At 46.2% G+C, this 57671-nt stretch carries 30 protein-coding genes and 2 pseudogenes (1 of these 32 running past the window's edge); 12 read left to right on the forward strand and 20 right to left on the reverse strand.

The window, feature by feature from the left end; translation table 11 throughout:
• Nucleotides 1-165 precede the first annotated feature (165 nt).
• On the reverse strand, nucleotides 166-321 hold the full coding sequence (locus QUB25_RS12875) for a hypothetical protein (RefSeq protein ID WP_333183630.1): 156 nt from the start codon (nucleotides 319-321) through the stop codon (nucleotides 166-168).
• A gap of 858 nt (nucleotides 322-1179) precedes the next feature.
• Between QUB25_RS12875 and QUB25_RS12880 the strand changes: the two genes are divergently transcribed.
• Nucleotides 1180-3033 carry an ABC transporter ATP-binding protein gene (locus tag QUB25_RS12880; RefSeq protein WP_333183676.1) on the forward strand — a complete coding sequence of 618 codons (1854 nt, stop codon included), beginning with the start codon at nucleotides 1180-1182 and terminating at the stop codon, nucleotides 3031-3033.
• A 236-nt stretch (nucleotides 3034-3269) separates the two neighbouring features.
• Here the strand turns inward: QUB25_RS12880 and QUB25_RS12885 are convergent, their stop codons facing one another.
• Nucleotides 3270-3845 (reverse strand): Uma2 family endonuclease, encoded by a 576-nt coding sequence (locus tag QUB25_RS12885; RefSeq protein WP_333183631.1) that lies wholly within the window; start codon nucleotides 3843-3845, stop codon nucleotides 3270-3272.
• A gap of 89 nt (nucleotides 3846-3934) precedes the next feature.
• Nucleotides 3935-5212, reverse strand: a complete 1278-nt coding sequence (locus QUB25_RS12890) for an ATP-dependent DNA ligase (protein ID WP_333183632.1) — start codon at nucleotides 5210-5212, stop codon at nucleotides 3935-3937.
• A 351-nt stretch (nucleotides 5213-5563) separates the two neighbouring features.
• Here QUB25_RS12890 and QUB25_RS12895 point away from each other — a divergent pair, with 351 nt between their 5' ends.
• From QUB25_RS12895 to QUB25_RS12905, 3 genes are all read left to right on the forward strand, one after another.
• On the forward strand, nucleotides 5564-5869 hold the full coding sequence (locus tag QUB25_RS12895; RefSeq protein ID WP_333183677.1) for a glutaredoxin family protein: 306 nt from the start codon (nucleotides 5564-5566) through the stop codon (nucleotides 5867-5869).
• Between the two features lie 199 nt (nucleotides 5870-6068).
• Nucleotides 6069-7592, forward strand: a complete 1524-nt coding sequence (locus QUB25_RS12900; RefSeq protein WP_333183633.1) for a UDP-N-acetylmuramoyl-L-alanyl-D-glutamate--2,6-diaminopimelate ligase — start codon at nucleotides 6069-6071, stop codon at nucleotides 7590-7592.
• Nucleotides 7593-7761: 169 nt separating this feature from the next.
• Nucleotides 7762-13314, forward strand: a complete 5553-nt coding sequence (locus QUB25_RS12905; protein ID WP_333183634.1) for an AAA family ATPase — start codon at nucleotides 7762-7764, stop codon at nucleotides 13312-13314.
• Between the two features lie 145 nt (nucleotides 13315-13459).
• Here the strand turns inward: QUB25_RS12905 and QUB25_RS12910 are convergent, their stop codons facing one another.
• The gene (locus QUB25_RS12910) at nucleotides 13460-15076 is read right to left on the reverse strand and encodes a HAMP domain-containing sensor histidine kinase (RefSeq protein WP_333183635.1); all 1617 of its coding nucleotides are present in this window, start codon (nucleotides 15074-15076) and stop codon (nucleotides 13460-13462) included.
• Nucleotides 15077-15344: 268 nt separating this feature from the next.
• On the opposite strand from QUB25_RS12910, the gene QUB25_RS12915 reads away from it, so the two are divergent.
• The gene (locus QUB25_RS12915) at nucleotides 15345-16751 is read left to right on the forward strand and encodes a TldD/PmbA family protein (RefSeq protein WP_333034970.1); all 1407 of its coding nucleotides are present in this window, start codon (nucleotides 15345-15347) and stop codon (nucleotides 16749-16751) included.
• A 307-nt stretch (nucleotides 16752-17058) separates the two neighbouring features.
• Here the strand turns inward: QUB25_RS12915 and patX are convergent, their stop codons facing one another.
• Both patX and coaE read right to left on the reverse strand, forming a co-directional pair.
• Nucleotides 17059-17265 carry a heterocyst-inhibiting protein PatX gene (gene patX / locus QUB25_RS12920; protein WP_333034972.1) on the reverse strand — a complete coding sequence of 69 codons (207 nt, stop codon included), beginning with the start codon at nucleotides 17263-17265 and terminating at the stop codon, nucleotides 17059-17061.
• An 839-nt stretch (nucleotides 17266-18104) separates the two neighbouring features.
• Entirely contained in the window at nucleotides 18105-18836 is a 732-nt protein-coding gene (gene coaE, locus QUB25_RS12925; RefSeq protein ID WP_333183636.1) for a dephospho-CoA kinase, read from the reverse strand.
• Between the two features lie 205 nt (nucleotides 18837-19041).
• On the opposite strand from coaE, the gene QUB25_RS12930 reads away from it, so the two are divergent.
• On the forward strand, nucleotides 19042-24189 hold the full coding sequence (locus tag QUB25_RS12930; protein ID WP_333183637.1) for a CHAT domain-containing protein: 5148 nt from the start codon (nucleotides 19042-19044) through the stop codon (nucleotides 24187-24189).
• 112 nt (nucleotides 24190-24301) lie between these two features.
• Here the strand turns inward: QUB25_RS12930 and QUB25_RS12935 are convergent, their stop codons facing one another.
• Together QUB25_RS12935 and QUB25_RS12940 are read right to left on the reverse strand one after the other, a co-directional pair.
• Nucleotides 24302-24655: an EAL domain-containing protein gene (locus tag QUB25_RS12935; protein ID WP_333183638.1), complete on the reverse strand. Its 354-nt coding sequence runs from the start codon at nucleotides 24653-24655 to the stop codon at nucleotides 24302-24304.
• 23 nt (nucleotides 24656-24678) lie between these two features.
• The gene (locus QUB25_RS12940) at nucleotides 24679-26103 is read right to left on the reverse strand and encodes a diguanylate cyclase domain-containing protein (protein ID WP_333183639.1); all 1425 of its coding nucleotides are present in this window, start codon (nucleotides 26101-26103) and stop codon (nucleotides 24679-24681) included.
• Between the two features lie 422 nt (nucleotides 26104-26525).
• Between QUB25_RS12940 and QUB25_RS12945 the strand changes: the two genes are divergently transcribed.
• A complete protein-coding gene (locus QUB25_RS12945; RefSeq protein WP_333183640.1) occupies nucleotides 26526-29552 on the forward strand; it encodes a PAS domain S-box protein in 3027 nt (1008 codons plus the stop codon).
• Here QUB25_RS12945 and QUB25_RS12950 read toward each other — a convergent pair.
• The 7 genes and pseudogenes from QUB25_RS12950 to cobA all read right to left on the reverse strand — a co-directional run bounded on the left by QUB25_RS12950 (nucleotide 29512) and on the right by cobA (nucleotide 35823).
• Entirely contained in the window at nucleotides 29512-29847 is a 336-nt protein-coding gene (locus QUB25_RS12950; protein WP_333183641.1) for a hypothetical protein, read from the reverse strand. The two genes, QUB25_RS12945 and QUB25_RS12950, sit on opposite strands and share 41 nt — an antisense overlap.
• A gap of 327 nt (nucleotides 29848-30174) precedes the next feature.
• Nucleotides 30175-30735: pseudogene (locus QUB25_RS12955) on the reverse strand (Uma2 family endonuclease).
• An 87-nt stretch (nucleotides 30736-30822) separates the two neighbouring features.
• Nucleotides 30823-31998 (reverse strand): tetratricopeptide repeat-containing serine protease family protein, encoded by a 1176-nt coding sequence (locus QUB25_RS12960; protein ID WP_333183642.1) that lies wholly within the window; start codon nucleotides 31996-31998, stop codon nucleotides 30823-30825.
• A 93-nt stretch (nucleotides 31999-32091) separates the two neighbouring features.
• Entirely contained in the window at nucleotides 32092-33270 is a 1179-nt protein-coding gene (locus QUB25_RS12965) for a tetratricopeptide repeat-containing serine protease family protein (protein ID WP_333063590.1), read from the reverse strand.
• 225 nt (nucleotides 33271-33495) lie between these two features.
• Nucleotides 33496-33705, reverse strand: a pseudogene (locus QUB25_RS12970) (type II toxin-antitoxin system death-on-curing family toxin); the annotation flags it as partial.
• Nucleotides 33706-33717: 12 nt separating this feature from the next.
• Nucleotides 33718-33906 (reverse strand): Fic family protein, encoded by a 189-nt coding sequence (locus QUB25_RS12975; RefSeq protein WP_333183643.1) that lies wholly within the window; start codon nucleotides 33904-33906, stop codon nucleotides 33718-33720.
• A gap of 345 nt (nucleotides 33907-34251) precedes the next feature.
• The gene (gene cobA, locus QUB25_RS12980; protein WP_333183644.1) at nucleotides 34252-35823 is read right to left on the reverse strand and encodes a uroporphyrinogen-III C-methyltransferase; all 1572 of its coding nucleotides are present in this window, start codon (nucleotides 35821-35823) and stop codon (nucleotides 34252-34254) included.
• Between the two features lie 141 nt (nucleotides 35824-35964).
• Here cobA and QUB25_RS12985 point away from each other — a divergent pair, with 141 nt between their 5' ends.
• On the forward strand, nucleotides 35965-39192 hold the full coding sequence (locus QUB25_RS12985) for a glycosyltransferase (protein WP_333183645.1): 3228 nt from the start codon (nucleotides 35965-35967) through the stop codon (nucleotides 39190-39192).
• A 73-nt stretch (nucleotides 39193-39265) separates the two neighbouring features.
• Here the strand turns inward: QUB25_RS12985 and QUB25_RS12990 are convergent, their stop codons facing one another.
• From QUB25_RS12990 to QUB25_RS13000, 3 genes are all read right to left on the reverse strand, one after another.
• A complete protein-coding gene (locus tag QUB25_RS12990; protein WP_333183646.1) occupies nucleotides 39266-49240 on the reverse strand; it encodes a tetratricopeptide repeat protein in 9975 nt (3324 codons plus the stop codon).
• An 87-nt stretch (nucleotides 49241-49327) separates the two neighbouring features.
• Entirely contained in the window at nucleotides 49328-50386 is a 1059-nt protein-coding gene (locus tag QUB25_RS12995) for a homogentisate phytyltransferase (RefSeq protein ID WP_333183647.1), read from the reverse strand.
• A 36-nt stretch (nucleotides 50387-50422) separates the two neighbouring features.
• The gene (locus QUB25_RS13000; protein WP_333183648.1) at nucleotides 50423-51376 is read right to left on the reverse strand and encodes a methyltransferase domain-containing protein; all 954 of its coding nucleotides are present in this window, start codon (nucleotides 51374-51376) and stop codon (nucleotides 50423-50425) included.
• Nucleotides 51377-51636: 260 nt separating this feature from the next.
• Between QUB25_RS13000 and QUB25_RS13005 the strand changes: the two genes are divergently transcribed.
• The gene (locus QUB25_RS13005) at nucleotides 51637-52971 is read left to right on the forward strand and encodes a TrkH family potassium uptake protein (protein WP_333183649.1); all 1335 of its coding nucleotides are present in this window, start codon (nucleotides 51637-51639) and stop codon (nucleotides 52969-52971) included.
• A gap of 140 nt (nucleotides 52972-53111) precedes the next feature.
• On the forward strand, nucleotides 53112-53807 hold the full coding sequence (locus QUB25_RS13010; RefSeq protein WP_333183650.1) for a TrkA family potassium uptake protein: 696 nt from the start codon (nucleotides 53112-53114) through the stop codon (nucleotides 53805-53807).
• Nucleotides 53808-54144: 337 nt separating this feature from the next.
• Here the strand turns inward: QUB25_RS13010 and QUB25_RS13015 are convergent, their stop codons facing one another.
• Nucleotides 54145-54378 carry a hypothetical protein gene (locus QUB25_RS13015; protein WP_333035001.1) on the reverse strand — a complete coding sequence of 78 codons (234 nt, stop codon included), beginning with the start codon at nucleotides 54376-54378 and terminating at the stop codon, nucleotides 54145-54147.
• Between the two features lie 310 nt (nucleotides 54379-54688).
• Here QUB25_RS13015 and QUB25_RS13020 point away from each other — a divergent pair, with 310 nt between their 5' ends.
• Both QUB25_RS13020 and QUB25_RS13025 read left to right on the forward strand, forming a co-directional pair.
• Nucleotides 54689-55288: a sulfite oxidase-like oxidoreductase gene (locus tag QUB25_RS13020; protein ID WP_333183678.1), complete on the forward strand. Its 600-nt coding sequence runs from the start codon at nucleotides 54689-54691 to the stop codon at nucleotides 55286-55288.
• Nucleotides 55289-55914: 626 nt separating this feature from the next.
• Nucleotides 55915-56610: a PEP-CTERM sorting domain-containing protein gene (locus tag QUB25_RS13025; protein ID WP_333183651.1), complete on the forward strand. Its 696-nt coding sequence runs from the start codon at nucleotides 55915-55917 to the stop codon at nucleotides 56608-56610.
• 649 nt (nucleotides 56611-57259) lie between these two features.
• Here the strand turns inward: QUB25_RS13025 and QUB25_RS13030 are convergent.
• Nucleotides 57260-57671: the 3' portion of a mechanosensitive ion channel domain-containing protein gene (locus QUB25_RS13030; RefSeq protein ID WP_333183652.1), read on the reverse strand. 116 nt of this gene lie beyond the right edge of the window; 412 of the gene's 528 nt are visible here — the last part of the coding sequence; its start codon lies off the right edge, out of view; its stop codon occupies nucleotides 57260-57262.

Below are 57671 nucleotides of genomic sequence, written 5' to 3' on the forward strand. Positions count from 1 at the left end.
AACTCCAACCCTATAGGATTTACCCCACCGCTGCTAGTCATCCCCCCTTTTCGGGTTTCGACTAAACGAATCGCACCTACTTTCCTATCATTACATCTTTGGCACTACCCACCCGCACTATGCTCAACTTTCTTGCGCCTCGTCCTGGCTGCCAATATCGACAGTTTACGGTACTCTCCCGACGGACATATCCACCGTAAACCTAATTGTCGCTTCTTTATCCACTGCTTGCAGCTTGCTCATCAGGCTAGGCTCCTTTGATTGAATGGAAACTGGTTCTGATGCTAATGCTTCCGGCTCCGGTGGTGTTGCAGTTGGCAATGGAGTTTCCTGTGTTGGTTATGTGGGTAGTGTTTCCCCTATTAGTGATGCTGTGGGTGTTGTTGCGAACGATACAACGAATGGTGGTACTTGCACACCTGTTTTTATGTGTGTTAGCTTATTACTTAGAAGGGCATATGTGTCAACGATTACCGTCCGTCGTTGTTCGAGGATGAGGAGTGGTTGAATGCTTCTGATTCAGGGTCAGTGCTTGTTCCAGTTAAGTCATCCACTCCCGCAAAACGGAAAGCTTCAACAAAATGTACTTCTGAGAGTTTTCCACTTTACATTTTTCGGACGTTAATAACAAATTTATCGACAATCGCTCAAAATCGAGTATAGCCTAAATTGCGTCTGGTTTCAGTTAGTTTCGACAAGCTGACGATGCCGGCTCCTTTGCAACAGAGAGCTTTGGATTTACTGAAGGTTTCCTAATATTGTAGTTATCTATTGGGCGAGGGCGTTAGCCCTATTGCCTGACTGATGGGGTTTTTGCTTGGATGCGATCGACCACAGGGGGGAAGTTCCGCTAGAACAGTTGAGAAAATCTCAACTTTGCGACGGTTTTCGGCAAAGCAACGCGGACGCATCACACCAGGAAGTATGCGCGCTTTCGCTTTCTATCTAGCTACGCTTAAACAACGAAACTATACTTACATCTTGCACCAGTCAATAATCTCACATTCCATCTGCCCTGTTTGACAACACGAGTTAAAACTCAAAGTTAATTTCTAGCTTCTCTGACTGGGGTGAAACTTGCTAATTGGTGCATTGTCTTACTTAGAGGCATCCAGCACATCCATGAATTTTCCATTCAAAGCACGTTTGAAGAGCCAGAAGAATTCACCAAAAATGGTGATGCCGTTAATTAACCAACATTGGTTGGTGCGGATCGTCCTGCGCTCTATTTCCTACTTCCGCAAAGACTTATGGCTGATCGTCACGCTCTTGCTTTTGATCGGAGCATCGGTGCTTTTCAACCTTCTCAACGCCTGGCCGATAGCGATTCTAGTCGATACGGTTTTGTCACCAACTCCGAAATCCAACTGGATTCATACGCTGTTTCTTGCTCCGTTCGGTGAAGGCACACTGAACCGAATTTTCGGAATGGCATTCGTCGCGATGATTATTAAAATCCTGAGCGAGACCGTTTTTATGCTCCGTAGGATGTTGAACTACCGCATCCAGTACAACGGAACCTTGCGGGTTCGCACCGAACTCTACGACAAAATGCAGGCGCTGAGTCTCGGCTGGCACGGCTCCCGATCGCAGGGTGACGCAATCTATCGGTTGAGCTACGACAGCCTCGGCCCCTGGGGGGTGATCGATACGCTCATCGGTTCCACCGCCGCATCGGTGACGCTGACGGCGATGATCTGGATCATGCTGTCGCGCCACGTCCTTCTCACGGTGTTTGCGCTTTCGTTTACTCCGCTTCTAATACTGGCGAATTGGTACTTCGAGGGAAGGATTAGAAGTCGAGCCCTCGAATCGAAGCAGACCGATGCGGTGATGACCTCAACCATGCAGCAAGCTATAGAGTCGATCGGGCTAATCCAATCCTTCGGTCGAGAAGCAACCGAGTCGCGGCGCTTCGGGCAGGCGGTCGAACGCAGTGTCAAGGCATCCATGCGACTCAATTGGCAAGAGAACCTCTATCCGCTAGCGGTTCAGGTAGTTTTTGCCCTGGGAAGCGGGGTAATCTTAGGCTACGGCGGATACCTAGTTTATCGCGACCAGTTCTTGCGTCCGGTGCCGAACGGCGTGAGCATCGGCGATTTGCTCGTATTCATGGCGTACCTGGGGCAGTTCTGGGACCCGATAGGTTGGGTGTTGGGGTTCACTACTAAGATCCAGACATTTGTAGCTTCATGCGATCGCGTCTTTACTGTTATTGACGAGCCGCCTGCCATAAAAGATGAGCCTGATGCGCGATCGCTTCCCGTTTATCCCCGCACACTAGCACTTGCCGACGTGAGCTTCGAGTACAACTCTGGGCAACCCGTCTTGCGGAACATCAGTGCTAGTATCGAGCCGGGTCAGATGGTGGCGTTTTTGGGTCCTAGCGGGACGGGAAAGAGTACGCTGCTCAATCTTTTGCCTCGCTTCTACGACCCGACATCGGGCAGCGTCCTCCTCGACGGCTTTGACCTCCGCACCCTTAAGATTGCCGATGTCCGCAAACACATGGCGATCGTCTCGCAAGGCAGCCCACTTTTCCCCGGAACGATTGCAGAGAATATCGCCTACGGCCGCCCGGACGCTCTGCTCTCCGATATTCGGGAGGCTGCAGTTGAATCTGGGGCAGCCGAGTTCATCGAAACCTTGCCGGAGCAGTATGATACTTTAATCGCTGAGGGCGGGCAGAACCTCTCCGGTGGACAGCGACAGCGGCTAGCTATTGCGCGGGCGATCGTCACTAAGGCTCCCATACTCATCCTCGACGAACCCACGAATGCGCTGGACTTGAAGCACGAGCAGTGGGTACTAGAGACTCTGCAACGTCTACGTCGCAAAAGAACCATTATCTTGGTCACGCACCGACTCGAAACTGCTGTAGACTGCGATCTGATTTTTGTGATGCAAGAGGGCGAGATTAAGGAGTCTGGCACTCACGCCGAACTCCTTACCCAGCAGGGGTTCTATTACCGAATGTTGGGCTACAACCCAGTCAGGTCAATAGGGCTTACTGATAAACCCTGCATCGAGTAGGAGTAGGACATGGCGAACTTATTTCTTATCCTTTTGCTTCTATCTGTTGCCTGTCTGGCTAGTAAATTATCTTTTGGGTTAGTAGTGAGGACTGAAGTCCTCATCGTTCGTAATGAGGACTTCAGCCCTCGTTTAGCTTCGGCAGAAAAACTAAAGTCTTTACTAAGAACTAGGTTTAAGGTTTTTGTCAAAGTACAGACGAGAGGAGATTTCTACTAAAAATTTTGTTTCATACATCACAATACCATGCCGGGGACTTTTTGATAGACTTGTGCGATCGGGCAGCGAAAATCTATACTCATTAACTCTAACTCATCTCCTTGTCGGTAAGTCTGAGAAACCCAATTTCCCTCAGCGTTGACGCGAAAACACTCTATTTTGATTTCTGATTGAGTTATGAGCACGTATTCCTGCAAACTCCGAGAAGTTTGGTAATCTGCAAATTTATCACCTCTGTCAAAAGCTGCCGTTGAGGGCGACAAGACCTCAACTACTAAAGATGGATATAAAATGAAATCTTCAGTAGTTGAGGTATTTCTTTCGTCGCAAGTCACCGCTACGTCAGGATAGTAATAGCAATTTGCCTCTTCCAGTCGGACTTTTATATCTGATGATAAAACTAAGCAGTCGGTGTTATCTAAGTGATTTCCCAGTCGCCTTACTAAGTTGCTAGCAATAATAATGTGAGGCTTTTTTGCCCCCATCATTGCATAAACGTGTCCGCGTCTGTATTCGTGTTTGATCGGGCTTACTCGCTCGCCTTCTAGGTACTCTTCTGGAGAGATGTAGAAATTGTTTTTGCTGATAACCATTGATTTTCCCTCCGCTGATTTTATCTGATACTATGTGTTGGAAGTCTCATATTTGGGGAAGGAAACGGGACTGCCGTTTCCCTACAAATTTAACAAAACTCCAGAAATCGTGCGTGCCATAATTTGCCACTTTCTGTCAAACCCTGCGATCGCACTTTAATTTTGACACTTTTGGGGTTAGCCTCGTAGAGTCGGGCAATTTCCTGCATTTCCTCCCCGCTAAACCCGGTTCCCACGGTTCCTACTGGGACTAATTTGCCCTCAATTTCTTGCGCTACTTTGACGGCACTAAACGGCCGCCCCGCCACTTTTGTCGCCGTCAAACCCACAATAAACAAATCGTGTTCTTGACAGTATTTAGTCCTCACTATCGGATATTTCTTAACATCTTTGCCGCCGACATACTGGCAGTTGTGCAACACCCAAACTTCGCCTTCTTTATTTTCAGATTCCTGCTGATTGGCCAGGACGATTTTTTCGGCTGTGGTGCGAAATGTCGGTACAACTTCAAAGCCTGGGGATAAATTCGCCAACATTTCGCCAACTTCAACTCCCGCTGCAATTCGTTCGGATTCTGCCACGGTAGTTAAATCCTTGCCTTTGAAAAACAAACTTTTAAAAATAGCATAAATTGCGTTAGGCTGAGTAGTCGGAAAACCGTTTTCAATATTAACAGTAGCAGCTTGCGCCCCCGTGCGGTGTTCGCTGCCGGTACAGCTTTTGTAATACAGTTCGCCGTCTAAAACAAAGGTGCCAATTTTAGCGGCTGTGTCGATTAATGTGCGATCGCTCTCAACCGATGCCTGTTGCCGCAGGTTAGTCGCTCGCGATTGGTAGTATACTTTATCTGGCGTCGCAATGACCACTACTCGATTGCCGTCGCGTTTTGGCTGTCCCCAATAATCGGGATTTTCGATGTAATAAGAACGTTCACTCGGCGCGTCCACTGGCTGCATCGTGACAATCCTTCCCGGCTGCAAATGCGGTGGTAATTCGGGAACAATCAGATTGTAAACAGTCTCTATTTTGGCAGCGGTAGTTGATTTTGCTGCAGGAGCAAGATTAGTGCTAGATTTGTTTGGGGTATTGAGGGCGAGCGCCTTTTCTCCGGTTTCCAATTCAAACGCTCTTTTCCAAAAGCCGAGCCCCATTCCCGGGTATCCTTCCGACTCGGCGCACAGTGCAAAACCAATAACTTTTGCCGTACCAATTCCGCGCCCGTAATCAGCCAAATACTGCACTGCCCCCGCTTCTCCCATCAAATGCAATCCTCGCGTAACGATGCGATTGTTCCAGCGTTCTCGAATGTCGGCGCTAATTTTTTTAGCTGCTTTTCGCTTGGCTTCTGCGTATTCGGTGCAGTCCATACTGCCTCCTTTATGTAGGGCTATTTATATATTATACTAATCATTGATTTATTAGTCAAGTTTGATTTGACAATGAGGTGGTGTGAATAAATTTAACTCTTTCATTTGTGTACTAGATTTATTTTTTAACCGCAGAAGCGCAGAGGGCACAGAGGAAGAGAAGAAAGAGAGGGATGGGGTTGTAGTGTTTTGATTGTCAAGCGCGGTAATCTGTTAGCTGCCAATGCTAAGATAACTTCGATCGCGCATTGCGACCAATAAAGCCGTGAGTTGCGTCTTACTCGCGTTGAGTTCGCCCACTGGCGATCGCAGGTTTGAGAATTTAAGATCGAGTTTAATCTTACTGTTATGATGCGATTGATTTTGTACAGCAAACCCGGATGCCACTTGTGCCAAGGGTTGCAAGAAAAACTCGAACAGATTGAAAGCCTCAAGTTTCAACTCGAAGTCAGAGATATTACCGAACGCGATGACTGGTTTCAAGCTTATCAGTACGAAGTTCCAGTTTTGTTTAAAGTGCAGCCCCAGGCAAGAAATTCTGCTGGCGAGGCTGCATTCTCCCCTGAAAAACTGTTACCCCGTCCTTCTCCCCGCTGTAGTGTCGCCCAATTGGAGCAAATGTTACAGAAATATTTGCAAATCGATCCGTCACAATAATACGATTTACCCAAAAACTCAGGTTTTAATCCTGACCTCGCGGTGCTCGGTGTGCAGCTTACTCTAGGCCGAGAGATTTTACACCGCGCATAAAAAAAACTTAGGGTTTGCACCGCGCACAGCAAAAACCTCTAGAGAGTGCCTCAAACAATGTGTTTCGCCAGTCATATTCAAGACATTCAAGCGAGGAGTTTTTCAGATGAAATTGAGAGAATTATTAGCAGCAGTTCCCAGCATTTCCTTTGACGCCAAACATCCCGCCCTCGATGCCGAAGTCAAGGGTTTATCCACTAATTCCCACGCTTGTCAGGCGGGAGATTTATTTTTGGGAATGCCGGGAACGCGCGTAGATGGGGGAGATTTTTGGCAAAGTGCGATCGAATCTGGTGCAGTTGCCGCCATAATTTCCACCCAAGCAGCCGAGAAGACACCCCCCCAACCCACCCTTAGCAAGGGGCGACAAGAGGGTCCCTGCGTCATCGCAGCAGCGGATATGGCTCAAGTTTGCGGTCAAATAGCCACTGCTTTTTACGGAAATCCAGCTAGCAAATTAAAACTTGTCGGCGTTACCGGGACTAACGGCAAAACTACAACCACTCATTTAATCGAATTTTTGCTCAATGAAATGCAGTGGCCGACGGCGATTTTTGGGACGCTTTACACTCGCTGGCCGGGCTTCCAACAAACTGCACTTTACACTACACCTTTTGCAGTTGACCTGCAAAAGCAATTAGCAGAAGCTGTAGCAGCCGGATGCAAACACGGGGTGATGGAAGTCAGTTCCCACGCATTAGCACAGCAGCGAGTTTTGGGGTGTAGTTTTGAAGTTGCTGTCTTTACAAACTTGACTCAAGATCATCTCGATTATCACCGTGATATGGAAGATTATTTTGAGGCTAAATCCCTTTTATTTGGTTCGGATTACCTCGCAAACCGCGCTGTAATTAATATTGACGATCCCTACGGGCAGCGGATATTTGAAACCCTCAAATCTGACCAAGTTTGGAGTTACAGCACTGTTCTGAAAACTGCAGATTTGTATGCTTTTGATTTGGAGTATCAGCCAAACGGAGTTAAGGGAATGCTGCACACTCCGAAGGGTGAAACTGCTTTTTCTTTGCCTTTAGTCGGTCAGTTCAATTTATCAAATATGTTGGCTGCTGTCGGTGCTGTTTTAGAATTGGGTTTAGATTTGTCTACGATTGTGGAGAAATTATCTCAGTTTTCGGGAGTACCGGGACGGATGGAACGGGTGCAAATTAGTCCCGACCAAGATATTAGCGTTATTGTCGATTACGCGCACACTCCCGACAGTTTGGAGAACTTGTTGAAGGCGTCGCGGCCGTTTATTCCGGGGCAGATGATTTGCGTGTTTGGCTGCGGTGGCGATCGCGATCGCACTAAGCGGCCGATCATGGGTAAAATTGTGGCAGAATTAGCCGATTTAGCGGTTGTTACTTCCGACAATCCGCGCACGGAAAATCCCGATCGCATTTTGGACGATATTTTAGCAGGAATTCCCGCCGCAGTAAAGCCGAGCGTTTTGTGCGATCGAGCCGCTGCAATTCGCACTGCTATTATGGACGCTAAACCCGGAGATGGCGTGCTGATTGCAGGGAAAGGACACGAAGATTATCAAATTTTGGGCACCGAAAAAGTCCATTTTGACGATCGAGAACAAGCGCGAAATGCCTTGAAAGCCAGAATGAATTCGGTTAAGTGAATTCGGTTAACTGTTAACGGTTAACCGAATTCGGTTAACCGTTAACGGTTAGCTGTTCGCTGCCTGCGAAATTTGTTGTATTTTTAAGTATTAATACGAAGCTAGAATCTGATTTGCACTAGATTATAATAGTAATATAAAATATTTTAACAGCAAAATAATTATTGTTATGATACAACTAACTGGCTATCAAATTCTCGCTCGAATTTATTCAGGCACTCGCACCCTAGTTTATCGCGGAACTCGCCTCTGCGACAAAAAACCGGTGGCCATCAAAGTCTTGCGAAACGAGTATCCCAGCTTCAGCGAACTCTTGCATTTTCGCAATCAATACACGATCGCCAAAAACCTGAATTTGCCCGGAATCATCCAAACCTACAGCTTGGAACCCTACCGCAACGGCTATGCCCTGATTGTGGAAGACTTCGGGGGAATTTCTCTGAAGGAATGGACGGGGAAAGGAAAAACCGTGCAATCTCTGGTTGATTTTTTCCAAATTGCGATCGACCTAAGCAATACATTAGATATACTTTACCGCCACCGCATCATTCACAAAGACATTAAACCCGCCAATATTTTAATAAATCCTGAGACTAAACAAGTCAAACTAATTGACTTTAGTATTGCATCTTTGCTGCCGCGAGAAACTCAAATGTTGATGAGTCCCAACGTAATTGAAGGAACACTCAGCTATCTATCTCCCGAACAAACAGGAAGGATGAATCGTGGCCTTGACTACCGCACAGATTTTTATTCATTAGGTGTAACTTTTTACGAGTTACTGACAGGAAAATTGCCATTTCAATCCAGCGATGCGATGGAATTGATCCACTGCCATATTGCCCAGCACCCGCCATCTGTACGTGAAATTAATCCCGAAATACCCCTTGTTCTCTCGGAGATGGTCAGCAAATTAATGGCCAAAAATGCCGAATGTCGCTATCAGAGTGCATTAGGGCTAAAAGCAGATTTAAAAACTTGTTGGCAACAACTCAATGAGACAGGTAAAATTGAGAGTTTTGCCATTGGGCGCCGAGATTTTTGCGATCGCTTTATCATACCAGAAAAACTCTACGGACGAGCAACCGAAGTCGCTGCATTATTAGCCGCATTCGAGCGAGTAGCAAACCCCTCTAAATCTCGTCCCCCAGAACAGCCTGGGATCGATAGAAACGATCTAAAAGAAGACCTTGCCTTGATTAAGGAGGACTGGCGTGACTTGAACTTATCCCGCAGCGAAATGATGCTAGTAGCCGGATTTTCCGGCATTGGGAAAACCGCTGTAGTCAACGAAATTCACAAACCCATAGTTCGCCAGCGCGGTTATTTTATCAAAGGCAAATACGACCAATTTCAACGTAACATTCCCTTTAGTGCTTTTGTGCAAGCCTTCCGAGATTTGATGGAGCAATTACTCTCAGAAAGCGACGCTCAGCTAGAACGATGGCAAAGGAAAATTATGAATGCTCTTGGCGAAAACGGTCAAGTTATTGTAGAAGTAATTCCTGAATTGGAACGAATTATTGGCAAACAACAGCCTGTCTCGGAACTTTCGGGAAGTGCCGCCGAAAATCGTTTCAATTTACTATTTCAAAAATTTATCTCTGTTTTTGCCACAAAAGAACATCCCTTAGTGATTTTTTTGGATGATTTGCAATGGTCAGATTCAGCATCCCTGAAGCTTTTGCAAGTGTTGATGAGTGAAAAAGATAGTCAGAATTTGCTGGTAATTGGGGCATATCGAGATAACGAAGTCTCTCCGGCTCATCCATTTATGTTGGCAGTAGCAGAGATGGAAAAATCCCAAGTAACGGTAAATACTATTACCTTGGAACCTCTGAGTCAAGTCGATATTAATGATTTGATAGCAGATACTCTCTCGTGCGAGATCCTTCTTGCTCAGCCATTAACCGAGTTAGTTTATCAAAAAACCAAAGGCAATCCATTTTTTGCCACGCAATTTCTCAGGGCGCTACAGGAAGATGGGCTGATTACGTTTGACCCCACCCCCCTTTCCCAGGGCGGAGAGAAAGGGGTAACATCCCCCCTTATCAGGGGAGGACACAGGGGCGTAACAGGGGGGTGGCAGTGCGATATCGCCAAAGTCAAAGCCCTAACTATCACCGATGATGTAGTGGAGTTTATGGCGGTGCAATTACAGAAGTTGCCGCCAGAAACTCAGGATGTGCTGAAGTTGGCTGCGTGCATTGGAGCGCAGTTTGATTTGAATACATTGGCGGTAGTCAGCGAGAAGTCGCCGGAAGAAACTGCTGCAGATTTGTGGAAATCTTTGCAAGAAGGATTCATCTTACCAACCAGTGAAATTTACAAGTTTTATATAGGGAAAGAAGAGGGAAAAAGCACCCCCAACTTGCCAAATACTGCCGCTCAATTACCTCACTACAAATTTCTTCACGATCGGGTTCAGCAAGCTGCTTATTCATTAATTCCTGATGACCAAAAGCAAGCCACCCATCTCAAAATAGGACAGTTACTTCTTCCGAATTTCTCCGAGCTTGAAAGAGGAGAAGAAGTGTTCGATATTATCAATCATTTTATCATTGGCTCGGAGCTAATAACGCAGCAAGAAGAACGAACCAAGCTTGCTAAAATTAGCCTCTTTGCAGGGCAGAGAGCCAAACTCTCAACTGCTTATGAATCGGCGACCAAATATCTCGCTTTCGGCTTAAATTTTCTACCAAGTAATAAATGGAAGTCTGCTTATAAATTAACATTTACGATGTATTTAGAAAGCCTTGAGGCTGAATTTTTGGCAGGAAATTTTGAGCAGGCTGAAAATCTTATTGATATCGCATTTAGTTATGCCATTTCTAGTCTTGACCGAGCCAAAATAATTGCTATTCAGCTAACTCATTATCAAAATAAGGCTCTGTATCAAAAGGCGATTCATGTAGGAATTGAAGGGCTAAAACTGTTAGGCTTAAAACTGGCGATTATGCCCAATGAAGCAGAGTTAGAAGGGCTGGCTCTGGAAGTTAAAAAAACCTTAAATCAGCGCGCAGTTGCAGGACTTATCGACGCACCACTCATTGTCGATGAAGAACGCCAAATGCTGATCAAACTGCTAATGAACATGGTACCGCCCACTTACCTAACTAATCAGGAGTTGTTAGTGTTGGTTGTTTTACACATGACCAATCTCTGTTTGGAATACGGGAATACCAACGTGGCGGGTTTTGTTTATGTTTGGTATGGCACAATTCTCTGCCAACGCTTTCAAGACTATGAATTGGGCTATGAGTTTGGACTTTTAGGGTTAAAGGTGAATGAAAAATTTCATAACACCACCCTAAATGGCAAAATTTATATGTCGTTTGGCAACTTTATCAACCATTGGCGCAAGCACGTCAGTTCTAATCTTGTTCTGCAACAAGCTGCTTATCAGGGGGCAATGGAGGTAGGCGATTTTTCTTGGTGCCATCACAGTGCTCTGTTCAGTTTCTGGCAGCAGGCGATCGTATCCAGCGATATTCACAGTTTGCTGGCTCGACATGAAAAGTACATCAGCTTTGCAGAACGGACGGAGATTACGACAGCATTTGCCCTAATTCTTCAGTGCAAGCTCCTAGAGAATTTGCAAGGGCTAACGATAGGGAAGTATAGCCTTAGCTCTGAAACATTTGATGAAGAGTCCGCCCTAGCAACATTCAATGAAATTGGCTATGGCTATGGCAGTAGCACTTACTATTTCGCTAAAGCCTTTTTGTTTTTTACCTATGGTGAGTATGCTAAAGCTTATGAAATGTTAGTAGCTGCGGCAGAGTTTTCTAATACACTTTATGGACAATTTCAACGTGTCCTGCATTGTTTTTATCAGTCTTTGAGTGTATTGCAACTTTATGGGCAAGCACCGGAAAAACACCCAAAAGATTATCAAGAAGTTGTTCAGAATAATCGCCAACAACTGAAAAGGTGGGCAGAGAACTGTCCTGAAAACTGTCTGTCCAAATTTCTGCTTTTAGAGGCGGAGATGGCTCGTGTTGCGGAACAAAACTGGCAGGCTGCTGAGTTGTACGATCGCGCTATTCAACTCGCTAAAGAAAACGAATTCCTCAACGAGGAAGCTCTCGCCTACGAACTCGCCGCTAAATTCTACCTCGCTTGGGGCAAAGAAAAAGTCGCTGCCGGCTATATGCAGGAAGCCTACTATTGTTACGCCCGCTGGGGAGCAAAAGCCAAAACCGATGACTTAGAAAAACGTTATCCCCATCTGCTGCGCCCCATCTTACAACAGTCCGCCGAACCCTTCACTATTTTAGAAACCCTATCCACCCTCACCAATCCCACCTACTCAATTCATTCGACCACCCATCCCACTACCTCAAGCACCTCCATCAACCATGCTCTAGATTTTACGACCCTGCTGCAAATCTCCCAAATGATCTCCAGCACGATCGACCTGGAGGAGTTGCTGCAAATTGTGACCCAAACCATGTTACAAAACTCGGGAGCCGATCGCTGTGCACTGATGCTCTGCCAAGATCAACAATGGCAAGTGCGGGCAATAGCTACCTGGGAACACATTAGCCTGCAAAGAGAACCCCTAGAGAATAATCCCACCGTTCCTGTTAAATTAATCCAGTATGTCAAAAACACCCTAGCAGCAGTTGTCATCGATCACGCCAAAACTGATCTGCCTGTGATTGACGATTATTTAGAGCACCACCAACCAGAGAGTTTGCTGGGTTTGCCAATTCTAAATCAGGGGAATTTGGTCGGCATTTTGTATCTAGAAAATCGGATAACCAGTGGGGTGTTTAGTCGCGATCGCCTCCTAGTGCTGAATTTTCTCTCTAGTCAAGCGGCGATCGCTCTGGAGAATGCCCGCCTCTATCACCAAGTGCAGCAGACTTTGAATGAACTTCAGCAAACTCAGATGCAAATGATCCAAAGTGAAAAGATGTCAGCATTAGGTAATTTAGTGGCAGGGGTGGCCCATGAAATCAACAACCCCGTTGGTTTCATTGCCGGGAACATTAATGAAGCTCATGCGGGAGTCCAAGACTTAATTGATTATTTGCGCCTCTATCAAGAAAAGTTTCCTCCATCCGAAACAGAATTGATTAAAAAAGCAGAGGAAATAGATTTAGATTATCTAGTAGAAGATTTACCCAAAATGTTGAGTTCCATGAAAATAGGATGCGAGCGCATCAAAAGCATCAGCACCTCCCTCCGCACTTTCTCTCGCGCCGATACGGCCCATAAAGTTGAAGCCAATATCCACGAAGGCCTCAATAGCACTTTGATGATTTTACGCCATCGCCTGAAAGCGAACGACAAGCATCCTGAAATCAAAATCATTAAAGAGTACGGCAAGATTCCCAACGTAAAATGTTATTTGGGACAATTAAACCAGGTATTTATGAATTTGTTAGCAAATGCGATCGATGCCTTAGAAGAATCGAATCAAGGACGGAGTTTTGCCGAAATTCACGCGCACCCCAATCACATCACTATTCAGACAAAAGTAGAAAGTGAAAAGGTAAAAATTTCCATCGCCGATAACGGAAAAGGAATGTCAGAAGATGTGAAAAATCGTATCTTCGACCATCTCTTTACCACTAAAGATGTGGGCAAAGGAACTGGGTTGGGTCTGGCGATCGCGCGTCAAATTATAGAAGAAAAACACGGCGGCAAACTGAGTTGTTTTTCTACACCTGGAGAAGGAACGGAGTTTGTCATTGAGATTTTAATTGATTAAAGGTTAGTTGTCCGTTGTTAGTTGTCCGTTGTTGACCGATATTAATGAGCTCTCTCTTCTCTTCCTCTGCGTTCTCTGCGTTCTCTGCGGTTAAATCATTCCGATGCAACCGGAATTGATAGGACAACCAACAACTGACAACTGACTATTGCAGGGGCAAAAATACCGTCATCACCTCGCCCTTTTGGGGCCGCTGGCGAATTACCAACTTCCCGCCAGCAGCCCGAAATAAATTCTTAGTCACGCTCAAATTTAAACTCAAACTTCCCGTCTCCGGCTGCACCATCAACAAAGGCCCGATCGATCGCAAAGGAGCATTCCCCTTAGCTGCAAAAGTCGATGCGACATTACCTTCAGGTAGGTGTTCCGATTCCAACTGCAACTTTAACTGATCGCCCGCCAAAGTCACCTCCACCTGAATGCGACTCCCAGAGGGCAAAGTTCGAGTAAAATTCTCAATCAAATTAGTTAAAACCTGATCCAGCATCGTCGGATCGCTGACTACCGCCGGCAACTTTTTCGGCACAATAACTTCCAAAGTGTGGTTTCGCACAGCCGCCTGTTTTTGCCAGCGGGGAATGCTATTTTGTAGCACTTCACCGAGGGACATTGCTGTTAGCTGCACGCCCGAATTTTTAGCTTGCGACATTTCCAATTCCACGGCGCGGAAAATTAAACCGAAGCGATCGATCTGAGCGGTACACTCAGCATCAATCATTTCCAAACGCTTGACCACAACCGGGTCGAGTTTGGGACGTTTCAGCAGCAGCCGAGTCAGCGTGCGAATAGTAGCCAAAGGAGTGCGGACTTCGTGGGCGATCGCCTGTAGCAATTCCACCTCTTTAGTAGCCAGAGGAATTGGAGATTTGCAGTTGATATCTGTAGCCGATAACTTGTGATGTCTATGGTTCAAACCATCATCAATTCTTTCATCCTTTATCCTGCCTGCTTCATCTTTCCCAATCGGCAAATTATGCAACAGCAAGCGGCTGAACTGCATTACTGTTTGATAATTGGGTGCCACAGGCAAAAACTGCTGGAACAGGGCGTCTAATTTACTAGAATTATTAGTTAATTGGCTAACTGGTAAATTGAAGCTGCCGTCAGAATTGGCAAGCAAACATTCGCTTTCTGTCACCCTGCGCCGCAAAACCTCCCAAGCTTTGGCGACTACTTGCGGATCGAAAGAAAATAGAAAAGCCGGAATTCCCGCTGAATTTTCACCCAAAACCATCACCAAGCTAAAACTAGGAGTTAAAACCAAACAAAACTGCTCGTGCGCCAAAGGATCGCCACTTGCCAAAGCCAAAGCCGGGGCCGCCGCAGGCACTGATGTTTGCACATCAGCCGCCGGCATTAAAGCTAAAGTTTGTCTAGCCCGAAAAGACCACAAAGCTGCATCGTTGTCGGGAAGACTGGTAAAAATCCAATTGGCAAAGCCCGAAGCCAAAGCGGGGTCAGTCAAAACCGAAGACGGGCCAGACAAAACCAATCCCTGAGAGGAATTGGGGATTGTCGATCGACAATTTGCTCGATCGGCATCTGTTTTTTGTCCTGCTTTTTGCCGATCGAGCATTTGATTCAAAGCTGCGATCGCCCCGTACCATTCCTGTTCAGCTTTCAGTCGAGAAGCCCCACGGCTTACAGGACACCGATGGCGGTTGTTTCCTCCCGCCAACTTAGCATCAAAGAGACTCAGGTCATTTTCTTGGCCTTCGGAGGCTAAAATTTCGCTTATTGTCGGTAAAAAGTAAGTATTCACAGTTATAAACCCACCTTCGGAGGCATGAAGGGTGAAGTATTTATGTATAGGAAAGTTCAGGAGTTAGGAGTCAAGCACCAGCACGATTAAAAAATCCCGCATAATTTCTTGCGCCTTCCTCCTAACTCACAGGATATCCACATTTGTTAACTAACGATATTGGCAGAACCGTACCAATAAGTCGCAATCTCCGCGCTTGGGGCGATATTTTGCACGATCGCCCTAACAAAAGTGCAAAATGAAGTAAGTTAAACACCGTGCTTTCCTTATGCCCACCTCGATCGCCGACTCGAAAAATCTGCTGTCCGACTTAATGGCACGCTACCGTCACCAAGTCGATTATCTGGCAATTCGACTGGAAGAAGCCGAAGGCACCGACATCCTGCTGCGGGGCGAAAAAATTGAAACCCTCAGCGAAGGAGTCTCAATTGGCGGCCAAGTCAGAGCTTGTCACAAAGGCGGCTGGGGCTTTGCCAGTTTTAACCGACTTTCCACCCTCGCCGAAAGAATCGAAGAAGCCATCGCCGCGGCAAAACTGATCGGCGAAGAAGAAACGATCCTGGCGCCTGTCACCCCAGTACAAGACATTTGCTTGCTGCCGCTGACAGGAACCGACCCCCGTCTGGTTCCCCTAATTGACAAAAAGCAATTGTGCGATCGCTACGCGGCCATCCTCCGCAGCATTGACCCCCGCATCGCCACAATCTCCGTGCGCTACGGCGACAGCACCCAGCGCATCATCCTCGCCACCTCCGAAGGCACCATGCTCGAACAAGGTTGGGCAGACATGGAAATGCGCTTTGCCGCCACAGCCCGCAGCGGGGAAACCGTACAAACTGGCCGCGAAACCACCGGTTCCCGCAAAGCTTACGAAGACTTAACCGATCTCGATGTTCAAGTTCGCAGCGCCGCCCAGAGAGCCGTAGATTCCCTAGCCTTACCCCCCGTCCAAGGCAACACCTACACCGTCGTCATCGACCCGATTTTGACCGGATTATTCGTCCACGAAGCCTTCGGGCACCTTTCCGAAGCCGACATGGCCTACGAAAATCCCGACATTTTGGAAATTATGACCCTCGGCCGCCAGTTCGGCCCCAAAAACTTGCAAATTTTCGACGGTGCAGCGCCAGAGGGACACCGGGGCAGCTATGTCTACGACGATGAAGGCACTCCCGCGACTACTACTCAGTTAATTAAAGACGGCGCTTTAGTCGGGCGGCTGCACTCGCGGGAAACGGCGGGCAAATTGGGAGAAACGCCTACTGGCAATGCTCGCTGTTTGAATTATCATTATCCGCCGATCGTCCGCATGACGAATACTTGGATCGAACGGGGTGACACGCCAGTTGCTGACTTATTTTCTGGTATCAAAGAAGGAGTTTATGCGCGCAATTGGCAAGGCGGCATGACTAACGGCGAGATGTTTACTTTCAGTGCCGGCGAAGCTTGGATGATCCGCGACGGAAAACTGGACAATCCGGTGCGGGATGTTACTCTTTCGGGTAATGTTTTCAGCACTTTAGCCGATATTGAGGCGATCGGCGACGATTTCTACTGGGATGAATCCGGCGGCTGCGGCAAGGCAGGACAAAGCGGTTTGCCCGTGGGCTGCGGCGGCCCGAGTTTGCGGATTCGCGATGTCGTTGTTGGTGGCGAAGCTGCGGAAGAAGATTAAAGCTGCACAAGTTTAAAAAATAAAGGTAAAGCGCCAGATTCCTACTCGCGCTTTACCTTTATTTTTTGAGGGCAACATTTCGCGCCCGTTTGTGGTGTCTGATATTTTGACGATATTGGGCAAAAAAACCCCAATAGCGAACAATTATGCATTGAGTCGTCAAATACCGCTGAAAAATCGGTTTTTTGCTACGCAGTACGTAAGTCCCCAATTAATGGCTCGAAATTTTCAATTTTTCTCTTCTTCTCTCAATTTTATATTGTCCCATTCTCCCCCTAATTCCCTGCAATTATCGCTTTTTTCGGCTTTATCTCCCCTGGCCTCGTCCTGGTGGCGTATTATTATCTGGCTCTTTATCGTAAAAGGTCTGAGTGTCGGCTACGGCGGTTAAAATTTCGGGAGCAGAGTTGTCTCGAGCAAAAAAGGTCGATCGAGTTTCTAAGCTTTGAGCATTAACTGCGCCAGCACTCAGTAACAGGCTTGACATCAGGATGGAAGAGTAAACGCGCATCATAAATTTTGGTGTTTGTATTTTCTCCTTCTTGATACGGAGTCTGTACTCTGCTATCAGGATAAAAAAAATAATTGTGGCGAAGTCATCAATTACTAAGTGAGGACACCTGCAATTTTTTTGAGTTTTGGTTAAAAGCTGGTGAAATCCATCCTTTAGCTCGCTTGTTCGCGGGTAATTTCTAGTTATCTGCTACTGGCTGGCAACCAGCAGAATTCAAGACCATGTTCAAAAAAAGAATACTACTCTTCTATGCCCGTCTTCCCCACCCTGGTAGCTATAAATCATTCCCAAATCTCAAATCTCAAATCTCAAATCTCAAATCTCAAATCTCAAATCTAAAAGGGTATCGCCCCAGGAATCCTTTTGAAACAGTCTTCCAAGAAAGAAACAAAAACCGCCAATTGTAAAGTTTTACTACTTTTATGATTAACTTGATAATTTATTGAGGTGAAGCGGCAACCCGGGGATTAAAGACACAACAGGAGAGTACCCAGCCACGCCATCAGCACGTTAGATATAAATATCTTGGTGAATGAGATTCCTTAAAGTGGGCAATGCCTAATTTTTTACATTAACTTCATAAATGGTTGCTATTATATTTTCAAATAAATTGTGAACTTTTTATTTTTTGTGATTTTTTCTGACTTTTCTGATCTTGCTTGGTGACAAGAGGGCTTACGCGCCACTTTGAAGGAGGAGTCGAAAGCGGTTGGAGAAAAAAGCCCCTTCACAAAATCGTGGATTCAATCTCAAATCTCACCTCTCAAAGCGACTAACTGGCGCGCAGGGATTAAAAAAACCTGGTTTTAAAACCGCTATCGCGGAGTCAATCTCACATATCAAATCTCAAAGCGACTGACTTGCACATCTACCTCCAGGAATAGCGAGTCGAGCGTTGACGAGTTGTCCAAAATAACATCAGCTTGTTGACACTTTTGAGCTAGCGGCAACTGGGCATTAATGCGGGCCTTAGCTCGATCGTAACTCAAGCCGTCTCGCTGCATTAGTCGTTCTAACTGCACTTCGGGTGAACAGTACACTACCCAAATTTCGGTACACAAGTCAGTCATGTTAGCTTCAAACAGCAGCGGCACTACCAAAACCAAAGTCAACGTGTCAGCCGGCGCGCAGAAACCGGGTTTTTTTTCAACAATACTTCGTTCTAGCTTTTGGTTAAAAAAGCCGGTTTCTTGAGTCTTTGTACTTAAATCCTGTGTGCTTTGGGATACCAAACTCGATGCAGCAATGTAGCTTTGAGTTTCCTCAACTAATCGGCGGCGCACGTAAGGGTGAATCTGTTGTTCCAACCACTGCCGCTCGTCTGGGTTACAAAAAATAATACTTCCCAACTCGGGCCGATTTAAATTGCCGTCCGGGAGCAAAATACCGGCGCCGTATCGTTTTACAATAGAGTCAAGTATTGGCGAACCGGGGTTCACAGCTTCGCGGGCGTAAATATCGGCATCTAAAATCGGAAATCCACAGGCATCTGCAAGATAATTAGATATAGCGGTTTTACCGGTGGCGATGCCCCCAGTTAAACCGATCAGACGGACAATTCGATCGCTCATAATTTTCTCTGTTTAAACTTCCTGTGTTTCGACACTTACTGTCAGTCTTTGCTATGTTGGTGACACAATCAAATTTAGACTTAAATTTTAAGATTTGCGATCGAGAGTTCGCGTTAGGAAGTGTCAGGATTGGGGTGCGATCGACTCTTTTTTACCTAAAATCTCAATTTTAAACTCGAATTAAGGTCTAGACCGAGGCAAACTTATGAATGCTCAACGTGCTGTGCGGTCGATTCTGGCAGCAATTCCCCTTGCTGGATTTTTGATAGTAGATTTTTTCCCCAACCTGGTTTTCCTCAAAGAAAACAGAAACGGATGGGTACTCGTGGCAATTTATCCCCAATCTCAAATTGCTGCGGCACAATCTATTACTCCAGCCCCAGACGGCACCGGAACCACTGTCACCGCCCCAGGTACAGGGTCGCCTCCTCGCTACGACATTAAAGGCGGCACTACCTCCAGAGACGGAGCCAATTTGTTCCACAGTTTTACTCGGTTCGGTCTTAATTCTGGCGAAACTGCCAATTTCATCTCCAACCCAGCCGTTAAAAATATCCTCGGCCGTGTTGTCGGGGGCGACGCTTCCTTAATTAACGGTCTAATTCAAGTTAGTGGCGGCAATTCTAATTTGTTGCTGATGAATCCCGCAGGCATTATCTTCGGAGCAAATGCCCGACTCGATGTATCCGGGTCTTTTTTGGCTACCACCGCTAGCGGTATCGGTTTTGACAACGGCTGGTTCAACGGTACAGGGGCGAACGACTTCGCGGCCCTAGTCGGAGCGCCGAATGCTTTTGTTTTTGGCTCGCAGCCCGCGAGTATTGTCAATGCCGGTAACTTGGCTGTCGGAACCGGGCAAAATTTGACTTTGCTAGGCGGCACGGTGATCAGTACAGGGCAACTTTCAGCCCCGGGCGGTCAAATTACAGTGGCGGCTGTCCCGGGCGAAAATCTGGTGCGGTTCAGTCAAAACGGACTTTTGCTGAGTTTAGAAGTTTCTCCAGCAGCCGGAGTGTCGGGTTCGGAAGCGGTTCCCTTCTCTCCCCAGAGTTTACCAGGGCTGCTGTCGGGTCCCGGCGTGGCTCACGCTACGGGTATAACTACGAACGCTCAAGGTGAAGTTGTGCTCACAGGCGGTCAAACAGTGTCAGGAGGTGCTGGAACTGCGCTGGTAGCGGGTTCTGCGGACGTGTCTGCTACGGGGGGCCAGGGAGGAAGCGTCAACGTGTTGGGCGACAAGGTAGGGCTGTTGGGAGCGAAGATTGAAGCTTCGGGGCCCGACGGCGGCGGAACGGTGCGGATCGGGGGAGATTACCGAGGCGAGGGAACTGTGCCGAATGCCAGGATGACTTACGTGGATGGCAAAAGTTCGATCGCCGCCAACGCAACTGAATCAGGCAACGGCGGTAGAATTGTGGTCTGGGCTGACAACACAACAGCATTTTTGGGCAGCATCAGCGCAAATGGCGTTTCTGCAACAACCACCGCAGGTGTTGGGGGGTTTGTGGAAGTTTCGGGCAAGCAAAGATTGATTTTTAACGGTACTGTCGATACGTCTGGGACAAACGGTTTGGGGACTTTGCTGTTAGATCCAGACAATATTTTAATTACAGATTCCCTACAAGGTGCGGGCGATGCGGAAATTATTGCCAACAATAATATTTTGGCAACAGGAACGCCATCACCACAGCCAAACAATTCTGAGCCTTCGCTGACAATTTCGGCTACAGCTTTGGAAAGTATGTCGGCGACTGCAAATGTGGTTCTCGAAGCGCTCAACGATATTACAATTGCTGATTTGGCGGACAATCAGTTGAGCTTTCAAGCAACTACTGGTTCGGTAACATTGAGAGCAGATGCCGATCGCAATGGTGCGGGTGTTTTTTCGATGAATTCTGGAGATACAATTAGCACGGCGGGCGGTGCGATAGCCATTTCGGGAAGTCAAATTACTGCGGGCAATTTGTCGAGTAACGGCGGAAATATTAGTTTAATTAGTCCGGGTTCGACTGTTGCAAACAACATTTCTTCATCCAATCCCAGCACCGGCAGCAGCGGGAATATTGTGCTCGACGGCCTGAACGTGACGGCCCAAAAACTTGATGCCAGCGGTCGGGAAGCGACGGGCAATGTAACTGTGACGGCTCAGAATGTTCTGGGAGTGAGCTCGATCGCAGGGGGTTCGGGAAACATTACTTTGACTGGTGATGAAATTAATTTGCAAGGCGACAAAAATTCAGTCAGCGGTACTGGCTTTTTGGTACTGCAACCTTGGAGTCCCGGTCAAAATATTGCGATCGGCGGTTCTGGAGATGTCGGTACTAATATTTATTTGAATCTGACGGCAAGCGACCTCGGAAGTTTGGAAAATGGGTTTGCTGGAATTACGATCGGCCGCACCAACGGTATCGGTTCAATTCTGATTGCCAACGATTTCACATTTTACGATCCGCTAATAATTCAATCGCCAGCGGGTTTGGGAACAATCACTACCACAAATTCCCTGACAGGGGCAGACAATGCCTCAATTACTATCAAAGGTGACGGCAATATCCGTACCGGAAATATCACTACCCACAATCAGGAAATTCGCATTGTCAGCACCGCAGGCAATGTCACAACCGGTCGGCTACTTACTGGAACTTCTCGCACCATCAACACTTCTGTCAATTCTTCCGAAGATACAGGCAATTCGGCGGGAGATGTTAGTGTTACCGCACACGGGACGGTGACTGCCGGGGCGATTGACACAAGGGGCGATCTCGCGGGGAATGTGACGCTGACGGGGCCCAAGGGAGTCACTGCGGGGGCGATCGAAGCTGGCGGCTCGAAAACACCGGGAAATATCACTTTAACTGGCAACGATATTGACTTGACGGGTGACAAAAATTCGATCGCCAGCAACGGCAATCTGGTGTTGCAACCGGCTGATCCCAGTCAAAATATTATAATTCAAGGTTCTGGCGATACAGAAGCTCTGAACTTGACTGCTGCAGAATTGAACACTTTTCGGAATGGGTTTGCTTCGATCGCGATCGGACGTTCTGACGGTAGCGGTGTGATTTCGATTCCTTCTGAAACTCCAAATTCAACGCCAAATTCAACGCCAGTGGCGGTGACATTTCAAGATCCGACGACGATTCGATCGCCCAATGGCGCAGGCGCGATCGTCGGAACGGGTGCGATCGTCGGCACTGATAACGCCACGATCTCTCTGATGGGGGGTACTGTAGCCGTCGGAGACGTTACCTCGACTGCGGGGATTAACATCACTAGCAGTCAAGGCAAGTTGACTGCTGGTACGGTTTCATCTCGCTCAACTTCCGGGGTGGCGGGCCCTATCACTATTCGCAGCGCCGGTGCGGTAGAAACCGGCAACATCGATGCTTTTGGTGCCAGAAGCGGGGGAGATATTTCGATTGCGGCGCCGGGCCGGATCGTTACAGGGGTGATCAACTCGAGTTCGCAATCGGGAAGTGCCGGTTCGAGCCAAATTACCGGGAACAAAGATATTGAAGTTGTTTCGATCAAAGCTCGTGGCAATATCGGCGGCGATGTGGCAATCGAAGCTGGGGGAGCATTTCGGGCTGCGGGAACAGGAACGGCTGCTGAGGGCGCCCAGGTCAGCATTTCTACAGACGGGCTGGCTCAATCGGGTTCACAGACGCTGCTGCAAAGCACTTGCCCGTCGGGAACCTGCACGGCGGCGACTGTTGGGACGGGAAACTCAAAGTCGAACACTGCCACCTCCTCAACTGCGATCGGGCCGCTGGCGATCGTGGCGAGTCCGGCACCAACTACCAGTGTGGAACTGAAAACTACAGACAATTCTCAACAAATTGTGACTCAGGTGAGTCTCCCTCCCGCAGCGTCGGTGCCAAAGGGCAGTACCACAAATGTCTCGCCAGAACCTGCTGCTGCGTCTGTTGAGGCGGGGTCGAACGAGACTGCTGCCGGCCCGGTACTGCTGTCGCCGTCGGTGTTAACAGACAATTTGGGCGCGCCTGCGACGACAGAAAACGGCAGCGTGGCAACAACTCCACAGAAGCCTGCGAGTGCGGTGAGTGCAGAAAGTGTCGGGAATGTGAGGGTTCCTGAGATTTCTCGATCGAGTTCGATCGCGCAAATAAGTCCGATCGACGCAGTGCAGCAAAGGGATAGAACTCAGGGCCGGGAATTTGAACGTTACTTTGGGGGTAATCTCACTGAAAAGTCAGTCACACAGCAAAGTATTCGAGATACTCTCAGCAGCGTCAATCGGTTGACAGGGGTTAAACCCGCGATCCTTTACGTTTGGGCGAAAGAAAAACATTTAGAACTTGTGTTGTTATTGCCAGACGGGAAAAATGTTTTTAAAAGCGTGCCTGCAAGCCGCGAGACAGTGCTGCAAGTTGCTAAAGAATTCACTAATGCTATCAGAACTCCTAGGAGATTGAATGCTGCTAATTACAAGGAACCTGCCGAGAAACTTTACCAGTGGTTAATTGCACCGCTGCAACCGGAATTGGAGGCTAACAAGATTGACACCTTGGTGTTTTCGATGGATGCCGGTTTGCGAACTTTGCCTTTGGCTGCTCTTTACGACGGCAAGCAGTTTTTGGTAGAAAAGTACAGTTTGGGGCTGATTCCGAGTTTGAGTTTAACTGATACTCGCTATGCCGATGTTAAGGGTTCTGAAGTGTTAGCGATGGGTGCGTCGAATTTTCCTGCCAAATACGATCAAAATCCTTTACCTGCGGTGCCGCTGGAAATATCGACAATTGTCGGCAAGATTTGGCCGGGTTCGTCTTTTCTCAATGAAGCTTTTACTTTGGCAAATTTGAAGAACAAGCGCAATCAACCGCAATACAAAATTATTCATTTAGCTACTCACGGGGATTTTCAGCCTGGGGGAGCGGAAAATTCTTACATTCAGTTTTGGGATACTAAGTTGCGGTTGAATCAGTTGGAGCAGTTGAAGCTATCTAACCCGCAGGTGGAGTTGTTGGTTTTGAGTGCGTGTACTACGGCAGTGGGAGACGAACAAGCTGAGTTGGGGTTCGCGGGGTTGGCGGTACACGCGGGGGTAAAATCCGCTTTGGCGAGTTTGTGGTATGTCAGCGATGTCGCTACTTTGGGGCTGATGACTGAGTTTTACCAGGAGTTGCGTACAGCGCCGATTAAGGCTGAGGCTTTGCGGCAAGCGCAGTTGGCGATGCTGCGGGGAGAAGTGCGGTTGCAAGATGGTTATTTGGTGCGATCGGGCAACAATCAAGCTCTGCCTTTGCCGTCAGAGTTGACCGCCAGGGGCGATCGAAATTTCTCGCATCCTTATTATTGGGCGGCTTTTACCATGATCGGTTCGCCGTGGTAATTCTGAAGGAACAGCGTGCGATTGCCTAAAAAACCGGGAGAGAACAAGTCGCAAAACTCGGAGGATGGGAATACCTAAAAAAGTGCGGTAACTCACACTAGAAACCGCGACCTCAACATCGAAAACGGGATAAAATGGAACAAGAAAACTGAAAAAAAAATCGACTGCTAGCGCCAGAAATATTGATTGTATACAAGTCTTTACTACAAACTTTTAGTCCAGATAAATTATGATAATTCGATAAAAAAGTTTCGATTACCCAACAACAATCGCTCTTTGTTATCAAGCCATAACACTCGGCGGTGAGAATAAACTCATTGGGAGCAACGCTTTCTCCGTTTTGGTCAAGCATTGTCAACAAAATTTCATAAGGCTCTAATGATTGATTAGAGGTAATAGAGCCAATCTTTTGGAAGTAGAGACAAAAACGATTGGTTTCTAACGCACGGGTGATTTTGGAAATCAACTGCCTCTCACCACATGGTCTAATTATATTAGTTCGCCATCATCTAGACGATAAACATGAACACAGTTGCGACCTTTGCCTTTGGCAGCATAACAAGCTGCATCAGCCGCCCCCATAACCTCCATCAAATCTTGGCTGGCTTGGTTAATGGCAACAACTCCAATACTGACCCCGATGATAAAGGTTTTGCTATCCCAAATAAACCGAAACTGATGCACTATATCTTTGAGGTTTTCCGCAATCTGAGCTGCTTTAGAGAGGGGACACTTATTAAGCAAAAGACCAAATTCGTCACCTCCCAACCGAGCCAATGTGTCATTAGCGCGGACTCCATTTTGTAAAAGTGTAGTGATTTGGCGCAGTAGCTCATCGCCAGCACAATGACCTGCGGTATCGTTAACGACTTTGAACTTATCTAAATCTAAATAACAGAGAGCGTGCCGCTGATTGCTATCTTTAATAGAGGCGATCGCCTCTATTAGTCGCTGCTCAAATCCTCGACGGTTGATTAAACCAGTCAGAGCATCGTGACTGGCTTCCCAAGAGAGTTGACGAGCAAGATTGCGCGATTCGGTAACATCATGAAAGACGATGACTGCCCCGATAATTTGACCTTGGCAGTCTCGAATTGGTGCTGCTGAGTTCTCAATGGCATACTCCCTCCCATCGCGCGCAATCAGTATAGTATGGTTAGCTAACCCCACAATTCGCTTCTCCAACAGAGCCTTGTCGATCGGATTCTCTACTGGCTTTCGCGTTACTTCATTGACAATTTCAAAGACTGTAGACAGGGGTAGTCCCTGAGCCTCATGAGCCTTCCAGCCTGTCAGTTGCTCAGCGATAGGATTGAAAAATCGCACATTACCTTGAGCATTGGTAGTAATAACTGCATCACCAATTGATTGGAGAGTCACTTGAGCGAGTTCTTTTTCGGCAAAGAGGGACGCTTCGAGACGTTGGCGTTCTTCGATTTCTCTCAAGAGACGTAAATTCTGCTCTTGGAGGCTTTGTTGCAACCGTCGCATGGTTAGGTGAGTTTCGACACGAGCTAATACTTCTTCGACTTGAAACGGCTTAGCAATATAATCTACGCCACCAACAGCAAGCCCCTGAACCTTATTGAAAGTTGCATTGAGAACACTTAAAAAAATTATCGGAATGCCTGTGGTTTGCTCGTCAGATTTTAATTGTTTACAAACTTCATAGCCATCCAAATCGGGCAATTTAATGTCTAGTAAAATTAGTTCCGTCCATGGCGATTGGGCGGCTCTGATCGCCATTTCACCTGTTGTGACACTGCGAACTTTATAACCATGTGCGCTCAAAGTACGGCCCAGAAGACGCAGGTTATCAGGCAGATCGTCAACAATTAAAATATTGCCTCGGTAGTTGGTAGCTGGATCGCTAACTCTATCGCTAGTTCTCTCGATAATCCTACTCCTTTCCATAGTTTATTGCCAGAGGACTATAAGCCTATGAATAAGAGTATAGTTGAATTATTAGGTTATAAACTCACTTTACGCAGAAAGAAGTCCTGCGATCGCAGAGTTCTAGGAGTGGCACGCTGGCACAGCCCCTACAATATCTGACTTGTTGAGGTAGGAATAATCCCCCCGTGGTTGCCCTTCTTCGTTTCGGGTAACATGAGGAGAAGATTTTTGCAACCCAAGCAGCCGATTTATGAACAAGCACATTTCTTAAAGGGCAAGTCTACTCGTCATTGCGATCGGATGTCTCGTGCTGCTGGGTTGGCAATTTGACATCTCCGTACTCAACAGTGGTTTTCCCGGTATGACTTCCATGATGAAGCGGGCAATGGCAGAACTCAATCGCTAAACACTTCAGCACTCATTAATAATGCAGGTTAGATATGATTACACAATTTTTTGAGACAGGAGGATTCATTCCTCATGGTCACTGCTATCTCTGGCAAACAAATTTAGTAGGATTACATATTTTATCCGATGGTTTAATCGCTTTAGCTTACTACTCCATCCCAATCATGCTTATCTACTTTGTGCGACAGCGGCAAGATACTCCATTTCAGAAAGTATTTTTTCTGTTTGGCGCTTTCATAATTGCCTGTGGTACAACTCATATTATGGATATTTGGACGCTTTGGTTTCCTACTTATTGGCTTTCGGGAGGACTTAAAGCTATTACTGCTCTGATTTCTATATATACTGCATCTGAGCTAGTGTTTTTAATTCCATCAGCCTTAGCTTTACCTAGTCCAGCTCAACTTATTACGGCAAATCAAGCCTTAGAACAGGAGATCAATGAGCGTAAGCGGGCTAAAAACGAACGCAAAGAAATTGAGGTGGCTTTACGAAACAGTGAAGAGCAGTTTCGCAATGCGTTTGAAAATGCGTCAATTGGAATGGCGATCGTTTCACTTGATGGGCACTGGGTGAAAGTCAATCCTGCCTTATGTCAGATTCTTGGCTACTCCTCAGAAGAGTTGTTAGCGTTAACTTTCCAAGACATTACCCATCCTGACGATTTAGACCTGGATCTTAGTTATGTACATCAGCTATTAGCAGGAACAATTTCAACTTACCAACTGGAAAAACGGTATTTCCATAAACAAGGACATATAATTTGGATTCTTCTTGATGGCTCCCTAGTACAAGATGAACAGGGCAATCCACTGCATTTTATTGCTCAAATCCAAGATATTACCGCTCGAAAAGAAGCTCAAAAGACGCTAGAACTTCAGAGTGTTATTATGAATAACATGGCAGGTGGAGTGTGTTTAATTAAAGCCTCAGATCTCACGATCGTCTACACCAATCCTAAATTGGACGCTATGTTTGGCTACACAGATGGCGAACTCGCAGGTCAACCCGTTGGTATCTTGAATTATGTCGATAGAGAGATTACACCAGACGCCAGCGTTCTAGATATTGTCGCTCAAATTGAGCAGAATGGAGAAGCACAATATGAAGTCTACAATAAGAAAAAAGATGGAAGACTTTTTTGGTGCAGGGTTCATACCTCTAGGTTTGAGCATCCTGAATATGGAACCGTATATGTTGCCGTTCAGGAGGACGCAACAGAGCTGAAACAAGCTGAGCAGGCTTTGCAGGCTACCACAAATCGCCTCAACTTTCTCCTGAACTACAGCCCGGTAGTTATTTTTAGCTGTAAACCTGGTGGCGATTATCGAGCAACGTTCATCAGCGAAAATGTCAAAGATGTATTGGGCTATGAAAGCATTGCGTTTTTAGAATATTCTGATTTTTGGGTGCATAACTTACACCCAGATGATCGAGAACGAGTCCTTAATGGCTTAGCCAATCTATTCGTCAATGATTTTTATTTCCATGAATACCGTCTACGTCGCTCAGATGGGGTTTATCGCTGGATACTCGGTCAACTCAGACTAATTCGAGATCGTGCAGGTATACCAGTGGAAATCTTGGGATATTTAATTGACATTAGCGATCGCAAACAAGCCGAGTTGGAACTTCAGCAAGCTAAAGAAGCAGCAGAAACAGCAAACCGAGCCAAAAGTATGTTCCTGTCCAATATGAGCCACGAACTCCGTACTCCTCTCAATGCTATTTTGGGATTTACGCAATTGATGAGTTACGATCCTGTTCTGACTCCCGAACTCCAAAAAGATCTGGCGGTCGTCAATCGTAGCGGCACACATTTATTGGAATTGATTAACGACATTTTAGATTTATCTAAAATTGAGAGCGGACAGATGACACTCTCTCTTTCTGACGTTGACCTAAAGTTTTTGCTAATTTCTCTTGAAGAAATGTTGCAAATTAAAACCCAATCGAAAGGATTGAAACTAATTGTCGAGCGAGATCCCAATCTTCCTCAATTTGTGCATATTGATGAGAAAAAACTGTATCAAGTTTTAGTCAATCTGCTCGGTAATGCGATTAAGTTTACTAATCAAGGAAGCGTCACATTACGAGTAAGATCAGAACAGAGCGACCAAACTTCCTGTCGCCTATGTTTTGAAATTGAGGATACTGGAGTGGGAATTGCTCCAACAGAAGTTGACAGCTTATTTAAGGCGTTCGTGCAAGCTGAAGCTGGGAATAAATTGAATCAAGGTACTGGTCTAGGTCTAGCTATCAGCCAAAGATTTGTCCAACTCATGGGTAGTCAGATTCAGGTTCAAAGCACATTGAATCAGGGCAGCATTTTTTACTTTGAACTTGGGGTAAAGTTACCTCAAGCAGTCTGTCTTGCCTCAGAATTGCTTAAACAAAGAGTGATTGGTATAGATCCAGGACAACCAACTTACCGCATCCTTGTGGTTGAAGATGTGGAGGAAAATCGCCGCTTATTGGTCAAACTCCTTACCTCAGTCGGTTTTGAGGTGCGCCAAGCAACACAGGGAGTGGAAGCACTATCCCTGTGGGAAAGTTGGTTCCCACACCTGATTTGGATGGATCTACGAATGCCGATCATGGATGGCTATACAGCTACCAAACGCATTAGAGAACACCCTCATGGACAAGAGACTGTCATTATTGCTTTAACTGCCAGTGCTTTTGAAGAAGATCGAGAGAAAGCTCTTATGGCTGGTTGTGACGACTTTATGAGCAAGCCATTTCAGGAACGGCTCGTCTTTGACAAACTCGCTCAACACTTGGGAGTAGAGTACATCTACACAGTTGTAGAAAAAGATTCCCAAAAACAATTGGTTGATTTTTTATCTCCCGAAGATATAGCCGTGATGTCCTCTCAGTGGTTAGAACAAATGTATCAAGCTGCCTACTATGTTGATCCTGAAGTCATGAACGAGCTAATCAAACAAATTCCCGTATCTAACTCAACCCTTTCCAGTTCGCTAATTGATTCTATCAATAACTTTAAGTATGACCAAATTATGGAGTTAATTCGACCTCTCCTCCCGAATCCAGTTTAGTTATCGAGTTTAAGGACAAATTTGATTCTATTACCATCAGCCACAACTGCTCTTTTAACACTAAAGTGTCGATGCTGTCTTTGATGATAACGCCTTCATCTTCTTCGGAAATTTCGAGGATTTTTTTGGGTTTAATGTAGAAAGGATGCAGATAAAACTCGCCCGTAAATAACAGCGGAGAGACGACCGACACACTGATTGTTTTTTCCAGCATCGGCGGATACGACAGCAAGTTGAAGTAACCCGCTTTAATCTGATCTAGCTGTCTTTTTTGAAAGTCGGTGATTTCTGGCAAGTAGTCTTGCCATTCTCTGAAAAATTGGTCGTATCTGACAAGTTGCAGGTCAAAAAGTGTTTTTAATTATTTTAATGTGACATTTGTAGCGGGAATTGTTGGAACCCTAATTCTAGCGCGTTAATTTTATGGTAACTTATAATTTAATCACATTTCCAGCTAATATTATGTCCCCTCGAACGAGCATAACAAAATTGGTTCGTAGTGAGGACGAAGAGTCATCATTTCACTCGCTCCGACTTGGATTCCTCACTAGCAGCTTATAACGGTTATTTTACGGAAGATGATATAAGTCAAAATTAAACTCTGCTAATTCCAAATTTTTTGCTAATTGAGAACAAATTCCGGCAAAACATTTTCCCCAGAAAGAGTGAGAGGAGATTGTAAAACTTCCACCTCTTGACCGGGGCGATAAATTTCAACTTCGTGTTTTTTGCGGTTAATCAGCCAACCCAAACGACAGCCATTTTCCATATATTCTTGGATTTTTTCCTGAGTATTTTTCACGCTATCCGTTGGAGAGAAAATTTCCACTGCAAAATCGGGACAAAGCGGGATAAATTTTTCTCTTTGTTGAGGTGTCAAAGCTTCCCAGCGGGATTTTTCTACCCAAGACGCATCGGGAGAGCGATCGGCTTTATTGGGCAGAGTAAATCCTGTGGAGGAATCAAAGGGTTCACCGAGTTGGGTTTGTTCGTTCCAAAGTCCAATCTGTAAGTTGAATTTTGAGTTGCTTCTTCCCGTTTCTCCTCCGGTTGGTGGCATGACAATTAATTCTCCGTTGGCGTTCCGTTCAAGTTTCAATTCCGGTTTTTCTTCACACAGTTGATAAAACTGTTATGAAGTTAGTTTGATAATGGAATTGAGGTTTAAGGTTATAGCAGTCATTGTTATTTACCTGCTGTTTGTAGGAACTTGATTAAGAATTAAAAATGACTAATCCCCTTTTTAATTCTTAATTCTTAACTTCTAATTCTACTGCAATTGCTTGATTCTGTTGAGCGCGTCTAGATACGCACTCGTTCTTCCGCCTTGCTTGTAAAGTTCTGCGGCTTTTTGAAAGTCAGCAATTGCTTGCGGTTTGTTGTTGTTGTTTTCGAGGCGGGCTAGAGCCCGGTTGTAGTAGGCGTCAGCAAAGCCGGGATTGGCTTCGATCGCCCGCGTGTATGCTGGAATCGGGTTAGTGCGTGTATCGGGAGTGCTGGCGATGGTGATGGCATTACCAATATTGAAATGCAATTCCGGGGTGTTGTTGGGTTTGAAAGAGAGTGCTTTGTTGAAATCCTCGATCGCCTCGAAAGTAGATCCCTCATCTAAGTGCACCAGTCCTCGAAAATAAAAGGCCTCAGCGTCTTTTGGGTTGAGGGTGGATAGGGGAACTGCGGTGGGGCGAGAATTGTCTACTTTCAAATCGGATTTGTTTATTCCCGCCGCCGCCAGTTTCGCCATAAAAGTATTGATCGGAACTGCTGCATTAAATCCCGTTTTAATCGGGGCTACTTCGCCGGAACTGGTTTGAGCAAAACCGAATTCCCCTTGTCCGTGTAAACCGATGACTCGGCCTTCGGAGTCGAAAACTGGGCCGCCACTCATGCCGCTCCAAGTTACGGCCTGATACCGCAAAGTGTAACCTTCCGGGCGGTTGCGGGGGCGGCTGGTAACGAGTCCGGGAGAGAGTTCGGGTTCTCGTTCCGCGCCGAAAAGTCCGCCCGTCGCGGGATAGCCGTAAACGAAGATTTGAGTGCCGATGACGGCTTGATCGGAATCGGCGATCGTCGCGACTGGATAGTCTTCTGGGCTTTCAAATTTGACTACGGCTAAATCCGCCTCTGTTTCGGCTGTTTGCAGCCCGGTGACAGAGGTTGCTTGATAGTTTTTGCCTGTGGAGGTGCGAACTGTGTATTTGAGATCGGGTTTTTCGACGACGTGGTTGACTGTTAAAATTGTGTAAGTTTTGCCGTTTTTGGCAATAATTACGCCGGAACCGTCTCCTAGGGAACTGTTAACTTGCACTGTCACCGGCCCGGCAATGTTGGCGACTTGTTCGGGAGTTTTGGCTATCGCACTTTGGCTGATGATTATGGTTAGGGCAGCCGTAGTTCCTGCTAGCAAGGTGGTTAAGGTGTCGAAACGGGAAAAATTTACGTTCATGGTAGTTGCTGATTATATTAATTACCCTAGTTGGAAATTCAAACATCAAAATGAATAGCTTCATTTTGATGTTTAAACTCTTAAAGGCTAAGTTTATTGCAACTGTTTGATTCTGCTGAGCGCGTCTAGATACGCACTTGTTCGGCCGCCTTGCTTGTAAAGTTCTGCTGCTTTTTGAAAGTCGGCCATTGCTCGCGGTTTGTTGTTGTTTTCAAGGTAAGCTAAAGCTCGGTTGTAGTAGGCGTCGGCAAAACCGGGATTGGCTTTGATCGCCTGCGTGTATGCTTCCATAGCGCTGGGCGCGCGGGTTGTCTCGATGCTGGCGAGAAGAGTGCGGGCATTGCCGATGTTGAAATGCAATTCAGGAGTGTAGTTGGGCTTGAAAGTGAGTGCTTTGTAGAAATCATCGATCGCCCCCGAAGGATTGTCTTGATCTAACCGCGAAAGTCCTCGAAAATAATAAGCTTGGGCGTCTTGCGGATTGGCGGTGGATACGGGGCCTTGATTTGCGGGAGTATTGTCTACTTTCAACTCGGATTTGTTTATTCCCGCCGCCACTAGCTTGGCGATAAATGTATTGATGGGAACTGCTGCGTTAAATCCGGTTTTAATCGGGGCGACTTCGCCGGAACTGGTTTGAGCAAAACCGAATTCCCCTTGTCCGTGTAAACCGATGACTCGGCCTTCGGAGTCAAAAACTGGACCGCCACTCATGCCGCTCCAAGTTACGGCCTGATACCGCAAAGTGTAACCTTCCGGGCGGTTCCCCGGGCGGCTGGTAACGAGTCCGGGAGAGAGTTCGGGTTCTCGTTCCGCGCCGAAAAGTCCGCCCGTCGCGGGATAGCCGTAAACGAAGATTTGAGTGCCGATGACGGCTTGATCGGAATCGGCGATCGTCGCGACTGGATATTCTTCGGGACTTTCAAATTTGACTACGGCTAAATCCGGGTCAGTTTCGGCGGTTTGCAAACGGGTGACGGAGGTTGCTTGATAGTTTTTGCCTTTAGACGTGCGAACGGTGTATTTCACGTCTGCTTTTTCTACGACGTGGTTGACTGTTAAAACTGTGTAAGTTTTGCCTGTTTTGGCAATAATTACCCCAGAACCGTCTCCGAGGGAACTGTTAATTTGTACAGTCAGCGGCCCAGCAATGCTGGCGACTTCTTGGGGAGTTTTGGCGATCGCACTTTGGCTGATGACTATAGTTAAGGCTGCGGTAGTTCCTGCTAGCAGGGTGCTTAAGGTGTCGTAACGAGAAAAATTTATATTCATGGCTATTGCTAATTAGTAGTTGGGTAGCGGGATTTGGGGAAGAAAGGGCGATCGGCGGTTTGTGCTTTTTTTGTTTAGTTTTATTACTGATTTGACGCAAAGGAGCTCGGCTTTGTTCTTTAGTGATAATTTTACTCGCTTTTTTGTTCCGCGATTCGCTATTTTAATGTAGGGTGAGTACGCCGCACCTTACTTAATGTCAATGAAGGCTGCCAAAATTACTTATTAAAACTCAAACGTACATGACTCGAAATCGGTGGTTAGTTCTTCCTTAGTCATGGTTACCCGTGCGACTCGCATGACTAAATTATATACTCCCTCGTCGGTCAAATTCAGAGCGCAACCATTCAAAAGTAAAAAGGGATATGTCACTGCAAAAGCCGTTCGTTTATTGCCGTCAATAAAGGGATGATTCATCGCTATTTGATAGAGATAGGCGGCAGCTTGTTAGCTAATCGTTGGATGGAAAAAATCTCCGCCAAAAGTTGCTTGTGGCTCACCCACAGCCGACTCCAACAAGCCTTCATCTCTAACGCCGGGAGTGCCACCAAAGCTAGAAATCTGGTCTGCATGAAGTTCTTGCACTTCATCTAGAGAGAAAAATTTAGGAGTTGGCAAGGCGACGGTAAACCTCATCTCGTTCTTTGTTAAATGCTAGGTAAGCGTTCCAAACATTACTTTTTTCTGATTTTACAGGCTGTTTTGCCTGCCGGGTTAGTACAAAATCCAGCACTTCTTTCAACATAGTTTATGATACTTGGTCGAGTTCTTGAAGAAGTTTGTCTTTTGCGGTCATGTTTCTTTCCTCCTAGTTATTTTACAACTATTTTATCCGAATTGATAAAAGTCTTGCAACCTAGAGATTGTACGCGAGCATCTGTAGGGACACGGCAGTGCCGTGTCCTTACTTACTTTTTTAAATTGGTATTACAACCATTTTACAAGCTACAGATTAGATAATTAACGGCTGCCCGCTCGCAGTTACGAACTTTGATATTCTGCAACCCATTCAACGATCGCCTCAGTCAATCCATCTAAGGTATATTCTTTGGCTTCCACATCTAACTTACCCAATAAATTCTGACAACTTTTGGAAGTTTCAGGGCCGATCGATGCGATGCAAACGTTTTCCAACCAATCCTTAGACAGGGACAATTTTAGGCTTTGTTGTATGAGATTGCAAAAGTTATGTACGGTTTTGGAACTGGCAAATGTTATGATATTTACGGCTTGATTTTGGAGTGCGGATAAGGCGAGCGTATCGATTGTTTCGGGACAGCAAGATTGGTAAGCTGGCACTTCTATTACTTCCGCTCCTTTGGCAGTGAATTCTTTAACTAAAACTTCTCTGCCGCCGCTTTCTACTCTGGGAAATAGAATCTTGCAGTTTTGCAAGTTATCGGGGAAGTTATCGACTAGGGAATCGGCGACAAAGTTCGGGGGAATAAAGTCTGCTTGTAGAGAGTGCGATCGCAAACTTTCTGCTGTTTTTTTACCGACAACTGCGATTTTAATGCCAAACAAGCTGCGGGCGTCTTTGCCTTTTGCTTGTAATCGTTGAAAAAAGCAGTCTACAGCGTTGTGGGAAGTGAGAATTAACCAGTGAAAGCTTGACAATTGTGCGATCGCACTGTCTAATGGTTCCCAAGTGGACGGCGGCCCAATTACCAAGGCGGGCATTTCGATCACGCGGGCTCCTTGTTGCTGGAGTCGATCGCTAAATTCAGCCGACTGAGAAACTGATCGCGTGACTAAAATTGTTTTTCCTGCTAGTGGCAATTTGCTGTTGCTAGCGGTGACTGGTGTATCGATCATATTTGTGCTTTCTGGCTGGATTAAATATTCGCGCAATCTAACTACTTCCCCAATTACGATCACGCAAGGCGACAGAGATTGACCTGCTGTTTGCTGTACAATGTTGGAGAGAGTACCGAGCCAAATTTGCTGTTCGGGGCGGCCACAATCTCGGATAATGGCGATCGGAGTTTCGGTCGATCGTCCGTGCTTTTGCAATTGCCAAATTATCTCGCTTAAATTGCGCCCTCCCATCAATATTACCAAAGTTTCTATCTGCACTAATGCTTCCCATTCCAAAGCATCCGGTTCATGGGCGCTCATCACTGCAAAACAGCGACTCATTACCGGATCTGTGAGGGGAATTCCTGCTAGTAAAGGTGCGGCTAATGCGGAAGATATTCCGGGTATTACTTCAAACTCGCAGCCGGCTGTGATTAATGCTTGAATTTCGGAACTAGAACGACCAAAAATAAACGGATCGCCACTTTTTAAGCGGATCACTTGTTTTCCTAATTGACAATTTTCTACCAGCAAACGGTTAATTTCTTGCTGCTGGGTGGAAGGTTTTCCGCCGCGTTTCCCAACTTGGATTTTTCGACAAGTTGCTGGGATTAATTCGAGTTGGGGGATGTCGATGAGAGCATCGTAGATTAAAACTTCTGCTTGGGATAGCAGTTTGTGCGATCGCACTGTCATCAAGTTACAATCTCCGGGTCCTGCACCGACTAGATAAACTTTCCCTTTTTGGTTTTTCACAATTCCTCCTCGATAGTATAGTTTTATTAATATTGCTAGCCTATAGTAAGGTACGCATGGTGCACCCTACACTATAGTAAGGCCCGCCGAGGCGCACCCTACGTTATACTCAGCAGTTTGATTGTATAATAAAAGCTATTTATGCAGATTATCATCATCACCGCCGCCGATGCAAATTACTTTGAATTGGTGCAAGGTACTATTTTATCGGTGCGGGAAAAACCAGAGGGTGAAAATGTGGCGATCGGCTTTTTCGATCTCGGCTGCACTCCCCAACAGTTGCAGTGGCTGGAAACACAAGTTAATATCATTCAAAAGCCGGATTGGGACTTTGACTTTCCTGGCAGAAATGAATCTCCCGAACATTTAAAAGGACTATTAGTTAGACCTTGTTTGCGAAAATACTTTCCCAATTTTGATATATACCTTTGGATTGATGCGGATGCTTGGGTTCAAGACTGGAGAGCAATTAATTTGTTGGTTGAAGGAGCATCGCGCAGGGGACTGGCAATTGTTCCCGAAGTTCACAGGGCGAGCTTGCAGCAGTACGGGCAACTTCCTCAGTTTTGGCACTGGGTTTATCAACAATATGAAGCTAACTTTGGTGAAGAAATTGCTAAAAAATTCTACAGTTATCCGATATTAAATGCCGGAGTTTTCGCACTCCGAAAAGATACTTCGCACTGGGAAATATGGGCTGAAAAACTCAATCAAGGATTGCAAAGATCCGGCTGTGTCATGACAGATCAATTTGCCCTCAACCTCGCTGTTTACAGTGGCGAATTGTTCAATCTCACTGAAATGCTCCCAGCTTGGTGCAATTGGATATTCAACGGTTTTCCGGTTTGGGACAAGCAGCGAGGCTGTTTTGTGGAGCCTTACTTGCCGCAGGAGGCGATCGGCATTTTGCATTTAGCTGGCCGCCAGCAGTTTGACCGAGTACAATTGATGGCAACTGACGGCGATATACTGGAAATTAGCGTCCGTTATCAACCTAAAAAACAGGAAGCAATACCAATATTTCAAGAACCAAAAATGACTTACCAACAACCTGAACTTAGCAAAAATAATTTATTACAACCAGCGGATTACGTTTCGCCAGGGTTCCAAATAATTATACCTGACTCCTATTTCCCCAATATGATTATTGCCGATCCAAATGCGAGTAACTGGCCTTACTTGCGCCGGGAAATTCCGCATAATTGGTATGCAGACAAGCGCTATCCATTCATCGGGTTTTTGAATCGCGACGAAGCCCACATTCTTTACAATACAGCCCTGCAATTCAAAGGTAAAAAAGCATTAGAAATAGGTTGCTGGCTGGGTTGGTCAGCCTGTCATTTAGCGCTCGCAGGAGTTGCATTAGATGTCGTCGATCCGCTGTTAGAAAGAGAAGACATTAGACAAAGCGTAATCGACTCAATTCAAGGTGCTCTAAATGCGTCGGGCGTTCAAACATCAGTCGAGCTAATACCAGGCTACAGCCCCCAAAGAGTAGAAGAATTTTCCGCTCAATTCAACCGCAAATGGTCGTTAATTTTCATTGACGGAGAACACGGAGGTGATGGGCCGTTAAATGATGCCATTGCGTGTGAAAAATTGGCTGAGGAAGATGCAATAATTTTATTTCACGATTTAACCGCTCCAGATGTTGGTAAAGGTTTAGATTACTTGAAGCAAAGGGGATGGCAAACAGTAGTATATCAAACAATGCAAATTATGGGGGCTGCTTGGCGGGGCAATGTCGAGCCAGTAAAACATCAACCCGACCCCAATATTTCCTGGCAGTTGCCAGCACATTTGCACGGTTACAATATTAGCAGTCTAGAGACAATTAATTCTCAAAGAGCAAACCAAACCCATCAAAACCAACAGTCATCTTATACAAGAGATTGTTACCAATTAATTGGAGAAGGAACTCGCAGTTCTGCTAGAGAAATTATTCCCCTGCTGTTAGACTTGCTGCAACCGACTTTACCTAAAAGTGTGGTGGATGTGGGCTGCGGTACGGGAAGCTGGTTAGCGGCTTTTCACAAGTTGGGAATTGCTGATTGTTTAGGAATAGATGGCGATTATGTCGATCGCACTCTTTTAGAAATTCCTTTAAATCAGTTCAAGTCTTACGACTTAAAGCAACCGCTGCAAGTAGAAAGAAAGTTTGATTTGGCAATTTCTCTGGAAGTTGCGGAACATTTACCCAGTACCTGTGCGGAAAAATTTGTTAATTCTCTAACTAAACTAGCACCAGTAATTTTGTTTTCAGCAGCAATACCATTTCAAGGCGGTGTCGAACACGTTAACGAACAGTGGCCACAATATTGGGCTTATTACTTTGAGCAAAATGGTTTTGCAGTCATTGATTGCTTGAGAAAAAAAATATGGAACAATGAAAAAGTAGAGCCTTGGTACGCTCAGAATATCTTAATTTTTGTCAAAGAAAAATACTTGTCGAAATATCCCAGGTTAGTAAATGAGTATCAAAATACCGATTTAAATCTATTAGCGATTGTTCATCCAAAGATTTATTTTTACGGCTTACAAGCGGCTCAAAATTCTAGCGAAAATTCACATTCAAACCATCCTGAAAGCGTCCCGCAAATTGCGGCTTCGCCACAGCTTGAAAGTCAACCTTTGATATCTGTGATTATTCCCTGTTACAATCAAGCTCATTTTTTGTCGCAAGCAGTAACTAGCGTTATCAATCAAACTTACAAAAATTGGGAAATAATCATTGTCAATGATGGCAGCTTAGATACTACTAGCACAGCAGCCAAAAATTTGATAGCAGCAAATCCCCAGCATCAAATGAGGCTAATAGAACAAGCTAATCAAGGGATATCAATGGCTAGAAATACTGGCATATCGGCAGCAAACGGCGAATACATAATGCCCTTAGATGCCGATGATATTTTAGCTCCAAATGCCTTGATTTGTCTTTTAGAAATATGTCTAAAATCCAAAGTACCTTGCGTAGCATTTGGTTCTTATCAACTTTTTGGCGGCAATGAAAATCACACAATACCCAGTTATGATTTATATTCACCAAAAAAAATCAAACAATCTAATATGATTTGCACGTCTTCATTGTATAACAAATCAGTTTGGAATTTGGTCAACGGTTACAAAGCAGAGATGAAAGAAGGTTATGAGGATTGGGAATTTTGGGTTAATTGTCACAAACATAGCATTCCTTTTTTGGGAACGAGAGAAATAGTTCTTAATTATCGTAGCGTTCATGGTTCTAGGAATGCAACTGCTCAACAATATCATCACAAATTGGTAGCACAAATTGTTGCTTACAATCCAAAACTATACGATGTTGAAAGTGTAAACAGTGCTAAAAAACTCTTGGAATCAATCGCCAATTAATCTTTTTTATAAAAACTAAAGTCTTTACTACGAACAATTTTCCGAAAGTTTGTAGTCAGGAATTTAGTGTTATCTACATATCGGCAATCACATCCAAAAAACGCTTAACCTGTTTTTCCCAAGTCCAATCTAGCATAAAATTAGCCGCAGCTAAACCGCGACGTTTTGATTCTTCGCGATTAGTATAAACTTGTTCCAAAGCCTCGACAACTTCTGCAACCTCAGACTCTCCCCAACCTTCTACACCGTAAAAAGGAGCAGTAAGTTTAGCTCGTCCTTGACTCCATAAAGGATAGCAAATGTGGCTGTAAATCAAGTCTAAATGACCAGTATTTGCTGATAAAATAGTCGGAATTCCGCAGGCCATACTTTCCATCGCGACTAAATTAGTGCCACCTTCGCAGCGGTTGGTGAAAACAGCGCAGTCGGCTTCTCGCAAAATTTGTCCGGCGAGGTGATTGGGAATTAACCCAATGTCGATAAAAGAGTCAACTGGCAAACCATTAGCCACTAACCATTGGGAAATTTCTAAACTTCCGTCGCGGTTGATATTGGGAAGTCCGGCAACGTTTCCGGTTTGTTCGATCCCTAACATATACTGAGGCCAAAAATTGTGCCATGTTGTTAATAACAAAGCCTCTGGATGTTTGGCGCGAAATCGTTTGAAAGCAGCAATTACAATATCTTGACCTTTGCGATATTCCAGTTTGCCGCCGGAGAAAATGACGAAGCGATCGCCAAATAGATTAGATTTAGGTGCAGGATGGAAAATTGTTGGGTCAATTCCTTGATGTACCATCGCCACATTAGTCAAGCCACAGCTTCTCAAAACATCCGCATTCCAGTTAGAACCTGCGACAATCACGCTATATTTTTTGGCTGTTTCTAGTGCTTCTGCTGTGATTCGTGTGTCTTCAAAAAATATGACTCCTATTTGACAAGCGCTGGTAATTTGATTGTCAACTCCAGAGGATGCTAAATTATTCCCCAAAGCATAAAGTACGGGAAAATTACAACTGATTTGTTTGTCGGAATTTGCTGCTACTAATTCCTGAAAAATTTTGTGCTTTTCAATTACAGGTAACAACAGCGATTTATGCAGTGGATTCATTGAATCTGAGGTGATTGATGGCGGTGCTAAAAGTGCAACTTCCCAGGCGGGATTTTGCCGCAGTTGTAGTGTTAAATTCATGGCGTAAATTCCCCAGCCGCTGGTGATGCTGAGGGGCCAACTAATGCCGATTCCGGTAATTTGTGGGGGAGTTTCTGGGGGTTGGATTTGAGGCGGAGTATCAGAATCTGCGTTAGCAGGCTGAGTATGAGAACGAGTAGATTGCAGGGGCGGTGCCCCCGTGCCCGCCCTATCTAGCAAGGCTGCTTTTATACGATCGCACACTCCATCCCAATCACCCGGTTTTTGCTGGCGAAACAGACGCACAGTGGGATACCAAGGGCTATCTTCGCGTTCAAGCATCCAGCGCCAATCGGGAACAAAAGACAGCAAAATCCAGACGGGTTTGCCCAAAGCACCGGCTAAATGCGCCACAGCAGTATCTACGCAAATTACTAAATCGAGTTGCGAAATAATTGCTGCTGTGTCGGCAAAATCAACGCAATGTTCGCTCAAATCTTCAATTTGGTGTTGATTTAATAAAGTGCGTGAAGCGCAGCTATCCTGTAGGGAATCGCCCGCTGACAAATCTTTCTGAAGACTGTAAAACCTCACTCCCGGAACATCTACAAATTTCACAAAATCGCTCAATTTACACGAGCGCTGATGATTGTTGCGGTGCAGCGGGCCGCCCGCCCACACAAGACCTACTTTTAGTTTATTGTTCTGCTCTAGGAAAAATTTAAAATCCTGTGGCGGAGCTAAATAAGGAATATTTGCCGGTATATTTTCCAAAGTCGTTCCCAGAATTCTGGGCAAACTTAGCAGGGGGGCTTGCACTTGAAAATCTATCAAATCGCTCGGCCTGACTCCTACTCGATCGACTCCGGCAATTCCTTCAAATAAACGCTTCAGCAAGACATGACAAGCAACAATAACTTTCCCACGTTTTTGCTTAACTAAAGGCGCGTAGCGGATAAACTGTATCGTATCGCCAAAACCTTGTTCAGGGTGCAGTAAAATTGTTTTTCCCTGCAAATCAGAGCCGTCCCAAAGCGGTTGCTCAAAAGAGCTCAGATCCAATTGTTCAGCTTGCCAGCGCGATTCGTACTCTGCAAAACCACGCTTCAAATCTCTAGTTAAGAGCAAAGCGAAGGCTAGTCTCAAGCGCCAATTTGGCGAGTTGGGACGTAGTTGAATTGCTTTATTGTAGAAGTTGATCGCCTCTGCGACTTGTCCCTGTTCTTCGAGGGCGGTACCCAAGTATAAGTTAGTTTCAGCCTGGTTGGGATTGATTTTTAGCGATTTTTGGTAATGAGCAATAGCCTCGGCTATTTGCCCGTTTTCCTGTTTGATATCACCTAAACAACTGTGGGCTTCTGCGTGGCTGGGTGAGGCAGCAATTACTTGTTCGTAGCGAGCGGCTGCTTCTGCTTTTTTACCTTGTTTTTGTAAAGCATTTGCTATGTGAAATTGTACCTGTGCGGGCGATAAGGAAAATCGAGGCGAAGCCTGGGGATATCCGTTACCAGGCACAGCCTGGGAACGATTAGAGATTAGGTGTTTTAAGGCAGTTTTTACGCGATCGCAAACTCCCACCCAATCCCCCGGTGTTTGCTGCCGAAACAGTCGCGCCGTCGGATACCAAGGGCTATCTTCGCGTTCCAACATCCACCGCCAATCCGGCATAAAACACAGCAAAATCCATACGGGTTTACCCAAAGCACCTGCTAAGTGCGCGATAGCGGTATCCACGCAAATTACTAAATCGAGTTGCGATATCACCGCCGCAGTATCGGCAAAATCGTTCAAATTGTCGCTCAAATCTATCACTGGAATTTGAGTTAACAAAGTACGATTGCCAGCCGACATTTCTTTCTGAAGACTGTAAAAAGTTACACCGCGAATATCTAACAATTGCAGGAAGTAGCTTAAATCGCTCGATCTCTGAAAATCCTTCAAATGTTCCGCACTTCCCGCCCACGCAATCCCAACTTTAAACTGACCATCGGAATTTAGAGAAAATTGCCAATTCGGCGGCGCAGCTAAATAAGGAACCTTTGCCGGTATATTTTCTAAATTTGTTCCGAGAATATACGGCAAACTCATCAGCGGTGCTTGCAGTTGGAAATCGGGCAATTCATCCATCCGAATCACCACTTGTTCAATCCCAGGAATCTGCTTAAATAAACGCTTGAGTTCTTGATAGCAAGAAAGTATTACTTTGCCGCCTTTTTGCTGCACAATTGCCGCGTATCGCACAAATTGAATGGCATCGCCCAAACCTTGTTCGGAACGGAGTAAAATAGTTTGCCCGTTCAAATCTGAACCGTCCCAAATCGGTTGGTCAAAATTCAACCTTTGCAATTTTTTCGCTTGTTCTGTTTGCCAGCGCCACTCGTATTCTGCTAAACCGCGCGGCAAGTCCCCAGTTAGCAGCAAGACTAAGCTTAAATTGAAGTGAGCTTTAACACAAGTTTCATCAATTTCTAGAGCTTTAGTGTAACAAAAAATTGCTTGAATTACGTCTCCTAATTGTTCATTTGCACTGCCTAAATTAGTGAGAGCTTCTAGATAATTCGGATTCAAAGATATTGCTCGTTCCAAGCTAGAAATTGCCTGTTCTATTTTGCCAGCACCCAAGGATAACGTTCCCAGGTGATAGTGTCCTTTAGGATTGTTGGGTTCTGCTTCAATTGCACGCTCGTAAAGGCGTTCTGCCTCGGCTAACTGACCTTTTGCTTGCATCGCGGCACCCAAATTTACCAGCGCTGGCGCATAATTGGAATTGACAGAAAGTGCTTGATGAAAACAGGCGATCGCAGTCGGCAACTCGCCCTGCTGCTGGAGTGTCGCGCCGAGATTGTTGAGAGCTTTGACGTAAATCGGATTCAGGGCGATCGCCTTTTGAAAACAAGATACAGCATCGGGTATATTGCCTTGATCTTGCAGCAAAATACCCAAGTTATTGTGCGCTTGAGCGCAGTTCGGAGCGATTTCGATCGCGCGCTGATAATAGGTGGCAGCTTCGGCTAAATCGCCTGTTTGGTGCAGCGTCACTGCCAAATTCGTGGCGGCTTCGATCGAATTCGGCTGCCAAACTAAAGCCTTTTTAAAAAAAGCGATCGCCTCCGACAACCTACCTTGCGCTTTCAGAACGTTTCCGCAATTGAACTGTTCTTGAGCTAAGTCAACATAGGGCTGAGCTTCTATTAGTGGTTGAGCTTCCTGATGCTGAGAAATTCTTTTTCTGAGCGCCAAACTAGCTTGTTCTAAAACTCCTTCCCAATCTCCCGCTGTAGACTGGCGAAACAGGCGCGCCGTCGGATACCAAGGACTATCTTCGCGTTGCAACATCCACCGCCAATCCGGTACAAAACACAGCAAAATCCACACTGGTTTGCCCAAAGCACCAGCCAAGTGTGCCACACAAGTATCTACAGAAATTACTAAATCCAGAGCCGAGATTGCCGCCGCAGTATCCGCCAAGTCGTGCAAATAAGAGCTTAAATCTGTTACGGCCATTTGCTCTAACAAATCGCGCTCGTCTGCTGTCATTTCCTTTTGCAAACTGTAAAAATCTGCTCCGGGAATATCTAACACTTTGGTGAACAAATTTAGCGGAAACGATCGCACCTTATTTTGGGAGTATTGAGAATTTCCAGACCACACAATCCCTACTTTCAAATTAGTAGTTGGATTGAGAGTAAATTCGCAACCGGGCGGCGGAGCTAAATAAGGAACTTTGACGGGTATAGTTTCTAAAGTTGTTCCCAGAAGGTGAGGCAAACTCATGAGCTGCGCGCGCACTTGAAAATCCGGCGCATCCTCGGGATTAACTATTAACCCATCGATTCCCGAAACTTGTGCAAACAAGCGCTGCAACTGCGGCAAACACCAAACAATTACCCTACCGCCTTTTTGCTTGACTAAATCTGCGTAGCGGATAAACTGAATTGCATCGCCTAAACCCTGTTCCGGGCAAAGCAAAATAGTTTTTCCCTGCAAATCTTTGCCATCCCAAAGCGGCTGAATAAAGTTGTGGGATCGGAACTGTTTTTCTTTAACTAGGAGTCGCCATTCGTACTCGCAAAAACCGCGCTGAAAGTCTCCCGCCAGCAGCAAAACTAAACCTAAATTTAGGTGAGATTCAGGATGGCCGACATTGAATTTAACTGTTTGGCTGTAGCAGGTGAGAGCATCTGCAACTTGGCCGCGATCGTGCAAAGCACTTCCCAAACTGGTGAGGGGATTGATATAACCGGGTTTGAGTTCGATCGCCCGACGGTAACAATCGATCGCCTCTGCCATTTTTCCCGCTTCCTCAAAAGCTTTGCCGAGATTGTTCAAAGCTTGTGGAAAGTCGGGTTTCAGGCTCAAAGCTTGCTCGTAGCAGGCGATCGCATCTTCAATTTTGCCCTGTTTCTGCAGGACAATTCCCAGATTGCAGTGAGCCTGTGCACTGGCTGGCAAGACCTGAATCGCTTGCTGGCAAACAGCTACATCCTCATCCAACTTATCTGGGCTAGACAGCGAACTCCCGAAAGCGAGATCAGTTTCTGCCCAATCCGGTTGCAGCGCCAGAGCTCGCTCGTAGTATGCGATGGCGCGGTCAATTTTGCCCTGTCGGATCGAGGCGTATGCTAAATGGTGCAGGGCGTCCACATAATTTGGATCGATCGCGATCGCCCGTTCGTAATTCGCGATCGCCCGTTCGTAATTCGCGCCCGCTTCCTCCCCTTGTTCCTCCAAAGCAATTCCCAAATTCAAATAAGCCACCGCGCAATTAGGATTGACTTGAATCGCTTGCTCGTAGCAGCTTATAGCCTCCGCCACATCCCCTTGCTCTTCCCGCAACAGCCCCAAATTAATCAGCGCTTCCGCGCAATTCGGGTTTAAAGACAGCGCCCGCTCATATTCTGCGATCGCCTCTTCAGTCTCTCCTGCTTCCGCGAGCGCGCTACCCAAATTGCTGGCAGTTTCCGCCAAATGCCCGTCGATTGCTAGGGCTTGTCGGTAGTGCGCGATCGCCTCTGTTAGCCTGCCCGTTTGCTGTTTGACAACGCCTAAATTGCTGTAGGCGGCTGCGTAATTAGGATCGATTGCGATCGCTCGCTCATAACAAGTGATCGCACCGCCCAAATCGGCTTGCTGCTGCAAATCCACGCCCAACCGAAACTCTGCATCCGCCGAATCCGACGGCACAAATGCAGCAGCAACCGCGCCTAGAGCTTCCGCCACCCGATCGAAAACGTCCTCCCAGTCGCCCCGCTGATGCTGGCGAAACAGCCGCGCCGTGGGATACCAAGGACTATCTTCACGCTCCAACAGCCACCGCCAATCCGGCGAAAACGCCAGCAAAATCCACACTGGTTTGCCCAAAGCGCCCGCCAAATGGGCGACAGCGGTATCGACACTAATGACTAAATCCAGTTTGGCGATCGCAGCAGCAGTATCGGCCAAATCGCCAAAATGCCGGCTCAAATCTACGATCGACGTTTGATTCAACAGCGCCCGCTCGGCCTCGGAAACCTCTTTCTGCAAGCTGTAAAAACTTACCCCCGCAACGTCCAAAAGCGGCAGAAACTGGCTTAAACTGCACGAACGCTGCTTGTTTTTGCGGTGTTTTGGATTCCCCGCCCAGACAATGCCAACTTTCAAAGTGCGATCGGGCAGAAGCGTAAATTCAGCACCCGCAGGCGGAGATAAATAAGCAGTATTTGCCGGTATTGTTTCCAGCTTTGTACCGAGAACATACGGCAAACTCAACATCGGCGCTTGCACGTCAAATTCCGGCAGTGGCTCGCCTTTAACTATTAGCAAATCAATGCCGTCAACCGTTGCAAATAAACGCTGCAATTGCGGGTAACAGCCCACAATGACCCTGCCGCCTTTATTTTTGACGATCGCAGCGTAGCGAATAAACTGAAGCGAATCGCCTAAACCTTGTTCGGCGTGCAGCAAAATCGTCTTTCCCACCAAATCAGAACCGTCCCATAGCGGCCGGTATTCTCTCGCCGAAACAGTATTATCCGGCCCCGTCAAAAAACACGAGTGACCAGTGTGAAATTCTTTAATTTGCCAGCGCCACTCGTATTCGGCGAGACCATTTTCCAAATCTCCCACCAACAGCAAAGCCAAGGACAAATTCAGGTGAGCGCTAGCATGATCTGGACTTAAATGAATTGCTCGTCTGTAGCAGGCGATCGCATCTTCTACCGCGCCTTTTTCCAGAAACGTCCTGCCTAAATTGTTGATAGCTTCCACAAAATCCGGCAGCAATTCGAGAGCTTTGTGATAATACTCCAGCGCCTCTTCTAAATTGCCCTGTTCTTGCAAAACTGTTGCTAGATTGTTGTAAGCTTCCCAGCTATGCGGCTGAATTTCCAGCGCTCGTCGGTACAGCTCGCTAGCCCTGAAAAGTCCCCCCTTTTCTTGCAGCGCCACAGCTAAATTAATCAGTGCGGGTACGAAATTCGGTTCAGCGACAAGAGCTTGTTCGTAATGTGCGATCGCCTCTTCCACTTGACCTTGTTCCTCAAAAATCTTTGCCAAGTTGTAAGATGTTTGAGGAATATTGGGATTAAGCGCTAAAGCTTCTCGGTAATGCGACATAGCTGCGTCCACTTCGCCGTTTTCTTGCTTGAGAAAACCCAAATTAATCCGCGCTTGGACGCAACTTGGGTCAAGAGATATTATCTGTTCGTAAATGGCGATCGCCTCTTCCCTATCGCCTGTTTCCATTAAATGCTCTGCTTGCCGCAATAAATCCTCTAAAACAACCAAACTCTCCCCGCCAGTTCCGATCGCAACCGATGTCTCAATCCCCTGCGATTGCTTAGCTGCGGAGCCTTCTGCTAACCCTTCGCTCGCAATCACAAATATTTGTTTACTCTCTTGAACTACGCTTGCACCTGTCATTGTGAGCGCCACATAATCGAGGGAAGCCGTATTATTAGCACTCCTTGCGAGTGAAACGAAGTCAAGCGAATCTTTGGCAGAATCCTCGGAATAACTAGCAGTATTGGCAATCGCAAAAGAACTCAAAGCCGCCTGCACTTCCTCAAACAATTCTTGCCAACTTTCCGGCTGACTTTGGCGGAAAAGCCTCGCAGTTGGATACCAAGGATTGTCTTCACGATCCAGCAGCCAACGCCAGTCAGGAGCAAAAGAAAGCAGCACCCAAACCGGTTTTCCTAAAGCACCGGCTAAGTGCGCCACAGCCGTATCGACACTAATGACTAAATCCAGTTGAGATATAGCCGAAGCGGTATCAGCAAAGTCGTTCAAATGCGGAGTTAAATCCGGCACTAAGTGTTGGTGTAACAAAGTGCGATCGCTCTGGGACAAGTTTTTTTGTAAACTATAAAAAGCAATCCCCGGAACCTCCAAAAATCGAATAAAATCGCTCAAGCTGCAAGAACGCTGATTGTCTTTCCGGCGCTTCTGGTTCCCCGCCCAAACAATCCCTACCTTCAATTTTGCATCAGAAGAAAGCGCAAACTTGCACTCAGCAGGCGGAGCTAAATAAGGAACATTTGCCGGTATTGTTTCCAGAGTTGTCCCGACAATTCGCGGCAAACTCATCAGCGGCGCGTGAACATCAAATTCTGGCAAACCTTCAAGATTAACTGATAAATATTCAATACCAGCAACTGTCGCAAACAAGCGTATCAGTTCGGGGTAGCAAGCCACCATAACTTTAGCCCCTCGGCTGCGAAGAATCGGCGCGTAGCGAATAAACTGAATAGAATCGCCGAAGCCTTGCTCGACGTGCAGTAAAATAGTTTTTCCCTGCAAATTTGAACCATCCCAAACCGGCTGTTGAAATTGCCTCGGTTGTAGTTGCGGAGTGCGCCACCGCCACTCGTATTCAGCAAAACCGCGTTGAAAATCTCCGAACAATAGCAAAGTTAAGGCGAATTCCAGGTGGGCTGTGGCGTTGTCTGGCTGCAATTCCAAGGCTCGACTGTGACAAGAAAAAGCCTCTTGAAATTCTCCCAAATCGACCAAAGCGTGTCCGAGATTGTTAATAGCCTCCACGAAATCTGGCTTTAAGTTTAATGCTTGTCTGTAGTAGGATATTGCGGCTTTTACATTGCCTTGTTCGTGGTAAAATGCTCCTACATTGTTGTGAGCTTCGGGATTGGTGGGTTCTAGTTTTACAGCTTGCTGGTAGCAGTTGAAAGCTTCGGCGAATTTCCCCTGCTGTTGCAAAACTGTTCCCAATCCCATCAGGGAATATATCAAATTTGGATTAATTTTCAAAGCCTGGACGTAATAAGTTATAGCCTCGTTTAACTGTTTTTTTTGTTTAAATAAGTGTCCTAAATTGTGCGCTGTTTCCGGCAGGTTGGGGTCGAGTTGCAACGCTGTTTGGTAATATAAAATAGCTGCGTCTATTTCCCCTAATTGCTGTTTTACCCAGCCCAAATTATTGTAAGCGAGTGCGGAATTTGGCTGGATTTTGATGACTTGTTCGTAACTGGCAATCGCCCTTTGATATTGCCCTACATCCAGCAAAACATTAGCCTTATTTAAATGTGCTTCTACAAAATCGGGGTTTTGGGCGATCGCCTGTTCGTAAAAGTCGATCGCCTCTGCAATTTTTCCCTGCTGTCTCGCCGCTATTCCCAACAAACACAGCACGTTTGCTGATTCCGGCTGTATTTCTATTATTTGCCGGTACAATTTCTCAGCTTCTAACAAACGGCCCGCTTGGTGATGTTCCCAAGCTAATTTCAAAGAGTCTTCGGCACCCAGTTTGCAGGCAGATTTCCGATTTTTTTTTTGAGAAGCCATAGTTGTCTTGGTTGTTTGGGAGTTCGCTAACTGGTAATTGCCAAATTGTTCTAACTTGTTAACTCTTCCTTCATTCTTTCCCCTTTCTTCTTCCTTCTTCCTTCTTCCTTCTTCCGACTTCCTTCTTCCTGACATCCGTTACATCCGTCGAGCCAATCCGTTGCCGAACTTCCTTCTTCCTGACATCCGTTACATCCGTCGAGCCAATCCGTTGCCGAACTTCTACCCCAACAAACAAGCTGCAGGAAAAATTAGATATTCTAAGAAAAACAACTTCCAGATAAATTGATAAAATGCAGCAACTTCTATTTTATCGTCCAAATTAACTTTCGCGCTCCAAAACCACATCAAACCCAAAGCCGCCAAATGAGAAACTGCCAGAAACACTAAATTAGCATTAGACAATACGATCGCACCCGCCAAAGTCGCGCCCAAATAACAAACCGTCAACACCCAGCGAGATAAATTAAAGACGGCCGGCTTGCCCAACTCAATGGTAAACGTAGTAATATTATATTGCTTGTCCCCTTCCATGTCGGGGATATCTTTAAAAATGGCGATCGCAAACGTAAACACCACAACAAAAACCGTTAGCACCCAAACTTCCGCAGGAATGTCAAAAGACACACTCTCCAAACTCCAGCCAGAAAAAGCGCTTTTCGCCCTTCCCAAACCCAACACCCAATTAAAGTGCAAAAATAACCCTAAATTTACGATCGCGCCCCGCACCGTAAAAATGCACAGCGCCGCCCAGAAAGGAAACCGCTTCAGGCGAATTGGGGGCAGAGAATAAGCAGTCCCAATCGCCAAACTAACGCCAACGGTAGCCAGCAAAAACGGGCCTTGTAAAACAGCAGTCAAAATTGCTATAATTCCCGTTACAATTACAATTAATTCCCCGGTTTTCCGAGAAAACACTCCAGAGGCGATCGGCAAATACGGCTTATTTATTTTATCAATTTCAACATCTTCTAACTGGTTCAATCCCACAATATAAATATTGCCGCAAATGCAAGCCACCCAGGCAAAAGCTAGGGGCCCAAATACAGGATTCACAAACAGCCGCGCGCTTTGGGCGATCGCGTACAAAGCCAATACACTCAAGCTAGTACCCACAATTGTGTGAGGCCGAGAAAACTCCCAAAATGCCCTCAGCCAGCTTTGCGGAGCCGAGCCATTTTTATCAATCCAAGACTTCCCAATCGAATCATTGCCCATAAATCTCACACCCGCACCACACAAATAATATTCTCTAGGGTGTGCAATGCACACCTTACTCATCAACTCAACACTCAAAACTTCTGTGATATATGTCTGCTATTTTACAGCACAAATCATCCCAAAACGAATCAACCCGCTCTGATATCCACGGCTCATCAATCCGAGAGCAAGTGCTGCTTGAATAGTCGTCCAACCGCTCGTGAGCAAACCCCAAATAGCACTCGGAGTCAAAGCAGAATCGATCACCACATCCCAAAAAGGAGCAACAGCTTTTGACCAATCAGCGGTGCGAATACTTGTCAAAGGTAAACTGCGGACAATTTCCTCGTATTCCGGCAAAGAAATCACATAAGGCAAAGCATAAACTCGGTAAATTTCTGCCAATTGCTTTCTCTCTTCATCAGTTAATTCTCCCGCCGTTTCTCCCAGCGGGCGGTGACACCAAGTTGCCAAAATCAAAGTTCCTCCCGGCTTGAGAACGCGGCAGCATTCCTGCAAAAACTTAATTTTGTCGGGCATATGTTCGCCACTTTCGAGGGACCAAACCAAGTCGAAGGACTCGTCCGGGAAAGGCATATTCAAAGCATCGGCCACCAAAAAATTCACATTGCTTTCTAGGCCAGCAATTTTAGCGCGTTCGGTCGCTCTGTTGGCCTGTACCGGACTCAGAGTAATCCCGGTCGCTGTAACCCTAGCGCCCGTTTTATTTGGTGCGGGCGATCGGCTATAATTTTGATCCGCCTCGCCATCCAACTTTAAATTATTTTGAGGGAGAGAACTAAACTTTTCGGTCAAATACAGCGTGCTGCCGCCGATCCCGCAACCGACATCGAGAATGCGGTAAGATTCACACAGCGTCTTGTCTGACGGTACTCCAGCCCAAGCCAGCAGTTCTTCTATCAAATCTATCTGAGCCTGTCGGCGCTCTTTTTTCAAATTGCCATCCGGGCCGTAGTAACCGTGGTGCATATGTTCGCCCCACACCTGCTCCCACAAACCGCTAGAAGCGTCGTAAAGTTGCTGAATTTGCTGGTAAAGTGTTGATGTCATCGCCGAATCGCAAGTTATTAAAGGAATTCTACCGTTATTTTCCCGCTGTTGTCATAGAATTTGGCGATTGAGTTCGATCGGTCTCCGGCCTTAGCCAGACGGAGATGTCCTTATTTCAAGCCCGACTATCTATTTGTGGGTTCCCTCTCAAACCTCAAATCTCAACTCGATTTGTGGGTTCCCTCTCAAACCTCAAATCTCAACTCGATTTGTGGGTTCCCTCTCCAATCTAAAATCTAAAATCTAAAATCTAAAATCGAATGACTGTCTCGCGAACCATTGCTTTGGGCTTTCTCGCTGTCATCCTCACAGGTGCTCTATTACTGATGATGCCCTTTTCCACAATTGATGGAACTTGGAGCGATCCAATAACAGCACTGTTTACCTCTACTTCCTCTGTCTGCGTCACGGGCTTGTCGGTTGTGGATGTCGGAAAATATTACTCTTTTTGGGGGCAACTGTGCCTAGTTTTACTGGTGCAAATAGGAGGCTTGGGCTACATGACAGCCACGACTTTCTTACTGCTGTTATTAGGCCGCCGCTTTGGCTTGAAAGACAAAGTTGCCCTGCAACAATCTCTCGACAAATCCGGGCTAGCCGGCGTAGTACAACTCGTGCAGTCAATTCTAGCAACAACGCTTTTGTTTGAATTAACAGGAGTGTTTTTGCTGATGACGGTTTTCGTCCCCCAATACGGATTTAAAGAGGGTGTGTGGTCGGCTATATTTCACAGCGTTAATTCCTTTAACAACGCCGGTTTTAGCATCTATTCAGATAATTTGATTGGCTACATCACTTCGCCTATGGTTAACTTCACAGTCAGTGGTTTAATCATATTTGGAGGAATTGGCTATCAAGTAATTATGGAAATGTACCTGTGGCTGCGCGATCGCTTCAACAAAAGCCCTATCTGCACAGTTTTTTCCCTGAACTTCAAAGTTGTTACTACTACAACGGCTGTCCTTTTAATTTTAGGAACGCTAGCCTTTTTGGTGCTCGAATACGACAACCCAAACACTTTCGGCTCTCTAACTTTTCCTCAAAAGCTGATGGCAGCTTGGTTTCAATCTGTTACTCCCCGCACGGCGGGGTTCAATACAATTAGCATTGGCCAAATGACCGAAGCCTCGCTATTTCTGACCATCGCGCTGATGTTTATCGGCGCCAGTCCTGGCAGCACCGGCGGCGGAATCAAAACCACAACTTTTAGGCTATTGTTTTGCTGTACCACAGCAGTTATCGAAGGCCAGGAAGATGTGGAGTGCTATCAGCGTCAAATCCCGCCACCGATGATTCTGAAAACCATTAGCGTAGTCTTCGGTTCCCTGTTGGTCGCGTTCACATCTGCAATTTTAATCGAGCTGACCAATCCCCAAGTAGAATTTATCGCAGCGCTGTATGAAGCCGTTTCAGCTTTTGCCACGGTCGGTCTTTCCACTGGGATTACACCCACGCTTTCAGCGATCGGTAAGTTGATTTTGATTGCTACAATGTACATAGGTCGGGTTGGGGTGCTGCTGCTGGTGAGTGCTGCATTCGGCGACCCAAAACCCAGGTCTTTTAAGTATGCTGAGGAAAGTTTGTTAGTCGGATAAAAAAATCCTGCCTACTTGCTGATAATCTAGACAATGGGTGACAACCCAAATCAACTTTTACTACTTACCTAAAAACCAAAAGGAGGCGGCGCTGTGTCTGCTAAAATTTAAACAGCAAGACGCTCAGCGCTGGATATTGAGTGAACCTGTCATCTTTGAATTTTTTTCGCACTTTGCGGGCAGACAACAAGCAGTTTGCAGTTATTGGTTTGGGACGCTTCGGCAAAGCTGTGTGTTCTACTCTGCACGGTTTGGGTTACGAAGTCCTGGGAGTTGACACCGATGAAAAAAAAGTAACTCAAGCTTTGACCGATCGTATTGCTGCTCACGTTGTGCAGTTAGATTCTACTGAGCCTAGCGCTCTTGCGGAAGCGGGTATATTTGAATTTGACACAGTGATTGTTGCGATCGGCAATTACCTAGCAGAAAGCATTACCACCACCCTAAATCTTAAGGAAGGCGGGGTAAGTCACGTAATAGCCAAAGCTTCTTCGGAAACTCACTTAAAACTGTTGAAAAAAGTCGGGGCAGATCATGTTGTTTTTCCAGAACGAGAAATGGGCTGCTCTGTGGCCCGCCTTCTTACAAAACCCAGCATTTTAGAACGCTTTGACCTCGACCCAGATCACAGTATCGTTGAGTTGCTCGTTCCTGACAAGTTTGACGGTAAAACCGTCTCCGAATTAGAGCTCCGGCGCAAGTATGGTTTGAACTTGCTAGCAGTCGGGCGCGCAGACAAGTTCGAGATTAATCCGGAGCCAACCGAACGCTTGAGAAAGGGCGACGCGATGGTAGTAATTGGTTCTAATAAAGATATCAGTCGCCTGCCAATTTAACAGCTCGCCATTTTACGCACATATAGCAAAATTCCTGGACTCAGAAACCCGATTTATTGTATTCCGAGTGTCTAAGCCCTGAGCAATTCTTGCGAGATGTTTGAAAATTTCAGACTCTTACAAACCCGGTTTATCTAAGATAAACCGGGTTTCTCTGTCGATCTTGATATTCTAATTTTTAACCGAAATATCTAAATTTAATTTCACCAGTTCTGGGGTTGGTTCCGCCTTTGCGACCCCCTCGGAGAACCTAGCCAGACAAATCACGAAAATTGTTAACAACGTAGCAGCACTTGATCGCGCTCCCGCAAATCATAGGAGCGCTAGCCTTGAAAATTCAGCCCACTTTCAAGATTTTTTGCAAATAAGCTTTGCCAAAAACCACCACCGCCAAGACTAGAGCGAGTTCAACAAACCAAGGACACGCCGCCACAAACCAAATTAACGAACACACTCCAATAATTGCAGCTATGGGAGCGGGAATTCCGTCTAGCGTTCTGTTGTCAGTCCCGGCAGTCACCCACCAAGCAACCAAGCAGACCGTCAAAGGAATCAAGCAACTTGTGATCATGATTTTTACCCCATCAATGTTTTTTACATATGGCATCTGAGCATATTGTTACAATACATCAAAGATTCAGAAATGCACCATCAATTGCGATAAAATTTAAGGTTAGGTAATTCATACTCTGGGGTGATATATTTTGTAATTTTTAGCTTAGCCTCTCTCAGAAGGCATAAGTAGGTTGGCATCAGGCAGGATTGTGGGATTTTTATTTCGGCAGAAGTGCTTTTGCTTTCTACCTTGAGATGAATTGCGATGCGCCCATCTCTGCAAGTTATACTCAGGAGTGCAGTCAGTTACTGTAGAGCGTGAATCAATGCTGGGCAAATTTTTTCGCAAGCCAGAATCAGAAAACAGCGATCGCGTCCCCCCGGGTCAATACCTCGCCAACGGCTTTCCCGTGCTAACCTACGGCGATACACCCTCCGTCAGTATTGAGAGTTGGGAATTTAAAGTCTGGGGATTGGCAAAACCAAAAACCTTCACTTGGTCGGACTTCCAGGCCATGCCCCAAAGTAACTTTACTGCGGATTTTCACTGCGTCACCCGGTGGTCAAAACTCGACGTGCAGTGGACGGGAGTCAAAGTCACAGATTTTATGAACTACATAGAATTCGATCCGAAAGCTCTGCACGTCCTGGAACACTGCTACGGCGGCTACACTACCAACATTGCGATCGCCGACTTCCTCCGAGAAGAAAACTTTTTCGCCCACACCGTCTTCGGCGAACCTCTATCGGCCGACCACGGTGGCCCAATGCGGCTCGTAGTTCCCCACTTGTACGCTTGGAAAAGCGCTAAATGGATTAACGGCCTGGAGTTTACAGAAACCCAAGAACTGGGTTTTTGGGAACGTAACGGCTACCACCAGCGGGGCGAACCTTGGGCAGAGGAACGCTACAGCGGTCTGTTTTGAGGCGGGCGATCAGGAGCAAGGACGGGGCCAGACCTTCTCTATACAATCTTTGTTGAGGGCCAATCCGGTCTTTTACCGCTTAACTCTGCAGAAATTGCATCTCCTCGATCGCATCTTTGGGATATCTCACGCCACGGTATCTATTTAATTCAACCAAAATACGTAGACCCAACGATCGCATTTTGTAGGTAATTTACCCGATAGATAAACTACTTTAACTGCCCTACACAAGCCCCAAAAAACAAATATTGCCAGTTTCTGGCTAATAGAAAACTTCTGGAACTGTCAGTACCCACGAATATTACCGTATTTATACTTAAGTGTTTGCTATTGAGGATTGAGACTTGAGAATATAATAAAAAATTAGCATAAGCCCCATCCCAAGCACTTTGGGTGCCCCGCGCTCCCATGCCCGCGACAGCAAGGTTTCAAGCCACAATATTTATAATTATTTAGTGGGTATTATGAGGGAGCGATCGCCCGTATGCAGATGCGATCGACACCATTTATGAAGGATATGTAAAGGCTTGATAAAGAATATGTCAAACTTTACCTAAAGTCCCCCAAATACAAACAAAGTATCGCATAATGAAAATATTAAGACCACCGCACAAAAGGAACAGGTAATGAATACCAAACTCTTATCCGCCCTAACAGCTACCGCCGCCGCCACAGCTCTGTTTGGCGCCGGAGCTCCAGCTCAAGCCTTCTCCTTTGGTACCAACGGCATCACATTCAGCCAAGATACAAGCGTGAAGTTTAACTTCAAAGAATCTCACGGTGGGTATACTTCCTCTTTGGGAATCTACAGCGTGAAGGACTCGGCGCGCACTCTAGTTAGCACCCTGTTTTCGGAAACTAAATCCTCAGACGACGACTGGGAGAACGAATGGAAAGGAACTCTCGGCAATACAGTCTTGGGTTCTGGATCGACAGTATTCACATTCCTGGCTAATCAAATTTATACTTTGGGACTCAACAGCGGCACCAACGGCAGTGTCTACTCGACCTCAGCTTTCAACAGCAAGGGCAGCCAGCAAGCCGTGTTTGGCGCGCAATCGCAACTGTGGAACGCGCTCGACAAAGAAACCACGAACGCCTTCAAAGCAGCCGGAGAATACACAAACGGATTCGATTCTCTGTTTAACGGAGGCACGCTAATTGGCTTCGACGATCGCGGTGGCGGGAACGACTCAGACTTCCAAGATTTCACAGTGAGCGCAGAAGCAGTTCCCGAACCGATGACAATGACTGGTTTGGCTCTCGGTTTGGGTGGCTTGGTTGCAGCCCGCCGTCGCCGCGCTAGCAAGACTACTTCATGATATTTTTCAACGGCGACAATTTCCTCAATTACGTTTGACAAAATAAAATTCAATTAGGAGGCGCGCTAATCAGAAATGGGCTCGCCTTTTGCTTGATTTTAAAAGTCAGAAGGGAGAAGTCATATCAATTCTGGTTGCACTCTTCATGATTGTTGACTGTCGACTGTTGACTCGGGGTCGCCAAACTGAATGATGGTTGAGTGTTGGATGTTGACTCGATTTTACGCGCGACGATGAAGCGCGGATTTGATATCAGAGGGAAGTTCGGCCACGCAGCAGCGTACGAGATTGAACGGATTTAACGCATGGGTGTGGAGGGCAAAAGTTAAGAGTGAAGAAGGCCGACCGGAAAAACAGGATTTTTCCGACTCTCCGACTATCCCACTCTCGCCCTCTCCCACTGTCTCCCTCTCCCAATTCAAAATTCAAAACTCACTTACGGTAAAGTGTTCGATTGTCCAAAGTCACCGAGCCCAGTTGAAGAATTTGGCTTTGCATAATAGCGAGATGATTTTGATTGTTTTGTGGGATGGGCCCATGAGCCCGAAGGTGCGTATTTTCACAGCAGGTGGGACGCCTAACCCCTACTCCCCACAAGAATCATCCTCAAATTGTGCAACGCCCCGAATTTGGTCAGCCCGGACGCACGCTACTTTAATCGCCACCACAACCAGGTCTTTTGTCCGTCGCACCTGTGCTTGTTCATGCAGCGTCCAATAGCGGAGAATAAGATCGAAGGAAGCTTAGTTAATGCCTGAACTATCAACTTCTCAAGTTGTTTGGGACAAAACGCCTTCGACGGAAATAGGTTTAACCAAGGTTTCAATTGCTCAGGAAGGTCGGTATCGTAGGCTAAAATTAAACGCAGGTTGGTTCGCCTGTGTGGAATTGTTGTTAGTATCCGCACTGAATTGGTAAATACGCTCGCCTTCGGCACGATAACTTGCTCTCCCAAATCACTAATAAGTTGAGTTGAACGCAGCAAAATCTTTTCAAGATTACCTTCAAAGCCTTCTACAATTATCCGATCGCCCAATTGAAACGGTTCGTGCAACAGCAAG

Source organism: Microcoleus sp. B3-D7, assembly GCF_036705305.1.
Lineage (GTDB): Bacteria > Cyanobacteriota > Cyanobacteriia > Cyanobacteriales > Microcoleaceae > Microcoleus.

Excerpts from the sequence above, each read along its gene's own strand:
- QUB25_RS13025 (WP_333183651.1), top strand. The coding sequence starts at position 55,915 with ATGAATACCAAACTCTTATCCGCCCTAACAGCTACCGCCGCCGCCACA.
- patX (WP_333034972.1), bottom strand. The coding sequence starts at position 17,265 with ATGATGCGCGTTTACTCTTCCATCCTGATGTCAAGCCTGTTACTGAGT.
- QUB25_RS12990 (WP_333183646.1), bottom strand. The coding sequence starts at position 49,240 with ATGTCAGGAAGAAGGAAGTCGGAAGAAGGAAGAAGGAAGAAGGAAGAA.
- QUB25_RS12885 (WP_333183631.1), bottom strand. The coding sequence starts at position 3,845 with ATGGTTATCAGCAAAAACAATTTCTACATCTCTCCAGAAGAGTACCTA.
- QUB25_RS12930 (WP_333183637.1), top strand. The coding sequence starts at position 19,042 with ATGAATGCTCAACGTGCTGTGCGGTCGATTCTGGCAGCAATTCCCCTT.
- QUB25_RS12915 (WP_333034970.1), top strand. The coding sequence starts at position 15,345 with ATGCCCACCTCGATCGCCGACTCGAAAAATCTGCTGTCCGACTTAATG.
- QUB25_RS12900 (WP_333183633.1), top strand. The coding sequence starts at position 6,069 with ATGAAATTGAGAGAATTATTAGCAGCAGTTCCCAGCATTTCCTTTGAC.
- QUB25_RS12895 (WP_333183677.1), top strand. The coding sequence starts at position 5,564 with ATGCGATTGATTTTGTACAGCAAACCCGGATGCCACTTGTGCCAAGGG.
- QUB25_RS12965 (WP_333063590.1), bottom strand. The coding sequence starts at position 33,270 with ATGAATATAAATTTTTCTCGTTACGACACCTTAAGCACCCTGCTAGCA.
- QUB25_RS13005 (WP_333183649.1), top strand. The coding sequence starts at position 51,637 with ATGACTGTCTCGCGAACCATTGCTTTGGGCTTTCTCGCTGTCATCCTC.
- QUB25_RS12945 (WP_333183640.1), top strand. The coding sequence starts at position 26,526 with ATGATTACACAATTTTTTGAGACAGGAGGATTCATTCCTCATGGTCAC.
- QUB25_RS12905 (WP_333183634.1), top strand. The coding sequence starts at position 7,762 with ATGATACAACTAACTGGCTATCAAATTCTCGCTCGAATTTATTCAGGC.
- QUB25_RS12985 (WP_333183645.1), top strand. The coding sequence starts at position 35,965 with ATGCAGATTATCATCATCACCGCCGCCGATGCAAATTACTTTGAATTG.
- coaE (WP_333183636.1), bottom strand. The coding sequence starts at position 18,836 with ATGAGCGATCGAATTGTCCGTCTGATCGGTTTAACTGGGGGCATCGCC.
- QUB25_RS12880 (WP_333183676.1), top strand. The coding sequence starts at position 1,180 with ATGCCGTTAATTAACCAACATTGGTTGGTGCGGATCGTCCTGCGCTCT.
- QUB25_RS12940 (WP_333183639.1), bottom strand. The coding sequence starts at position 26,103 with ATGGAAAGGAGTAGGATTATCGAGAGAACTAGCGATAGAGTTAGCGAT.
- QUB25_RS12975 (WP_333183643.1), bottom strand. The coding sequence starts at position 33,906 with ATGAGGTTTACCGTCGCCTTGCCAACTCCTAAATTTTTCTCTCTAGAT.
- QUB25_RS12995 (WP_333183647.1), bottom strand. The coding sequence starts at position 50,386 with ATGAGTAAGGTGTGCATTGCACACCCTAGAGAATATTATTTGTGTGGT.
- QUB25_RS13015 (WP_333035001.1), bottom strand. The coding sequence starts at position 54,378 with ATGATCACAAGTTGCTTGATTCCTTTGACGGTCTGCTTGGTTGCTTGG.
- QUB25_RS12960 (WP_333183642.1), bottom strand. The coding sequence starts at position 31,998 with ATGAACGTAAATTTTTCCCGTTTCGACACCTTAACCACCTTGCTAGCA.
- QUB25_RS13000 (WP_333183648.1), bottom strand. The coding sequence starts at position 51,376 with ATGACATCAACACTTTACCAGCAAATTCAGCAACTTTACGACGCTTCT.
- QUB25_RS12890 (WP_333183632.1), bottom strand. The coding sequence starts at position 5,212 with ATGGACTGCACCGAATACGCAGAAGCCAAGCGAAAAGCAGCTAAAAAA.
- QUB25_RS13020 (WP_333183678.1), top strand. The coding sequence starts at position 54,689 with ATGCTGGGCAAATTTTTTCGCAAGCCAGAATCAGAAAACAGCGATCGC.